Below are 44,261 nucleotides of genomic sequence, written 5' to 3'. Positions count from 1 at the left end.
AACCCACGACCGGGGTTCGACAACGGGCGCAGCCCGTTGGACAGACCGCGAACAACGTGAGCGGGCTGCCCGTCAGGGCGAGCGAAGCGAGTCAATCCCCCCCTCACCGCCATATTTAAAGAAGAGCTCGTACGAAAGTACGGGCTTTTTTTCGCATGTTGCGCAGGTCCAGGGGGGATGAGAACCCACGACCGGGGTTCGACAACGGGCGCAGCCCGTTGGACAGACCGCGAACAACGTGAGCGGGCTGCCCGTCAGGGCGAGCGAAGCGAGTCAATCCCCCCCTCACCGCCATATTTAAAGAAGAGCCCGTACGAAAGTACGGGCTTTTTTTTCGCATGTTGCGCAGATTCAATGCCCCTGGACGCACAGGTCATTCCGTTAATGATACCGGTTCGCCCGTTATCAGCGTGTAACGGCTCAGTAGCGCATTCAGCGCCAGTTCAGCCTGCGTTTTTTGCGCACTGCTCAGCGGCTGACCTTCCGGGCTGGCTGTAAGCTGACGCAGTTGCTCTTCCACCGGCACCGCGCGGTTAAACGACCGGGTAATGGCGAACACGGCGGTTTTCAGCTCGCTGGCAGTGATATAGCTGCCGTGCCGTTCATCCAGTGCGTTCAGGCGGTCGGTCAGTTGTTGTAGCTGCGCCATCCCCTGATACCAGCCGTCCAGATTATCGGCTGACAAGGCCGCGGCATTAAGCTGATTGTGCCATTGTTGTGCGAGTGCTGTTGCCTGCTCCGGCCACAGCGCCTGCGCCTGTTGCACCAGCGCACTGCCGTAGCGCTGCGACCAGTCCGGCGGCAGGCTGCTTAAGCGCGCCAGTTGCTGCTGTGTTCGCCGAATCCCTTCGCCCGCTGAGGGTGATGTGAGCTTTATCGCTTTAATTTGCGTGGCGGAAAGCGGTTCCGGCAGCGTCAGAGATGCCTCCAGCCGCCCTGCCAGCGGGTCGGGGCGGGTGAAATACTGCCAGCCCCACGCGGCTGCACTGCCGACAACCAGCATGGACAACATCCCGGCGGCAAACGGCTTCCAGGGCTTCGCGGGGGGCGGCGGTTCGCTGATAACGGTGACACTGGGCTGCGGCTCCGGCTGTGCCACATACACCCACTGCATATTGCCGGTGGCCGGGCTGGTTGTTGTCCCGGTTTTCTCTGCTGTCAGGGTCTGTGCCGGAAGCGTCACGCCGGTCACCTCCCCCGCCGCGCCGTCACTGTTCTCCAGCCGTACCGCCGCGTTGTGCAGTTGTGCGCGCAGGGCGTCAAGCTGGCTCAGATGCTTAAGCTCCAGACGTTGCAGCACCTCGCCAAGTCGCACGAGATACTGCTCCGCCCGGTAAAGCTGGCTGAGGTCGGCATGGCACAGCGTCAGCGTGCGCATCGCCTGTTGCAGACGCTGGCTCAGGCTGGTGAGAATTTCCATCCGGGCATGAACGGGCTGCGGCCACAGGTTGCCCCACTGGTGGGTAATCAGCGCTTCCAGCACCGCCAGCCCTTCGTTCAGGCCGTACAGCCCGGCCAGCCGGGTGCGGGCCAGGGTGTACCAGGCGGCGGTCTGCAACTCCACGCCGTTTTGCTCAAACAGCGAAAGGCAGCATTTTTCGGCATGTTTCCAGTTCACATCCGGGCGCGCCGGATGGGTGAGCTTCGCCAGTTCATCGCGCAGGCTGGCATAATCGGCAAGCGTTCGCGGGTCGCCGCCGGTTCTGAGGTGATGCGTCACGGTGTCGGTCATCGTTATTTTCCTTAATAAAACTACACGGCAGCCCGCGCATCCAGATACTGTTGTTGTTTCAGGTGCCGGATCAGCACCCGCCCTTCCGGCATAAAATCAGTGCCGTAGCGCACCAGACCGATGCCTTTGAGCTCTGCGTCAATGGCGTAGCGCAGCTCACCGGGCATGGTCTGCTCCAGCATCACCACGTCAATGCGTTTCAGGCGCGGCTCATATTTCAGCAATACTGCCGAGAGCGTGGTCATCAACTGATGCGCGGTGCCGGGCATTCCCTGGAGGATTTTCGTCATGTCCGGCAGTCCGTAATCCGGCAGATGCTTCAGGCTACCGGCGCGGGTATTGAGGATGCGCTGCATGTTATCCAGCACCGAGAGAATAACCTGGTTTTGTTCGCTCACCTGGTGCAGGTCAAGGCCGCCGGCAAAGTTGCCGAACAGGGTTTCGTAGAGGGAGGGGCCGTTTGTCTGCGGCATATCAGTCGTCCTTACGGGGAATCAGCGTCAGGTTGTTGTCGCCCGGCTCAATAATCCGTGCCTCATCCGGGTCGAGGTCATCACGGGTCAGCAGCAGTTTCCAGTGATTTTTGGCCGTATCCGGGTGGCGGAACAGTCCCACCACGGCCACAAACTGTGTCTCTTCGTGCATCGGCATATTAAGGTTTGCATCGCCGCCCGGCTTCACCACCACATCGCGGGAGACCAGCAGGCTGTCGCCCAGCGTCTCTTCATCATCCTTAACCAGTTGTTCATAGACCGCTTTATCAAAGGTTTTAGAATCCTTAAGCTGATACACCCGTACCATCACTGGCTCTGACAGCGAGCCGCTTTCCCGCTCGTCGATGTTCAGCGCCTCGCGGGCGGTAAAATCGAGATGCAGGGTTTTCACCTGTTTGTGAAAAACCGCGTTCATGGCGGACGAAGCGCCGTCGCTGATTTTTTGCGTCAACCCGCAGCCGCTCAGTAATAACGGCAATAGCAGTAATGGCAATCCTTTAATCGAAGTGATACGCAACACGTCGGTTTCCTTTAATGTTCACAGCGGGCGACATTCCACAGTAATGGCCCAGTTCAACGGTAAATTCACAAGGGATGGCGTCCGGCGCAGACACATCGTCCACACCCAGCACCCCGGTCAGCCCCAGCAAAAAGCGCTCATCGCCCAGTACCGGTTCCGGCAGCAGATGTGTGGGCACCGTCAGTTCAATGCGCGCTTTATAGCGCCAGCCGAGATAAACGCGCAGCAGCACCAGAAAATCGCTGTAAATCTGCCCTTCCGGCAGCCAGCCCTGCGCTTCCTTAACATCGGTGGCGTAAAGCGCGATGCGCAACTGGCTGTTGGCTTCGGTAATTTCATCGCCCAGCACGGTATGGCCGTCCAGCAGAAACCCCTCATCACCGTAAAAGCCCATCGGCTGGCTGATGCGCACCGGGCGCAGGCAGTGCGGCGTCACCACCGCGCGGGTCTTCGGCGCCAGTAAACGCACCAGCGCCTGCACCCCTTCGGCGGTACGTCCCGGCTGGCGCATCATCCCCAGCAGCGCCAGAAAGCGCGATACCGGCGTGGCGACATGGTTTTCGGTGCCGGGAATACCCAGCCCGATAAGCCCCAGCAGGCTCTGCGAGGTGTTGTCTCTGCCGCCCGCCTCAAAGGTCGCCGGGTAGGAGTATTTTCGCCAGATACGGTAGAACTGCGTCAGGATGCGGTGGTTGAAGATATCGAGAAACGCTTCCAGCGCTTCATGTCCTTCACGCCGCTGAGTAATATCGTCAAGGTACGTTGTCGGCAACGGCGAATCCACGCCGTACAACCCCATAAAAGTGGTGCGTACCGTGGGCGGCGCATCCGGATTATCCTCATCCGTTTCAACCGCTTTAATTTCACTCGCCGGGAACCCCATTCCCGGCCAGGGACGGAAGCGCACCGGGTCATCCGCAGGATTAATGGTGCTGCCAATCGGCGGACGCGTCGGGTTGCGCTTTTCCAGCAACTGACAGAAGCGGTAAAAGTTAATCCGCGCGATATCTTTATCGAGGCGCGCCGTCAGCCGGGGATGCGTCGGTTGTGGTTCTCTTCCCATTCGAGACGTTCTCCGGTTGGCTGAAGGATTAAAATCAGACGGTTAAACAGGTGAATATCGGTGTACAACGCAAAGAAGCGGCTCAGCATCTCGCCAAACAGGCAGATATCGCCGTGACCGGCAAAGCCGTTAGCGTCCAGCGTCACCTCAATCTGCACGCCACGCAGCAGATGACCCCGCTCAAAGCGTTCGATTTCGCTGTGCCGGACATCCACTATCGCCTCCAGGCGGCGACGGTTCATCTCGTTATCCGTCCAGTCGTAAAGTGAGAGCGTGCCGCGCAGCACCTCGGCGTTGTCCATCATCCACAAAAAGCTGCTGCCCAGATGGCTCAGCACCCGCCAGTGAAAGCGGTCGCGGTTGGGCGGATAGCACGGCATGGTCGGCGCACACAGGTTGCGCACCCGGATACTGGATGCCGTGGTTTTCACCGCCGTATCCAGCACGGTGCTTTGCAGGGTTTTGCGCGGCAACTGGCCGTTGGTGCCGGTCAGGCTCAGTGACAGGCTTTCGTCTTCCGGGACGGTGTGGTTGTCAAACGCCTCACCGCCGAGAATCAGCCAGGTATCATGCAGACCGGACGGGCCGCGCTTAACGCGGGTGTGGTAGTAATACTCCGGCGCATCGTGGCGCAGCATCCCGCCCTTGTGGCGAAAGCTGGAAAACGGTACATACACCTGGTGGCCGGAATGGCGTGACGACATCACCGAATCCACCGAATAAATTTCGGTATGGCCGTCCTGGATGCGCATCGGGCGCAGCAGGTATTCGGTCTGCAACGAATCGAGACGCAGCGGGTCGGACTCCAGCGGAAACAGGTTTATTACCGGCACGCAGTGCAGACGCAGGTGTTTTTCGCTGAAGCTGAAATCATGCTCCCAGCGCGTTTTCAGCACGATATCGACTTCAAACCACGACAGCCCGGCAGAGGCCGCCATATTCTCCAGCCCGCGCAGCGCCACAAACATAAACTTCTCGCGGAAGGTGAAATACTCCAGCAATAGCTGATAGCCGCTGAAGCTGCTCTCGCCCTTCGGCCACAGCCCGTCGTCATCGCCAAAACCCTGCGCGGAGAAATGGCCGCCCAGCGGCTGACGGTCGGTATCGCCCGGCAGGCGCAGCCACATACGGGCGACATTGAGGGTCAGCGCTTCGTGCAGCGCGCAGGCCAGCGGCGCATCCGCGTCGAGATAGAGCGGCAGACGGCTTAAATCAATCCGGCTCCAGTCGGCCAGTTCGCCGCATTCAAAACGCAGGCGGATCACCGAACGTCCGTCCGGCTCAACATCCAGCCGGGCGCGGCTGAGCGACAGCGGCAGCAGGTCGATATCCTGCGTAGTAGTGTAGCGACAGCGGGTACGGCGTTCGCCGAGCGGCCGGGACAGCACCTCGAAGCCGCGCGCCACCGCCATGCGCTCCTTCATCTCGCGCCAGTCGGGAGTGAACTCGACAATGGAGAGCGATGGAATAGTGCGCAAATAGTGCGGCCACAGCATACTGACCAGCCCTTCGGTCAGTTCCGGCAGGTCGTCGTCGAGCTTTTCGCGCAGGCGGCCCATCAGGAAGGCAAAGCCTTCAAACAGCCGCTCCACATACGGGTCGCGGGCGCCGGTCTTGTCAAGATTGAGCCCGGCGGCCTGGTCGGGATGGGCGCGGGCGAATTCCTCGCCCGCTTCGCGCAGATAGCGCATTTCAGCGTCAAAATAACGCAGGGTTAAGTCGTCCATATATTTCTGAAGCTCTGGAGAATGGCTGTAAAAGAAAGGCGTTATGAATTGTGTACCGGACTGCTGTTGTCAGCCCGACCAGAACGTCTGGTAAAAATATAAAATCAGTCAGGCCTCGTAAGTATCCTTCTTCATCGAAGGCACAAACCGCGCCTTGCACGGGCAGGTGCTCTTGCTGTCGAGCGTGCCGGCCATTTTGCGCCCGTGTACCACATCATTCGAAATACCACCTGCGATGTAATACGTTCCCGGATGCTGTCCGCAGGTCACTTTATCCCGCTCGCGTGCTACCGGTTTGCCGGACAGGGTATGGGTGGTATCCCCTTCAATAATCACGCCGCCGCAGGTGGTTTTGTCGCCCTTAACTAAATAATTGCCGATTGCCATTCCGGTTCTCCTTTATATCAACCGCACAACACCGCCGCCCGTGCCGGGTCGAGCGCAATCAGCCCGGCGAGCAGGCCGTCCATTTCGCTCTGGATGCGCGGTTTATCCGCATCCGCCCGGCTGGCTTTCATGCGCAGCAGCTTCAGCCGGCGGGCTTTCACCTCAAACAGTAAATCCGGCTCCCATTGTGTGAGCGTCAGTTGCGCGCCGCTGCCGTCCAGTTCACTCAGCAGATGCAGCGCCATCTCGTTTTTACCGTACTGCTCGGCGACCCGCGCCATCAGCAGGCGCAGCAGCCAGCGACTGCGCGGGGCGGTGGCGCCCGGCCGGTTTTGCAGCCAGCCCAGCGCCGCGTCAATGCCCTCACTGTCGGCCAGGGTCAGCGCTTCCGGCTCCAGTTGCAGGATGTCGTCATCGCCTGCGGTGCTGGCTGGTGCGGTGTTGCTGTCGCCCCAGCCGCCGGGCGCGTCCATCACCTGCTGGGTTATCCAGTTGAGTGTGACTTCATCAGCAAACGGCGTGCCGTCGCTGTAGCTGAGGCTTTCCAGTCCCGGCAGACGGGTCAGCAGGCCGCGTAAATCCTGCTTAATGATGTCCGCCCAGCCGTCATACGGCGCGCCCGCCCGGCTTAACGCCTGGTGGATATACCACTGCAAATCCAGCCAGACGTGACAGACGCCCTGGCCGAACAGGTCGTCAGCCTGCTCCAGCAGCTCCAGCCAGCTCTGTTGCAGGTACAGGCGTTTAAGCAGCGCGCGGTATTCCGGTTTGGGCGGCGCGAGCCGGGTACGCCCGTCAGCCGCCAGCGGCGGCAGTTCATGCAGGGTATCCTGGCGCACGCTTTTCATCAGGTGATGCCCGGAAAGCCAGCCGTTCGGCTGGTCGCGCAGAAAACCCGCCAGCAGTTTCGCCTGGTCGAGTAAATCGCGCCCGGAGGTCACCGGTTTAATAACCGGGGCGTCGGCAGAGCCTGCCGGAGACGCGCTGACCGCCGGGCCGCTGTTTTGCGGGATGACCGCATCCGGGCCGCCGGACTGGGCGAGGCGGTTTTCCAGCGCCGCGTACAGGCCGCTTAACTGCGGACGGGAAGCGTCATCCCATGAATCCAGTTGTTGTTCGATAAGCGTCAGCGCGCCAGTGATGCGTTCTGAGTCCGGCTTCGCCACTTCCGGGTACAGCGAGAGACTGTCCAGCACCCGGCTGCCCGCAAGCCATTCCAGCGCTGCCTTACGGCTGTTAGGCCGCTGCGGGTGCAGCGTTTCACCAAAGCGCTGCAGCAACCCGGCCAGCAGCTCCAGTCCGTCAGCAAGACCCGTCTCGCCGTCGCGGTGCAACCGCGCCCACAGGTAATAAGTGGCGATGCGGATGTCTTTCGAGGTGGTGGTCAGTAGCTTCTGCGCCAGCTCGCAGACCAGCGCCGTATCGGCCCCGGAGAGCTTATTGACCTCTTCGCGTATCTGCTGGAAATCGTCGTCATAGCCGGGGTCGCTGCCGGTCGGCGCATCGGCACTGACGGGCATAAGCCAGTTATCCCAGAGCGCGGTGCGGCTCATCGCCTGCGGCAGCAGGGTGTCTTTAGTTTGCCGGCAGGCCGCCAGCAGGGTATCAAGGGTCGCCATGGGTTATTCTCCGTTACTGTCGCTGTTATCGTCCATGGCAGTATCGCCGGACAGCGCCTGCTCTGTGGCGCTGGCATCAACATCAAATATCTGCGCCGGCAGGGTAAAGCCCTTAAGTTTCAGCAACGCCAGCGGCCCGTCGCCAAGCTGGGTGCGTAATATCCACTGCAACACCCTGTTGTCCGGCGCGGTGAGGGTGAGCTGATAGACGCCGTCGTCGAGTCTGACCACTTTCGCCTGTTCAAGCAGACGGATAAAGCCCCAGGTGCCGGTATAGTCACCGAACAGACGCGCGCCTGCTGACGTGGAGGTCCAGGTCAGCATCGCGCCGGGCTTATACGTCTCCCCCGGCCAGCGGAAGCTCTGCCAGTCAGCCATCTGGTTAAAATAATGCAGCTTCTGCCCGTCAACGGAGAGCTGGGTTTCCACCACTTCCGGCACCGGTCGCGCCTGCAGTTCGAAACTGATGCCCTGGCTGCCGTCGGTAAACAGGATATCGGACAACTGGCTTAACTGATTGATGGCCCTGAGAAACGCCGGGTTAAACGCCAGCCCCTGGCTGTTGGTTTTATCCGCCACCCAGCGCGAGCCTTCCTTGTGCAGTACGCCATTGAGTTCGGTACTGAGGAAGCGGTCAATGCGCCCGCTGTCTTTACGGATAAATTCGGCCAGCATCGGCAGCGAGATGTCACTTTTACTGGCGGCCACCGGGTAGCGCCCGTCAAAGGCCGAATGCCAGTTAGCCACCACTGCGTTTTTCCACTGGTCGTTGAGGCTGGCGGCCGATGGCTGGAGCACCATCTCCCAGGCGCGGGTCAGCGGCTGGACGAACATCGCCTGGCCGAAGCCGCTCCACTCCTCACCGAGGCTTGCCGCCACCAGGCTGCCGTACTCCTGGGTATCGGTCAGGTCGACGCTCTTGCCCTGGAACACGGTCTGGGCCAGTTGCTGCATCATCGCCTGCGGGTCGGAAGCGGTCGCCACCTGCTGGAGCTTGAGGCGCACGCGGGTGACGCGGGTCAGGTAGGTTTGCAGGCTCAGGGTGCTGTCCGCCGACATCACGTTCTGCGCCCGGTTTTTGCCCATCAGGCTCAGCAGCGGCCCGAAAGCACCGTCGAGCGGCCCCATCGGTCCGGCGGCCTGCTGGTCGATGGCCGGTTTGTCATCCTTGCCAAGCAAATCTCTGGCCGATTTGACCAGAGAATCAGACAGGGCTTCGTCCTGCTGGCCCGCCTGGCCCTGAAACGCCAGGGTGTTCATCAGGGCTATCAGCGGTGACTGGCGTACATCGCTCATCAGGGTTAACTGGTCGGTGACGTCCGACAGGTTCTGCGCTTCGTTCCAGTTGATGCTGTTGAGGAAATTCAGCCACGCCCCGGCGAAATCGGTGAAGTAGCGTTCGGTGAGGCGTTTTTTCAGCGCCTCCGGGGCGATGTCCGCCGCGACGGTTTTACGGTTGTCGCTCAGCACCCAGTCGATTTCATCGCGCCGCGAGGTCACGGCTTTATCAATCGCCTCCTGGATGCCGCCGTCCCACGCCTGACGGGTAAACATGCCGGGTACCACTTCACGGGTGGAGAACAGACGGCTGGCGTCGGTGTCGCCGGTCATATCCTCCAGACGCAGGTCGGCATAGTTACGCCGTACCGACGTGAGCATATTCTCATACAGGGTGCTTTCCGCATTGCGCTGACCAATCTGCTCCAGCAGCACCTGACGCGTCTGGCTTATCAGCGCGTTGTCCGGGGTGATTTTCCAGTCAGGATGCGCGGCCAGGTTCGCGGCGTAAAAGCCCCATAAATCCGGGGCGATGCTCTGCCACAGCGACGCCGAAATACCGGGGCGCGCCGGCTCCACGGCTTTCATCGCCTGCGCGTAAAACGCGGCATCGGCCTTTTCCGGGCGCACCATCATCAGGTACGCCTTAAGCTGGTCGTAACCCGGTTTCGCCATCTGCGCGCGCAGCGGGCTGGCGGGCGGCAGGTTCGCCAGTTTCGAGAGACGCTCCAGCAGGCTCTGCGCCGCCGCATCACGTATCAGGCGGTTATTGGCCTGCGCGTACCACGGCATCAGAGCGGCCAGCAGTGGCGAATGATGGCTCAGGCCGAAGCGCTGATACCAGGGCGCGCCCTCCTGCTCGCGTACCTGCAACAGGCCGATATCGGTACGCAACGACTGCAATGCGATAAGCTGCGCGTCCGTCACCGCCGGATGGCGCACCAGTTGCTGCGCCTGCTCTGCCGCCGAAACAATCTGGTGGCGGTTGACAGCAAAGGAAACCAGACTGCCCACGCCCCAGAGGGCGATGCATGCCAGCACAACATGGCACAGCGTGCGCTCCCACGCCATCCCGACGCGTCTGCCGCGCGCCGTGGCGCAGTCGCCGGTCACGCCCTGCCAGACGGCGGGCGAATCCCAGCGGTGCTCGTGAATACCGGAAGCGGCATCTTTTACCGCCAGCGCCTGGCTGAACATCAGACCGCGCAGCGGAATGCGGGAATAGTCAGCCAGCCACGGCGCAAGGCGCTGTTGCCAGCCGGCGATGCCGTCCTTTTCAAGCTGTTGCCCGAATCGCAGCAAAAAGTCATGCGCCCGGCTGTGCTCCACCTGCGCCAGCCCCTGCTCGCGAAGCTTCGGCAACAGCGAGCGTAGCTGACGCCCGATATCTTCCGCTGTCGCCTGGCCCGGCAGCACCACGCCGAGCGGCTGTGTTACCCGCCCGTCCTGCGACCACTTGCTGTCGCACACCTGCCACAGATACACCGGCGGCTGGTAACGTAGCGCTTCGCCGATATGTTCCAGAGTGCGCAGCCCGTTATCCATTACGCGGGGCGCGCCGCTCTGCTCATCGCTGAGCGCCCAGACAACGCCGTCCAGCGGGCGGCTGCGCCGCAGCTTGCGCCATTCGGCCAGCCGCTCTTTATTGACCTCGTCGCTTAAACTGCCGCCGTGCAGCAGCACCGTGCGGCTGCCTTCCAGCCACTGCCTGTCTGCCAGACCCGGCGCCAGGGCGGCGATTTGCGCCGCCTCCCCCACCACCATTAAAAGGCGGACTTTGTAGCGCCAGAAGAAACCGTAGCGGGCGCGGAGATGGGATTTGAGGCGGTGAAACTCAGTTTGCCGGATTTCGGTTTTTTTACTTTTTTCAACCTGTGCGGGATTACCATTTGCCGCCGCGAGGGCTTTCACTTTCAGGTACTCCCGTCCACCCGATACCCGACTGGCAAATAAAACGATAATGATCCCCGTCAGAATACCTGCCGTAGCTAAAATATCGATAGTCAGATAAACAGCCTGACTGACTGAGCCCGAAAGCAACCCCAGCCATTCAGGCCGAAATTTCAGAATAAAATAAACAGCGGCTCCCAGGATAAGAACCACCAGGCAGATTACCCACAGTTGAAATTTGGTGTTTTTAAACAATGAAATAATACGCTTCACTGCGATTCACTCCTGAGGAAGCTAACGAACGATATATATGAAATGGCGACTCTGGTTTAAATTCTGCGTTATCAGGCCGACGGATTTATGAAGTAAGAGGACGAACAACAGCAAACCAGGGCGCGACATTTTCACCAGAAGAACTCATCAATAACTGTGAGTGTCTGGTATCACGGGCATTTTCTGCCGCGACGGCAATCGCAAGCCAGGGGGAAGCGTCTGCTGTCTGACCGAGATGAATATCAATGTCACAGGGCTGACCAGCCGAAGGGAAACGTACTCCAGTCTGAGAAAAAACACCTTCAGCCTGATTACTGGTTCCCATACCTGAAAGCCAGATTTGGCTTATTTCTTCAGGTGTAGATTTCCCCCACAGCAACGCCTGCTGCAACGCGTAATTCATGCCCTTCTCTTTGGTTTGTTCTGGCCGGTGCAGCCATGCAATGCCCTCACTGCCCTGCTGCGCTTCGTCATGCAGCAATAACGCCACCGCTGCATCTCCCGAACCATCCGCTTCTTTCTCTGACATATTCAACGCTATCACCAGTAATGTCCGCTCTCTCTCCCGCAAATCAAGCCAGGTATCAACCATTTCCATCCCACCGCTTTCCAGGAAGGTCAGACGCAAAGAACAACCGATTTCCTGTTCGGTCAGTTCCTGCAACAGGTTGACCCACTCAGGAAAAGCAGCGCCTGCTCCGGTTTGTAGCAACACTGACAATGCACTTCCCGAAGGCATTTGGTGAAACGCAGCCTGTAGCTGACCATCCTGTAACAATGCCTGCAACTGCATGGTCAGTCGTTGCTCTAATGGAAGATATGCATTATTGAAACGAGCCTGATGGATAATCTTGTTCGTCGCTGTATCTACCTGCAACGGCAAAGAAATTCCGTCGGTCATTAACAATTGGCCTGGTAATGATGCTGATGCGATAGCGTGGGGCAAATGAACAATCTGAGTTTGAATCAGCAGACTGCGTTGACCACGCCAGATATCCATTTCGATATCCTGACGGCGAGCATCATCCCAGCCATCTGCACTGAATGCCGGAGCAAGAAAAATCAACCAGCGAACAATAAAAAGTATCGTCCAGAACAGGCAGGGGATAGCAACCGAACATATCCAGAACGTGGGGGTATGGCTGGATATATTCGCAGGCCACAGCCAGGCGGTCAGCAATCCACCAACGGATATAAGCACAAGCAAAAAAATCAGCCAGCGTTTTACAGAGGGCGTTGTCTGACGATTTGCTTTGGCAGGGGTACGAACGAGATCAACCGGCATTATTTACTCGTTGTCGCATTACCAAGAGAAGTAATTAACGTGCATCCGCAGGTACATTTATACCCATGAAACGCAACCGCTACGCCATTATCTTTCATCGTCGGATGCCCTTCTGAGATGTAAGACGGGCTGTGTCCATCTATTGGGCAACTGACAGGATCGCCTTTGCGTGCAACACCAATGCCTGCGAATTTCATAGTTTCCGAGCATCCTGTAACATAACCGCCACTAGATAGTTTATCGTTTTTACGAATAATTCCTTTCATTTCTGCACCTCGATGCTGTTGATTATTTTATTCGCAAAAAATTCGTGCTCTTTATTATCTCCTTCTGGAGAAATAATCTGAACCCACATTACTCCAGTAGGAACTAATGAAACAACACCGGTGAGCCTGGCATTTTTCCCTTTCATGTTCATATTGCCGTTAAACATAATCATATCTTTGCTGTTAACTTTAATATTCTGCTTGCTACTTATATTAATCTCTCCTATTTTCTTTTGCATAGCAGATAACATCATATCTGTTTGAATATCCAGATCAAGCAATTCATAAGATGGGAGGAAACCAACATTGATCTCATGATTACGAAAAATTGCGTCTTTGCTTGTATATACCCTGAAAACATTCCCAGACTGAAGCTCATAAGCCAGGTCTTTCTTCCAGCTATCTGTTTTATAGTTAAACGGTATCTCTACCGAAAATCCGCTGTTGGGAAAATTCGTTTTTATTACTCGCCATGATATTTCAGATAAATTGACCACTGGTTGCAGGCTCATATGATTCAAAAGAAACTTAAAACCAAAAAAACCTAAAACCGCGAGAACAACAAGGCCAATCAAAAACCATTTTTTGGATATGTCGCCAGTAGCAGGTTTATCAGAAGAGTTTTGATCACCGGTTACCGCAACATAAAGTCCATTTATAATATCCTTTCCAAGGATAACATTTTCTTTTTCTGATATAATAATTGTTAAAGCACAACCTATGCCATTTGAAACCCCAAGCAGTGTTGCACCATCTAACTGATGAAATTTTCTCTTTTGTTCATTAATTGCATTAGATAATATTTCAGAGGTTTCCTCTGCATTAAAAATTACACATGCGAATAATATGGGTTCAACATTCCCATCATCAGGTTTAGTTACAACTAAACCCATTTTCCCATCACACTCTTCACACTCCACCAAAAATTGGGAACGCAAAAATTCAGACAGAAACTCTGAAAGCAACTCTTTTTTACTTTCCCCTGAAGAAATTTCTATTTCCTGCCATAATTCAATTATAGTTTTATTCATTTTCCCCTCATATAGCAATAATGCTTTTATTACTAAACATATAGCAGCCATGCTTCTGATTAATAAAGTACTTATGCTTTCTTCTGGGATTAATGCAATATACAGCATTGGCGATATTATCGTGTACTGTAATGCCCTATTCAAATTCACAATACTGTATCCGAATCGCCAATATCCTGTATATCTTCGCGACCTTCCCCACCAGAAATAACCGCCTTTTTGACAATCAAAGGAAGATGCTATTGTTACTTTTCCGGCACTCTTGCTGACTTACGCGCCACTCTTCTCATACCGTGCCGCCAGCTTTTCCTTTATCCGGGCATACGCCGCCGCCTGGCGGGTATAGCGCGCTTCGTACTCTTCCCGTTTCTCATTGGCTAACACATAGCGCCACAGATGCGCGGGATTACTGGCGGCGCTGATATTGATCGGGTCATGGTGGTCTGGCTGACAGGCATCCAGCACTTCCTGCGGCCACTGCGGAATTTTACTGGTCTGCATGGCGATGTAGCGGGAAAGACTGGCAAGAAAATCGAGCGGCAGCATCAGCGGCAGGAAAATCCACTCCAGCCGCGAGTCCATTTTCAGCAGATACTGCAGGCCGAAAATATAGCCTTCTTTGCGGTTCTCCACCGGCGGGCACAATGTCACCAAATCGGCAAGGTCTTCCACACACGCTTCTTCCATATAGCAGCGGATAAATTCCCAGTATTCACTGAGCAGTTTTTTACTGCCCATCACTGAAACCGCCAGACTGAACGTATTCACCACGGTTTCACCATCATCGGCCAGAATATGCCCGTCTATTCCCCATTCCGGCATGGCCCCCTTTGAACTGGCGGTGGTGAAAAATATCTTGTTCCACGGAACAGAAAGCACCTCGCCGTTGACCTGGTAAACGTACACCATCTGATTTTTGCGGTTAAATCTGATCGGGTAGTGGGTTTTTCTGAACCATTCCTTAAAAAGGAACCGACTAAAAAAACACCCTATAACAAAAAGCACTACAATAAAAAAAGATCTCACTGCCATACCTGAACTATCGCCATTATATAAATCATACCCACTTTCAAAAAGAGCTAATACAACAAGTGAGAATATGAAAATACATACTACTCCAAGAAGTGAGCCTGATATCCCTAAGCCAGAATAATATTTACATACAGTCTCCAGACAGGTTGAATTCATTCTGATAACAGAGGATTCATCCATGATAGCATTTACCCGGCGGCGTTTTCCCTGGCAGAACTGACCATTTCTTTCATTCTCTGTTAAAGGGCGGTTCAGCTTATAGGGGGTATATAATCCGGTATAATTCATCATGCTGCGGCTCCCTCCGGTTGCATCAGTTTATTAAAACCGTCCATTTCCATTTTCTCGGTTAGCACGACTTCAGGTTCACGCGCCACTTTTCTCATACCGTGCCGCCAGCTTCGCCTTTATCCGGGCATACGCCGCCGACTGGCGGGCGTAGCGCGCTTCGTACTCTTCCCGTTTCTCATTAGCTAACACATAGCGCCACAGATGTGCGGGATTACTGGCGGCGCTGATATTGATCGGGTCATCGGGGGCTGGCTGACAGGCATCCAGCACCTCCTGCGGCCACTGCGGGATTGTGCTGGTCTGCATGGCGATATAGCGGGCAATACTGGCAAGAAAATCGAGCGGCAGCATCAAAGGCAGGAATATCCACTCCAGCCGCGAGTCCATTTTCAGCAGATACTGCAGGCCGAAAATATAGCCTTCTTTCCGGTTCTCTACCGGTGGGCACAATGTCACCAAATCAGCCAGGTCTTCCACACACGCTTCTTCCATATAGCAGCGGATAAATTCCCAGTATTCGCTGAGCAGTTTTTTACTGCCCATCACTGAAACCGCCAGACTGAACGTATTCACCACGGTTTCACCATCATCGGCCAGAAGATGTCCGTCGATTCCCCATTCCGGCATGGCCCCCTTTGAACTGGCGGAGGTGAAAAATATCTTGTTCCACGGAACAGAAAGTGCCTCTCCGTTAACCTGGTAAACATAAACCATCTTATTTTTGCGGTTAAATCTGATCGGGTAGTGGGTTTTCCTGAACCATTCTTTACGTAATAACTTACTTAGTAAAAATATTGCCGCAATAGTAATTAAAATAGATATAAAACATCCTAACCAATAAAATTCAACCCCATGCACAATAGAATTAAATATAGATTCGATCAACACAGCCATAGAAATAAAAAGAATTCCAAAGGCCAGGACAGCAATCATTGAGCTGGAAATCCCTGTACCGGAATAATATTTACATACAGTTTCCAGACAGGTTGAATTCATTCTGATAACAGAGGATTCATCCATAATGGCATTTACCCTGCGGCGTTTTCCCTGGCAGAACTGGCCATTTCTTTCATTTTCTGTTAAAGGGCGGTTCAGATTATAGGGGGTATATAATCCGGTATAGTTCATCATGCTGCGTCTCCCTCCTGTTGCATCAGTTTATTAAAACCGTCCATTTCCATTTTCCCGGTGAGCACGACTTCAGGTTCACGCGCCACTTTTCTCATAACGCGCCGCCAGCTTTGCCTTTATCCGGGCATACGCCGCCGCCTGGCGGGCGTAGCGCGCTTCATACTCTTCCCGTTTCTCATTGGCTAACACATAGCGCCACAGATGCGCGGGATTACTGGCAGCGCTGACGTTGATTGGGTCATGAGGGTCTGGCTGACAGGCATCCAGCACCTCCTGCGGCCACTGCGGAATTTTACTGGTCTGCATGGCGATGTAGCGGGAAACGCTGGCAAGAAAATCGAGCGGCAGCATCAAAGGCAGGAATATCCACTCCAGCCGCGAGTCCATTTTCAGCAGGTACTGCAGGCCGAAAATATAGCCTTCTTTGCGGTTCTCCACCGGCGGGCACAATGTCACCAACTCGGCCAGGTCTTCCACACACGCTTCTTCCATATAGCAACGGATAAATTCCCAGTATTCACTGAGCAGTTTTTTACTGCCCATCACTGAAACCGCCAGACTGAACGTATTCACCACGGTTTCACCATCATCGGCCAGAAGATGCCCGTCTATTCCCCATTCCGACACTGCCCCCTTTGAACTGGCGGAGGTGAAAAATATCTTGTTCCACGGAGCAGAAAGCACCTCGCCGTTGACCTGGTAAACATACACCATCTGATTTTTGCGGTTAAATCTGATCGGGTAGTGGGTTTTTCGGAACCATTCTTTACGAAGTAGCCGCACCAAAAAATATTCAGAAACCACAATAAAAATAAAAACAATACTTCCCCCAACCAGCGGAAAAGATCTGCCCCTTGATATATTCTCAAAGATTGCATAGCCAAAACCGTATATTGTCATGGTCAACAATCCAAGAGATAAAACAGATAGCATTGAGCCTGCGACCCCAAGCCCCTGGTAATATTTACACACAGTCTCCATACAGGTTGAATTCATTCTGATAACAGAGGATTCATCCATAATGGCATTTACCCTGCGGCGTTTTCCCTGGCAGAACTGGCCATTTCTTTCATTCTCTGTTAAAGGGCGATTCAGCTTATAGGGGGTATATAATCCGGTGTAATTCATCATGCTGCGGCGCCCTCCGGCTGCATCAGTTTATTAAACCCGTCCATTTCCATTTTTTCGGTTAGCACTACTTCAGGGGTATCCTTATCATCCGATGGGATTTGTCGCCACCACATGGCTGCCAGCCATTTTTGGATCTTATCTTTTTCTTTAGACGCCAGAAATATCGCTGAACCAAACACCAGTATCAGGCAGATAACAATACCAAACGGCCCCAGAGCCAGCCAGGTCATAGCCGATGCCCAAAGGAGTCCACCACCGACCAGAGAGGCTAAATATGCAATTCCCAAACTCGTACTACCATTATCTTTTATCAATAATTCATCAATAGCATGCCATGCATCCCACAATACAGCCACAACCCCGGCCCATGCCCCAGCCCGCACAACCCTGCGTAATACACCAGAAATAAACCGCTCCATACCGGCGCCGTATTTTATGCGTACAAGCCCTCGCAAACGAATTGACCGGAAATCCCGCCACAGACTATCCAGCATCTCCGCCGACGCGCCGACAGCCGAAACAATATTGGCAATGAATTTACTGCCTTTCTCAAACCCGTCAGGTAATCCCGCCCCGATTACCGCATTCCACTGTAATGCCATCGACAGGAAGCCCCCGGCAAACGGCACCGCCGTGGTGGCATCGTCTGCTAATGTGTTGGTTGATATCCCTTTCGCCAGGGACAGCTTATCCCGCCAGAATTTGGGAAAAACAGACTCATTGATTTCCTCTGCCGAACGAATGGCTTTGGCTGTCGCCTGCGCGCGTGCCTCCGACGGTACCGAGGCCGCCTTTTTCGCTTCATCTATGTCTATCATGACGATAAACTCGCTCTCTTGCCGACCGTCCAGTACCGCCCCGGAGATTTTCATGCGCCGCATTTCAATGTCGATGTAATGGCGCAGCCTGTCTTTGGCTACCCGGCTTTCCTGGTCTGTCATCTCAGCCAGTTGCTCCAGCACCGCGCTGACAAAATATTTCCTTTCTCCGGTCAGTTTGACCGTTTTCAGCGCATGACCAGTACAGGATGACAGCGCGACCAGTGCGGGCATCAGTACGCCATCAACTGATTTTCGGGCAACCGCCAGCAGGATGCTACTGATGGCGCTGAGGTAACTCTCCATCACCAGATGGATGCTATTTTTTAGTTCCTTTGTAATATCTTTAAAACCATCCGCCAGTTTCTCCCAGGGCAATTCATCGTAACGCCCCCCGGAAATCGCACTGTTAACCTGCTGCGTCCAGGTCAGATTGTTTATCACCGTCGCACGCAGCAGGATATTCATTGCTGTTATCGACGGTTGCGTCAGTTGCTCACAAAAATAATCCGACGCCCCCTTTTTATCCTGCATTCCGCTAACACAGTCGCGTATCGCCTGGACAAACAGACTGCCGCTTGCCACATTCTCCGGGTCAAAGTTGTGATCAAAATAATCCAGCAGATCATGGCTTTTCAGCCATGCCAGATACATCGCCACCATCGGGGAAATGATCCGCTGATCATAGGCGGTCAGCGCCTTCTCATATTTCTGTAGAAACGCTTTCTCTTTGCTGCGATCGATGTATTTTTCATACGGCGCCCAGTGTTCAGCGACACTGGCGCTCAACACCTGATTATTCAGCTCGTGCAGACTGGCCGCACGCGATGGCTGTGCAGGGATCGGAATACCACCGGTTGTCTCCCAACCATAGCGCACCTGGTTTTCCATCCGTTCATCCTGTTCCAGCAAATCACGCTCAAACTGGGTACACATCGCATCCTGAAGCCCGGCCAGCGCCGAGGAGAGCGCCAGACCGCGCGTATAATCAGGGTTGCTGCTGAAGTTCTTATCCAGCCGCCAGTTGCACAACGCCGATATTTCCTGCGTCACCGCTACCGGGTCATCCAGGACGATGATCCCACCTTTGCCAGGCGATAATGACTCTGCGGCCATGACCAGATTGATGCTTTCCATCGCATGCGTTTCCTTCCAGAACACAGGAGACCATTGCCGAATTTCACTGCCTGCCGCCCCACTGCTGTATTCCGCTACGCTATCCGTCAATCCTGAAATGGAAGTGACATTTTCCGCACTGCCGCTGTTTATCCAGCTATCCATGTCGAAACGTTGCATATATTGCGCACGATACCCGGCATCTTCATGTTTCTTACGTACCGCATCCGTCCATTCAGCCTCGCTCCATGCAAACCAGAACACGCCATTTTTAAAAGGGGGCAGCAGTACCGGCAGCGTTATCAGCGACGCGCTTGCCAGTTCAGACGGTTCAGAAATACAGGGGCGAGTCTTTCCACTGACGACATCAGGCGGTATATCGCCACTTTCCGGTAGTGGATAAAAATAGCCTTCTTCAGTTGAAAAATAATTAATCCAGCTCCCTGTCATCTCGTTCCAGATATAAAGGAACCCTTCGCGCAGAAGCCGGGCCGTATAGGCGGTTTCTCCTTGCGCCGCCACTGCCGGTGCCGTGAAGGTTGAGGGAAAATCCGGCGCGCTGTCATCCTGAGCCTTTACGCCCGGACGCACAGGCAATAATGCCAGCCCACTACGCCGACAGAAATTACATCCTTTGCTCTCGCTCATTATAAAAATCCTTTCGGCTCATTGCGAGTTGTGTCATTCATAACAGCACTCCATTTTTCCCGGCTCCAGCTACGAGTAATCTGGCAATATGTGCCGGGATGTTTTTCACTTTCTTTGAGTAATGACTGAACAGGTTCTGATAAATAAAAATTCATTCCATATTTAACGCCGTTGAATGCAAACTCGCGCAAGTCATCGGAATTATTTAGCCAATTTTCACCTGTTTCGAGTAACTGAAAAATTATTTTGCTCTGCTGTTCTCGTTGAGTTAAATCATCTAATTGAGGCAAACGAGTAAGCACACCATTGATTAACCCAATTCGCTGTAGATCGTTAAATAGTTGAGTTTGGTTCGCTCTCACGGATTCCGGACGTTGATCAGCATTAAATGAAAGTGTATGCCACTGCCCATCCAGCCAGAATGTCCAGTCAGGAATATCCCGGACGGCCAGCAGATTTGCCAGACTCCATGTGTCCATCATCCAGATGAGATGAAAAAGCACTCGTGGATCGTAATAACGAAGAACATGCTTGCTTTGCTGTTGGTCGTTGATGAATAACGCATTCGTCAGATGATGGCGGACAATCTCTGATGGCTGCCCCGCCGTCAACAACAAGCAACCGGGAGGTTGCGCTTTTGTTATCCTGGATTGGCGATACTGACTTTCCAGCCAATTCCAGTCAGATATTGATAAATCATTCAGGGCAAGCAGCCAGGGATAAAGATGAGCCTGACCAGCGGTTAACGGTGTAACCAGTTCAATTACGGGAAAGGTATCCGGAATGTTTCCGGTATTCATCCGGTCGATCACCAGATATTGATGTTCGCTCAGAGTTAAATAATTTTCCCGATAATATTTCGTTATCATTAATGAATTCTCAACTCATAAGAACCGTTGCGCCACCCTGACCCGCTGCGTCCGTTGCCACATTCTCACAGACAGTGAATCCGGGAAAGGTCATCTCCAGGCGTGTAGGCTCTGCGTAATAATAAATGGGGTCTCTTACTTTTAAAATATTTGAAATCTCGCCTTTCATTTTTCCGGCATTAATCGGAATGTTAAACCTCCGTTTGAAGGCATAATTTCGCAGATGAAAATATTCAATTATTAAGACTGACACCAGAAATAGTCTTTTCGCCCGCTCTCACCAGCATTTATTCTTTCACGCCATATTTTGCTTTCAGCCGGGCAGTGATCCTGTGCATAGCCGCATTTTCTTTTTCAAAGTAGTGCGTGTAGCGCGCTTTCCCTTCCACTGCCATCAGACGCCGCCACAGCTGAGGGCGATTATTTTCCGCTCCGATATTCACCGGATCGTCCGGCTCAACCAGGCAGGCTGCGGCAACCTCTTCCGGCCAGACCGGGATTTTACTGGTCTGCATTACTATCCAGCGGGGAATACTGATCGCCAGGAGAATGGGGTAGGCAGGGATATTCACCACCAGGCTCAGTTTGCCGACCGAGGTTCTGGCCATATACAGCAGACCAAACAGCCAGCCCTCTTTCTGTTTTTCCACCGGGATGCAATAGGCAACGGCCTCCGCCAAATCCGCCAGACACTCTTCTTCTTCCATATAACAGCGAATAAACTCCCAGAAAACACCCAGCAGTCTTGTATCCCATTCACGGGCCGGTAACGGAAAAATATGGGAGATTTTTTCGCCGTCATCTGCGACCACACCGCAAAAAATTGACCAGGTTCCCCGGTTGTTAGAATTATTCCCTGCCACAAAGATAAGATTTTTCCATGGCACGGCCAGCACCTGGTCCCGATCCTGAAAGAAGTAGACCATCTGATTTTTGCGGTTAAAACGGATGGGATAGTGGGTCCATGAAAAAACTTCTGAAATTAAAAACTTATAAGAAATCCAGGATATGGGAAGGAAAATAAGTACCCATGCTGTAATCAGTACCCCCCATGCTGCATGTTTTCCGCCACCTAAGAATAAAAACTGAAACAAGGGCCAAAGAATACCGATAACAAACATCATACTGAATACAATTCCAGCAAACAGTGTTCCTCCACCACGCAAATAATAGCCCTTATCCACCAGCTCCAGATAGGTGGAATTCAGCCGTATCACGTTATCCAGATCGGAAACCACAGGAACGTCGGAACAGTATTTCCCCTGAACATAACGGCGAAGGATTTTTTTATCGTTAACGGTTGAAAACCGCCACTTGCAACTACGGGAAGGTTCAAGCTTCAGGCGTTTAAAGATATTACGCATCCTCCCCTCCTGCCACACAGAGTTTGTGCAATATTCTCATTTGTGCTCTCCATGCGTCCCATATTTTGCTTTCAGCCGCGCAGTGATCCTGTGCATGGCCGCATTTTCTTTTTCAAAGTAGTGCGTGTAGCGCGCTTTCCCTTCCACTGCCATCAGACGCCGCCACAGCTGAGGGCGATTATTTTCCGCTCCGATATTCACCGGATCATCCGGGTCAACCTGGCAGGCTACGGCAACTTCTTCCGGCCAGACCGGGATTTTGCTGGTCTGCATTACTATCCAGCGGGTAATGCTGATCGCCAGAAGAATGGGGTAGGCAGGGATATTCACCACCAGGCTCAGTTTACCGGCCGTGGTTCTGGCCATATACAGCAGACCAAACAGCCAGCCCTCTTTCTGTTTTTCCACCGGGATGCAATAGGCAACGGCCTCCGCCAAATCCGCCAGACACTCTTCTTCTTCCATATAACAGCGAATAAATTCCCAGAAAACACCCAGCAGTCTTGTATCCCATTCACGGGCCGGTAATGGAATAATGTGGGAAATGGTTATACCATCATCCCCGACCACACAGCCAAAAAGCGATCGAGTCCCCCGAGCGTTGGTGTTATTCCCCTCTACAAAGACAAGATTTTTCCATGGCACGGCCAGCACCTGATCCCGATCCTGAAAGGAATAGACCATCTGATTTTTGCGGTTAAAACGGATGGGATAGTAGGTCCATGAAAAAAATTCTGAAATTAAAAACTTATAAGAAAACCAGGACAAAGGCAGGAGAATAAGTATCCATACTGTAATCATCCCTCCCCAGTTCCACTCTCTTCCTTGATCAAAAAACAAAAACTGAAGTAGTGACCAGAGAATACTGGCGACGAAGGTAATGCCGAACATGATTCCAGCAAACAGTGTCCCTCCCCCGCGCAAAAAATAGCCCTTATCCACCAGCTCCAGATAGGTGGAATTCAGCCGTACCACGTTGTCGAGATCGGAAACCACTGGAACGTCGGAACAGTATTTCCCCGGAACATAACGACGAAGGACTTTTTTATCGTTAAGGGTTGAAAAGCGCCCTCGCCAGCTTTTTGAGGGTTCAAGCTTCAGGCGTTTAAAGATATTACGCATCCTCCCCTCCAGCCGCACACAGTTTGTTAAACGCTTCCAGTTCCTGCTTTTCCGGGTAAATTTCCGGAATATCACTTTCCCCTTTAGGGATGCGTCGCCACTGAGTCCTGGCCAGCCATGCCTGAAAATCGTCCCGGGTATGGAGCAGCAAATAGACCCCGGCCGCCAGTATCAGGGCGACACCAAACAGAATCCCTGCCGGACCCAGCATCATGGCCAGCACTGTGCCTTCTGCCATACTGGCCTCCGCCACCCCTACAGCAGTAAGAATACCTATTGTAATCTCGCTGCCGCTGGCCACCGTTACCAGTCCCACACCCACACCGTTGACAAGATGGGCTATACCTATATCGGTTTTATGAACTTTTATATCGGCATAACCATCACCAACCTCTAACGCGGCATACACCATCCCCCCCGCATAGCCCAGCGCTTCCCACCTCTTCAGACTGACAAATTTCAGTACACGGCTCACAATATTCGAGGGCACCGGAGGCAACTCCAGCAGGGTTAACGGGGTTAGCGCCCGTTTCAGGGTATCCATTACTGCGGCCACCGCCATCGCGGCGCTGGAGCCGAAGCGTCCCCAGTCTTCCCATCCTTTTGGCCGCTCGCTGTGCAGTAACACCCAGCCCTGGAATAACGCCGAAATAAAACTGCCGGCAAACGGCAATTTCCCCCCTTCCAGGACTTCTGCCAGGCTGCCTGCCGACATCCCCTCAGCCTGCGCCACCGCACTCCGCTGCGAGGCAGGAAACGCCATCCGGAACACATCCTCTTCTGTCAGCGCCGCGTTTGAGAGCTGTTTTAGCTTTTCAGCTTCCGGCAGCAAGCTAATCCTGTTAAGTTCCTCAACGTCAATCGCAACAGGCAGACGGACGTTTGCCCGCGCACTTTCCGGGATGCCCTTTAATTGCTTTTCCATTTGCTTTCGAAGCGTGTTGTACAACGTTCCCCCGCTTTTGGCGCTCATCTCCAGCATACCGGCCATCCCCTGCGTCAGACCGCGAATATACGCTTTCAGCGATGTATCCGTGGTAATGATTCGCAGCGCCTTGCCCTGTGATACCAGTAATGCCACCGTCAGACGCACCGGCATTCCCTTCACCATATGGCCTGTAGACTTAATCAGTGAGTACTGAAACAGAAAACTCAGTTGCTCGAGTTGCTGCTGAATATAAACAGAATATTTACCACTGAAATCCTTCATCATATCCGCCAGACGGTCCCAGCTTATTCCCATAAACCAGTCAGGCCCACTCACCGCTTTTATTTGTGCATCAACCAGGCTCGCCCATTCGTCATTATTAAAAAAGACAGCCCGCAGCAGGTAGTTTTCCTTCCTTAATGCCACCTGACTTAACTGGCTGTCGATATAGTTAATCACTCCACCTTTATCTGTCATTCCAGCCAGGCAGTTAAACACTGTCGTCATATAGCGGGCGCCGCTGTGTGCGGATGTTGTGTCGAAGTGATGGACAAAATAGGAGGTCATCGTCTGGCTCTGTAACCAGTTCAGATACATCTGTGTCACTGGCACGATGCTGTTCTGGTTATAGAGTGTCATATCCTTTTTCAGTTTTTCGTTAAAGACCTGCATCTTCTCGCGGTCGATATACTTCTCATAGTCAGCCCAACTGTTATCAACCCTTTTCTGGAGGTGTTTCTCTGCCTGCGCTTTCAGCTCATCCGCCCGCTCAGGCTGGGGAAACATCGGCATATCCCCGGCAGCCATGCTCCATCCGTAACGTGTCTGGCTGTCCAGTATCTCGTCATAGCTTTCAATCGATGACTGGAATTGCTTTCGCAGCCCCAGTTCGAGGCTGTTGATCATCATTGTCAACGCCATACCACGGCGATATTCCGGATTCGAAGTAAATGCTTCTCCAAGTCGATAGCGGGTCAACGCTGAAATTTCCATGACGACGCCCACCGGATCGTCCAGCACCAGAATTGCCGCATGTTGCGCATTCAGTTCCTGCGCAGCCTGTTGTAAATCTGCTGCCCCCTGTCGGGTAATCTCTTTCGGAGGAAAGGGGGACCAGGCTTTTAGCTGACTGTTGTCAAGCGTCGGGCTGTATTCCGCTACGGTGCTGGTCAACCTGTCGAAGGGCAATATCTGTTGCCCCTGATGAGCGATAATCCATGCATCCATATCGAATTTTTGCATGTATTTCGCCTGCCATTCCGCCTGCTCATGCTGTTTCCGTACCGAATCCGTCCATTGTTCTTCAGACCAGCTAAACCAGTACACGCCATTGATCAGACCGGCCGGCTTCACGGGAAGAGTGATAAGTGACGCTGTCGCCAGCTCTTCCGGACTGGAGATACAGGGCTTAATCTCTCCAGAAGCCACCATGGGTGGAACACTGCCATCCTCGGGTAAAGGATAGAAATAGCCCTCAGTGGTGACGTAATAATTGATCCAGCGTTGACCACGTTCAGCCCAGATATACAAAAACCCCTGTCGTAGCACGCGACTCGTATAATCAGTTTCGCCTTCGGCTTTTACCGGTACAATGATACTGGCGGGAAGCGACGGCAAAGGCGTCTCTTTTGCCATGACTGATGGACGCACGGGCAAAATGGGCAGTCCATGACGAATACAAAATTTACAGCCTTTTCCTGTTCTCATTTTAATTCTTCCATGCCGTGTTACTGGATTGTATTTCCGTCATGTCCTGCCAACGGCTTTCACTCCAGTTGCTTGTTTCATCACGATAGCAATCTGGCTGCTGTCGAACCTGAGCCAAAAACGCCGCCATCCGGGGGGCGGTCCAAAAGCCTTCCCGCTGTTTCAATCCGTGTAATGCAAAGGCAATACAATCTTCAGGGGTAGGGAGTTGACACGTTGTTGCCTGTTCCAGCAGCGCATCAATTTTGCGACTCATTTCCTGACGCCGCGCCATATCAGGGCTGCACGGCAGTTTTTTCAGCGTCTGATTTATCTGCCCAATACGCTGAAGTTGCGCCAGCGGGAACCCTGACGTTTCATCGGACTGAAAAACAACACTCTTTGGGAACGCCAGCGTATGCCAACGTCCATCAAGCCAGAATGTCCAGCGCGATATTTCCTGAGCGTGAAGTTGGTTGAACAACTGCCATGGACTCAGCATCCAGTGCAAATGAAACATTACGCGCGGATCGTAATAACGCAGAATATGTCTCTTATGATGTTCATCCTTAATATGCATGGCGCTGACAAGCGCGTTTTTTACCGCCTGAGGTGTCTGGAGGCTCGACAACAGAAGAGAACACACTGGCGGTAAATTCGGCTCTGAATGCTGCGATAATTCGACCATTAACGAATACCATTCACCGGACGACAACTCATGCAGCGGCACCAGCCATGGATAAAGCCTTGCTTGTGGCTCCAGCATCGGGGAAACCAGTTCGATAAGCGGCCAGCTCTTCGGCAATTTGGGTACCCGCACACGATCAATGACCGCATACTGATGGTCTGCCAGTGGTTGAGGATGCGCTAAATAGTCGATCGTCATGACTGTTCCTTAACCCAGTGGTATTGTGGCATCGCCCTGGCTACTGGCTTCAGATGCAGTAGATTCGCAAGCAGTGAACCCCGGATAAGTAACGTCTAAGGAGGCCGGCCCCGCGTAATCAAAATTGGCGCTTTTCACTTTAAAATCACCGTTCGTTCCGCATTCTATTTTCCCGGCATCGATCGTGATGTAAGAACCACCGCACTGCAGGGTGATTTTCTTTTTCGCGGTGATCAAAATTTCATCATCAATACTGGTGACAGAAATGGCCTTTTTCGCAGTAACGTCGATAGCATCTGTCTGCGCCTGTATTTCGATTTTTCCTGCTGCCGTAACCAGCTTCATCCCCAGCTCATGTACAAAGGCGACCATGCCGCGTTTTGCCACCATCGCCATACGCTTCAGGGCTGAAATTTCCGTATTGCCCCCTGCGGTTAATATCTGGTTCTGATTGGCGCTCAGTTGAATATGTTGTGGTGTGGATAGCGCAATCCCGCCTGGCGCACCAGCGACAATAACGGGTTGCTGGAGAGTATCGACACTTCCCTGTAAGAAACTTTGCTGAGTGCTGTTATCAAGCGGATCGAGTTGTGCGGCCTGCATGACGCTGGAAAGAGATTGAGCAAGAGACAGCGCATCAGAAAGCTGCTGCTTAATCTCATCCATACTCAGTTGCAACGACATCGCTTTGGGTTGTGCCTGCGATGTCAGCAACAGCCCCTTCCCACCGCGAACGGCTATCCAGTCATCGGTACGTAATTCCGCCCCTTCCCCGCGCTGCTGCTTCTGGTTGTCCACCAGGTGGCCGAGATTAAGCTGGCTCTTGCCGCCGTATTCGGTGCTGACCTTGATGTGCTCCTTGCCGCGTTCATCGTCGAGGCGAATTTTGTTGTTCGACGGCGTGCGCAGCACATTGCGCCTGTAGTTGCGGATGGTGACGTGGTCGCCGTGCGCCGAGTCGTGCAGCACCCCGGCGATATACGGCCGGTCCGGGTTGCCGTCCTCAAAGCCTATCGCCACTTCAGTCCCCGTCAGCAGCGGCAGGTGCAGGCCGTACGTGTCGCCCGCGTAAGGACGCGACTGGCGCACCCACAGGCTCTCCTCACCATTCGGCCATTGTGCCCGGTCAAAAAGCATATTGACCTTATAGCGCCCGTCCTTGTCGATATGGCCGTAGAGGTCATTCGTCTGGGTGCTGGTGACTCTTGCCGGTAAGGTGCCGGCCATTTTCGGTTTACTGATAAGCGCCGGGCGGAAGCAGTAGTCCTCGCTGTACGGGATGGCCTGCACCTCCACGGTAAAGTTTTTATCGCGCCGGGCGGTGGTGGTCATGGCGGTAATGACCACGCCCTTGCGAAAGATATCGGTGGCATAGCTGCCGGTGACTTTCAGCTCCATCCCCGGCGCGATGGTCGCGCAGTTGGTGGCGGCGGTCAGCCGGGTCTGGTCGTTCAGGTAACGTTCATGGCGGATACGGGCGTAAAACGCGCCGCTTTCCGGCGCAGGGTCACGTCCGGCGGCTCCTGGCGTCAGGTAATTATCGGCGTAGTGGTAGGCTTCGCCGTAGGTGGTGGCGTCGCCGCGCGTCGCATCGACATTCGCGTTCATGTCCTCGGTGGCGGTGCGGTAGTTGTAGTCGCGGGTGCTGACCGATTTCTCCACCACCTGATGGTGGTTCTCCATCGCCCATACCGATTCGACGCCCTCATCATGCATCCCGGACGGCGGCACGGCGGAAAGCGTCAGCCCCTGCTGGTAGTAACGCTGGTCGTCGTAAAATTCCACCACGTCGATGTTAAGCCGCGTGTCGGCAGTAAAGCGAAACCAGATACCCACCTCGGCCAGCAGGCGGGAAATAAAGGTTAAATCATCCTCGCCGTACTGCATTACCTGCTCGCGACGCGGGTATTCGCAGGCCAGGGTAAAGACAAAATCCTGGCCGCGCATGTCGTGGCGCTCGCGCAGGATTTTCTCGACAATCTGCGGCACCGACATGTCCTGGTAAATGCAGTTCTGGTGACTGCGCGACAGCAGTGCCAGCCGGGGCTGCAGGGTCAGTTCGTAGCGGCTTTCATCCCTGGAGCCGGAGAGCCGCTTAAAGCCGGTCACCACGCCCTGGAGGGTGCGTACCGGCTTTTGTATTTTAATGCCGTAACCCTGGTCCACTGGTGCCTGAAGCGTCAGTGAGGCGTCCTGCATCAGCATGGTTGCCGGGTCGATGGCCTGGTCGGCGCTGGTAAATTCGATGGCGTAGCGGAACGGCCTGCTCAGTTCCTCTTCGCCCTTAAAGCCCAGCACGTCAACCGTAGCCTTATTGCCGCGCACGCTCAGCAGGTGGTGGCGGTGGTCGAAACGGATTACCGGTGTGTCGCTCATTGAGTGTCTCCCTGAGCTTTCGCGTCAAATTCCAGCACAATCCCCTCTTCCTCATCCCAGCCGAGGGTCAGGTGTTGTGGCTTCTGGCCGGCGGCCATATGGCTCAGCAGTTGCTGGCTCAGCACCGGCAGGATTTGCTGATTTAAAAGGCTGTCGATGTTGCGCGCCCCGGTATCCGGCAACAGGCAGGCGGCGACCAGCGTGTCGTACAGGCTTTCATCGATGGTGGTGGTGAGGCCGTAGTGGCGGGTAAGGCGCTTCGCTACCTGAGCCAGTTTCATTTCAACAATGGTTCTGAGCGCGGTCGCATCCAGCGGACGGTAAATCAGGGTCTGGAAGCGGGCCAGCAGCGCCGGCTGGAAGTGGTCGCGCAGCACCGGGCGGATGAGCTCCTGCAAATCGCCGTCGCTGGTGTCGGGCTGCTCGTCGAGCAACTGCATAATGTGGTCGCTGCCAAGGTTGGCGGTCATCAGGATAACCGTGTTACGAAAATCGATTTCGCGCCCTTCGCCGTCACGCATAAAGCCCCGGTCGAACACCTGGTAGAACAGGTTAATGACATCTTTGTGCGCCTTTTCGACTTCATCAAGCAGCACCACGCTGTACGGGCGTTTGCGCACCGCTTCAGTGAGAATGCCGCCCTGACCGTAACCGACATACCCCGGAGGCGAGCCCTTAAGCTGGGAAACGGTGTGCGCCTCCTGGTATTCGGAGAGATTGATGGTAATGAGCGATTTTTCGCCGCCGAACAGGTTATCCGCCAGCGCCAGGGCGGTTTCGGTTTTACCCACCCCGCTCGGTCCGACCAGCAGGAACACGCCCGTCGGGCCGTTCTCCGGCGTCAGGCCGGTTTTTGAGGCTCGCAGGCGCTGCGCCATCGCGACCAGCGCCGCATCCTGACCGACCACCCGTCTGCTGAGATGATGCTCCAGCGCCAGCAGATCGGTCTGTTCGTCTTTCAAAAGCGAAGAGAGCGGCACGCCCGTCCAGTCGGCAATCACAGTGGCGACGGTGCGTACGTCCACGTCCAGCGATATCAGCGGATTGCCGTTCTGCAATACCTCCAGTTGCTGTTTCAGGTCGTGGGTTTCACTCTGGCGCGAGATGTCCTGGCGGGTCGCCAGCAGTTGTTCCGTCAGTCTGAGTTCCTCGCCGTACTGCGCTTCCCGTTCGTCGAGTTCGACAATCAGGCGGTTTTCTTCCTGCTCAATGGCGGCCAGTCGTTCACCTGCCGTACCGCCGAGCGCGATATCTTCCAGCAGCGCCTGCTTCTCCATTTCCAGGGCGGTGATATGCGCGCGGATGCGGGTTAAGGGTTCCGGAATGGTGTCGAGGCTCATGCGGACTCTTGCTGAGGCGGTATCCAACAGGTCAACCGCCTTGTCGGGCAACTGACGGCCAGTGATATAACGGCGCGACAGGGTGACGGCGGCTTTCACCGCCTCATCGGTGATATGCACGCCGTGGTGCTGCGCGTAGCGTGATTTCAGTCCGCGCAACATCAGACAGGCGGCGTCATCGTCCGGCTCATCCACTTTGACCATCTGGAAGCGGCGCTCAAGGGCCGCGTCGCGCTCAAAATACTGTTTGTACTCGCTCCAGGTGGTGGCAGCGATGGTGCGCAGTTCGCCCCTTGCTAATGCCGGTTTGAGCAGGTTGGCGGCGTCCGCCCCGCCCGCCTGGTTGCCCGCGCCGATAATGGTGTGGGCTTCGTCGATAAACAACAGCACCGGGGTCGGCGACTGCTGCACCGCGTCAATCACGTTTTTCAGGCGCTGCTCAAATTCCCCCTTCACACCCGCGCCCGCCTGCAACAGGCCGAGGTCGAGAGTACGCAGGCTGACCGGTTTAAGGGATTCAGGCACGTTGCCTTCGGCTATTCTGAGTGCCAGGCCTTCAACCAGCGCGGTTTTACCGACGCCCGGCTCGCCGACCAGAATCGGGTTGTTCTTTCTTCTGCGTGAGAGAATATCCACCATCTGGCGGATTTCATTGTCGCGACCGAATACCGGGTCGATGCTGCCGGCTTTCGCTTTTGCCGTGACGTCCTGAGTGAATTTATCCAGCGCGTTCTGTAATGCCGGGTTGAGTTCGCCCTCTTTCACTCCGGCACTGACCGGGCGGCCGACAAATTCCACTGCGCCGCCCTGATTTTGCGTGAGTTCCGCCTCCTGCTGCGCGTCCGGGCGTTCATCCGACTGGGCGTCCAGCAGCGGGCGCAGGCGTTCAAGCTGTGAGCGCGACAGGCTCTGCAGCGGCCACATGCCGTCGCATTTTATCAGCGACGGTTTGTCGGTTATCGCCATCAGCAGATGCACGCCGCGTATCTGGCTGTTCTCTTCCAGCGAGGCATACAGCCACGCCTGTTGCAGCAGGCTTTGCAGATTATCGGCCAGCTCCGGGCGACTGCGCACCGAACGCGGCAGCGTCTCCAGGTGGGTCAGCAAATCCTGCCACAGCCCGTCCATATCCCACTCGTAACGCCGGGCGATAACCGTGATATCCCCCTCGCCCAGCTCCATCAGCTTGAGCAGCCAGTGCTCCGGTGCGATATGGGAGTGGGCGCGGGTCTGGCACAGCGTGGCCGCCGCCTCCAGCGCGCGGGCGCAGTAGGGGTTAAGACGGCGGAGGAGTACTGCTGACTGATGTTCCATACTCATTATTCTCTTTTAACGCCCGTCATACTTCGCGCCGCAGATGCGTTGGCTGCATGTACTCACCCCGGTCACATAGTTCACAATGCTCCCGGGGACTCACACATTTGCCGCCTTTCTGCGCCCCGAATTATTTAGAGCACTCGCTGTAATTGTTTCAGGCACGCTACCGCCCCTCGCTGTTTACCAAAGCGCATCAGGTCGGTAGCAGATTGTGAATTTTGCAAAACGTCCGCTATACAGACGCTTTGCAAAAACTCTGTAAGCGGGTACGGAGAGCAGCGCTCCGTACCCGGTCAGGTTAAAACAGATGGTTCAGGCTCTGCCGTTTACAGATTTCCACCGGTCTCATCACGCAATTATCCAGAATGAGGTGCCAGCAAGAGCCGCCAGCAGGCAATTCCAGCGTGATATGCCACCGGGCGTCTCCGCCACCACCTGGTCCGGCCTTGCGGTGCGGTCCGGCAATCACTTTCAGGGTTCCACTGCAATAAGCGTTGTTAAGCTGTGTATCAAGGGCACAGGCCTTTTCAATCAAACGCTCCGTGTAGTTTTTGCTGAAACGCGGATCTTTTTGCCAGTTGGTCGCCCAGTTCGCGAAATGTGCCATGGGTATGTCTCCGGTCACGGCATAACGTGATATGCCGTGACATAGGGGTTACATTAAGCGGTAGTACGTTCGTTCCAGGAATCGGAATGAATGATGTTGCCGTCCTTGTAAGTCCAGGTGATTTTTTCGTAGCGCAGCTCAATCTGCTCCAGATGGTTGTGCTTCTCCTTGGACGGGTCCTTGATGTCGTACATCAGCGGGGCCACCTTCACCAGCTTGACGTTCTCAAGCTTTGTGTTGAAGTACTCCACTTCCTGACCCGCGTCATTGATGCGATACCATTTGAACTCAGCAGACTTCAGGGTCTGGCCGGTGGTTACGGCCTTGTACAGGTACGGGCTGGAGGAATCGATTTCCTTGGTGAACAGGAACGGCGTGTGGATACGCGTGCCGGTCAGCTTGCCGGTGTTGTTGTCGGTCGGGATGTACAGGGTGTGCTCCTGCGCCACCACTTCGATGCTGCCTTCACGGTCTTTCACGTCGACGGAACCTTTGATGTCCGCGCCGCCGTCGTCCTTCAGCCACAGGTAGACTGGAATTGCCATTTTACTTCTCCATTTTTTGAGGGTGTACGCCATCCGTTGCCGGTGACGCAGTTGCGCCTTTTGCCTGGCAGGCATCCGCCTGAGGCACAAGACTGATTTCGACACGGCGGTTGGCCGCGCGGCCCGCTTCCGTATCGTTGGTTTTTAACGGTTTTGACTCGCCGAAGCCCTGCACCGCGAAGCAGCTTTCCGCCACATCACCGGTATCGCGCATCCAGTCACGCACCGCTTCGGCGCGTTTCAGCGAGAGTATCTGGTTGGAACGGTCGTTCCCGGTGTTATCGGTGTGCCCTGTCACTACAATCAGCCAGCCCGGTTTAGCCTTAATGCCAACCAGCGAGTTGACCAGCAGCTTCGTGGAGCCGGGTTTGAGCGCCCATTTACCGACGTCGAACAGCGACATGCTGTCGAGGCGGATGATTTTTGGCGACTGCGGCGGCGGTGGAGGCGGCGGTGGCGGAACGTAGGTGCGGATAGCCTCCAGCAGCGGCAGGCGCAGACGCTCGCCCTGATACAGCCCGAGCCCGAGACGCAGCGGTTCACCGTTGCGCGACCAGTCGTTCAGCAGCACTGCGTCCTGACGCAGCACGGCGACCGCCTTTGCCTTCGGCGCGTAGTCCTTCATGGCGATGGTGTAGTAATGACGGATATCAAACGCCACCCGATGGGCAAGCTGGCGGTTATTCCAGCCGCTGGAACACAGGGCGATAACCGCCGCCAGGGTAAACAGCGACAGGGCATGATGCGTCGCCCGCTGACGCGGCGTCATCCCCGCGCCTTTCGGCAACTGCGGTAGCAGAAAATCCGGCAGCGCCGGGATGCCGTTATCGCCGTCTGCCGGTAACCAGCCGGCCACCTGCTGTAAGGCAGTATGCCGGGTCAGCCAGTGCTGCCATAACGACGCAGGCTCAACGCCGGAGAGACGCGCCCCCTGATGAAACAGCACCGCACAGGGAACCACCGGCGCAACATCCGGGTTCTCGCCGGTGAACGCCGTCGTGACATGCTGTGTAAACCAGTCCGCGAAGGTATTGAGCATTGCCTGCTGTTGCAGGCGGGCACCGCTCTCATCCTGCGCCGTCCAGGAGGCCACCGCACAGGGCGCCAGACCATCCTGCCAGACGCTGACCGGCTCGCCTGCAAGCTGACTTTGCCACAGCGGTTCGCGGATCACTGAACCCGCCATCCGGCCTGTCAGCACCAGCGGCACCATACGTCGCACGGCGCGACGCAGACGGGTCATCTGCCAGCGCAGTTCATGCAGTTCTGCCGCCAGCACTGATTCATCATGATGCTGCACGGGACTGACGCAGACCATCACTGCCAGTTGTCCGGCCCAGCCCGGGCGCTGCCACAGCAGTTCGCGGGCGATATTGCGCAGCTCACGGTTGTCTTCCACTTTCAGCCAGCAGCCCTGCGCGGTCTGGTATACCGTAGTTTCCTGCGGCCAGTTCGTCGTATCGCCGCACACCAGCACCACCGGCAGGCGATAAGGCTCTTCCGGCAGTCCGGCAAACTGCTGCGCAGAAAGGGGTTGCCGCTGACGACCGGCGCGCATCAGGCCTGCGATGACAATCACCATCACCAGCAGGACGCCAAATCCGCGCGCCCACGGCGGAAGCGGTAAAAACAGCAGACACAGCAGCGCGGCAAGCAGGCCCACCCACAGCCACAGTATCCGTTGCAGGAAGGGTTTCATCGCACCACTCCCGGCAGTAACGAGGTCACCAGGTTATCCAGCCAGCCGTCAAGCCCCCACCAGAGAATGACCAGCAGCAGCGCCGCCAGACCGAGACGCACCGGCGTGTGGCGCAGCCATTCGCTGACGCCCCGTCGTCCCGATACGCTCGCCAGCAGCGGACGTTCCTGGGGGACATCAAACGCCGGGACTCTGGCCGCCAGTTCGCGCACCAGGCGCTGGCGTTCCGGGTCGTCCAGCGACGCAAAACCGCCGGTGAAGCCCAGCATCAGCACCCGGTGGAAACAGGTCAGCACCGCCATATCCGGCGCGGCTTCGCGCAGCACCTGGCGCATCCGTTCGTACAGTGCGTCACCGGCATTGATGGTGCCGAAAAACTGCCCCTGAAGCGGGCGATCGTACCACTGCACGCAGGCATCATCCTGGACGCCGCGGCTTTTGGCCGCTTCATCAAGCAGCGCGCACTGAGCATAAAGAATATGCTGACAGCTCTGCTCGCTGTAATCCGCGGCTTTCAGGGTTTTCTGCACCCGCTCCAGATTGTCCACGCACTGCTGCCAGAGGGCGCGCCCTTCTCCTCCGCCCTCCTGAAACACCGGGCCGTGACGCAGACTGATGACGGTAAGCCAGGTGTCCTGAAGCAATGCGTCGATATCGATGGGTTTCTCTCTCATGTTCTCAGCACCGCATACAGTTCAAGCTCAGGCTCCCCGAGCGTTCCCGGGACATAAAACACGCAGCTTCCCGCCGCCAGCATGGAATGCGCCGCCGGGTGGGTCATATCCAGCGCGAAATACTGGTTTTCCAGACGCAGCGGAATAGCCGCCGGAACGTGGCTTAACGAACGCAACGGGATACCCTGCCGGGAGGCGTTGATAACCTCGCCCACCTCGTCCGGGCTGCCCGATTTGCACTGCTGCGGGAACTGCTCCAGCAGTTGCGCCACCGGCAGCGTTGAGCGCACCGAAAGATAGAAATCCACCTCTTCGCGCAGACGCGGGTCATGCAGGCGGGCCGTCCACTGACGCAGACGCTTATCGTGGGACAGGTCAATCGCCACCACCCTCGACGGCAGGCTCGCTTCCAGCAGGTCGCCCAGCAGGTCGAACAGCGGCGGGAAAACAGCGGTCAGGTTGTCATGCCGGTAAACCGGAATATTGCTGACAGTATGTTCCAGAGAAAAGGTCAGCAGGCTGCCCGCAAGACGCGCCAGCTCCTGATACAACCGCTCCGGGTGTACCTGCAGATGGCGCTGAAAATTGCCCAGCACCGGCTCGGCGCTGTTGAGTGCGTTAAGCAGCCAGAACAACGACACATCGGCGACGGCGAAGTCCGCCATCCGCTCGTTGCTTTCCCGGCGCATCGCCATCAGACGGGCCAGACGGGTACGCAACTGCATCAGCAACTGTTCAAGCTGGCCGGACAGCCACGAACTGGCGTTAAGGTTCATCAGCGGCGGGATAAAGGCGCTGTCCTGCGTCCATGCGCCCTGCATATCGCGGTGCAGACGCGCCACCGGGCAGACCAGGTAATCGCTGTTGTCCTGCGAGTCGAGGCGTAGCGTCAGCTCATACTGCATCACGGCAATTTCACGCGAGTCGTCGCCGTAACAGTTGCGCACCTGATGCCAGCGCTGGCGGTAACGCACCGGACGCTCCGCCACTTCATCCGGCAGCAGGCAGTTGCCGCCGTTGTCGTAAAGCTGCGGCAACGCCAGCATCACGGTGATGTCATCACGCTGTGCGTCAGAGAGCGTGAGGGTCGGCGGCAGCGCGTCGGCGCTGTCGGAGTCGGTCAGGGTGCCGTCGGGGAAACGCACCGCCAGATGGCTCGCCTTGACGCGCCCCTGCTTCAGGGCGTCGGCATCCAGTTCCGCCTTCAGCACACCCCACGGGTTCATCACGCCGGTCTGCGCGATGCACTCGGCGTGCCAGGCCGCAAAAGCGGCCTGGTGCTGAAAGTGTTGCGGCGAAACCATCACGCCCCGCGTCCATAACGGTCGTTCTATCTTCATTTCGCCTCCGGGCCTTACGCTTTCGCCTTCGGCATCTGGCTGACCAGCGACAGGTTGACGTCCATTCCTTCCACCTGGAAGTGCGGCACGGCAAAGAGCTGTACCCGGAAGAAGCCCGGATTGTCTTCGATATCCTGCACGATGACTTTCGCGTCACGCAGCGGGTGAGACGCCTGCAGCTCGTCGCCCGGATCGGTCATTTCAGTGACCAGGCTGCGTACCCAGGTGTTGAGCTCCAGCTCCAGCAGACGGCGGTCTTTGGTGGTGCCGATGTTCTCGCGCTGAATCAGCTTCAGATAATGCGCGATGCGCGACAGCAGGAAGATGTACGGCAGTCTGGCGTTGATACGCGAGTTGGCCGTGGCGTCCGCCGTGTCGTACAGCGCCGGTTTCTGCGCCGAGTTGGCGGAGAAGAAGCAGGAATAATCGCGGTTTTTGTAGTACGACAGCGGGATAAAGCCGAGGTTGGCGAACTCGAACTCGCGGGTTTCCGGAATCAGCACTTCCGACGGGATTTTCACCTGGTTGCCGGTGCCGAGGTCGTACAGGTGGATAGGCAGGTCCTGCACCGCGCCGCCCGCCTGCGGGCCGCGAATTTGTACGCACCAGCCGTTGTTGATAAAGCTGCGCACCATGTTGGCGGCAAAGGCGAAAGAGGCGTTGGTCCACAGGTATTTCTCGTGATCCGGGCCTTTCACTTCTTCCATGTAGTTGAAGCTGCGCACCGGCACGGTGTCCGGGCCGTACGGCAGACGCCCCAGCACGCGCGGCATGGTCAGGCCGATATAGCGCGAGTCGTCGGTGTCGCGGAACGACTTCCATTTGATGTATTCGGCGCGGTCGAAGTAGTTGCCGATATCCTTGATGGCCGCCACCTCTTCCATGGACTCCTTGAGGAAGAATTTCGGGCCGACCGAACCGATAAACGGCATGTGGGCAGCGGCGGAGACTTTGGAAATGTTGCGCATCAGCGCCACATCCTGCGGGCTGGCGTCGAATTCATAAGACGAAATGATGGCGCCAATCGGCTCACCGCCGGGCTGATCGTACTCACTGACATAGGTGTGCCAGTACAGGCCGGTCTGGATGATTTCCGGCGAATCTTCGAAATCCTGACGCAGGGCGTCTTTAGACACGTCGAGGATTTCGGTTCGCACGTTCTGGCGATAGTCAGTGCGATCCACCAGATGTTTCAGACCGCGCCACAGCGATTCCACTTTCTGGAACGCTTCGTGATGCATTACTGCGTCAAGCTGGCGGCTGATCTGGAAATCCAGTTCGGCGATATGGTGATCAAGCAGGGTTTTATCGAGCTTTTCCACCTGCTGGCCGGAATTTTTCAGGCGCTGCAACAGCACCTGCACAGCGGCAGTGACGCGCTCATCGGCGCTGGCGTCCGCCATGGCGGTATCATCCTGCCAGATATTGATGTCGGACAGGCCGGACACCGGGTTCAGGTTGATTTTTTCAAACAGGGAGGCATAGACGCCGCCGGTATTCTGGTGCTCCAGCACCGTGGCCTGACCCGTTGCTGACGGGGTCGTTTCATTATTGGCTGACATAAGCATATTCCTTTCGTTTTTCCGTCAGGCTTTCGGGGCAAGGGCATTCAGTTCGCTGCGCAGTTCATTACTCAGCGACGGATCTTTGAGGATATTTTCCAGTTCTTTGCGGAAGGTCACGTTATCGAGCAGGTTCGATTTAAGGTCGCGCAGTAAATTACGCATGGCGAGCATTGCTTTTAGCTGGGGGATCTGACGGGCAACCTGCTCCGGCTCGAAATCTTTCATTTCACTGAAGGTGAGTTTAACGTTTTCCTCTGAACCATCGCCGGCAAGGGTATTTTCAACGGCCAGATTGACGGACGGAGAAAATTCAGACAGCACACTGTTAAAGTTATTTTTATTAATATTCACTTTTTCGCGTTCCGATAACGGACGCGTTTCCTTTCCGTTACTGAAATCACCGGTGACTAACAGTTTAAGCGGGAGTTCAACTTTCTTTTGGGCTCCCCCTGTATGCAGACTCAGTTTTAGATTTATACGTGCTTTGGGAATTTCATCCTGGAATGAACCGGACATAGACATGTTCCTTCAATAATAGCGATTTGACGATGGCGGAAAGAACAGGGAACGCCAGCGACAATCCCTGCCACACTCTCTGCCGAATCCTTTAAGGCAGTGAAAACAATCTATTACTCTGCATATATTACGCGCATTCGCAACGGGAGCATACTGGTAACATATTACAAAACTTATTCTGGATAAACATGCTTACTGATATAAACAGATTCTCAAAAATTGCTGAGCCCCGTTACAAGCCCCATGAATACTGAATCTCTCCACGAATGCTTTATGACGCAGGTATTTTTTTGGCTAAAAAATATCTTTTCACGGTTACAATTTAAGTAAAAACCCAAAAAAAATGTCTCTTTTCGGTCAGTTTGAAGTCAGTTAAAACATTTGACATAAAGATAATTAGACAAATACAAATTCACATAAAGGAATATTTCACCCCTCCTTAATAAAATTTCAATCTGGCTAACCAAAAACAGGTGTTCCAGATTGATATCTGTTTAATATAGCAACAACACAAAGTATAAAATATATTTTTAAAAATAATACTCTTTATCGTAAAATTAACCTCTACTAAAATACTGGCAAGAAAATTAAGCACCAGTAACATTTAATAGTAAAAATACCTGGAGTAAGGTCTGCGCTTTTTGTCCAGATTACACATGTTAACACCAGGATATCGTGAACAACTGACTGAATGGGCTAACAATGCAATTATGTGTTGAAAAAACAAAGCCCGGTTTCCCCGGGCTCTGAACGCAATTAGTGTTTAACCGTAGGCATTCAACGTGCGTTGGCAGAGTGCCGAACGAACACAATCGTCTTTGCCGAAGCGGACGATTCCTATCATCTCATCTTCTTCAAAGCGAGCCAGCGCGTCACTTAGCCCCGACTGAACGTGAGCGGGTAAATCGCATTGGGTAATGTCCCCATTCACAATAACCGTTACGTTCTCCCCGAGGCGCGTTAAAAACATTTTCATTTGCGCGGCAGTGACGTTCTGAGCCTCGTCGAGAATCACCACTGCATTTTCAAATGTACGTCCGCGCATGTAGGCGAACGGCGCGATTTCCACCTTACCGATTTCAGGTCGCAGGCAATATTGCATAAAAGATGCCCCCAGTCGTTTAACCAGTACGTCGTAAACTGGCCGGAAATATGGGGCAAATTTTTCCGAGATATCACCAGGTAAGAAGCCAAGATCCTCATCGGCTTGCAGAACTGGACGGGTGACAATGATCCTGTCTACCTCTTTATGTATCAGGGCCTCTGCTGCTTTTGCCGCACTGATCCAGGTTTTTCCACACCCGGCTTCGCCCGTGGCGAAAATCAGTTGTTTACTCTCGATAGCATTCAGGTAGTGCGATTGAGCGTCATTACGGGCCATGATTGGCGTGGTGTCGCGGCTGTCGCGCGCCATGCCAATCGCTTCTACCCCACTCATCTGCACAAGCGAGGTGACCGATTCTTCTTCACGCTGTTTATGGCTGCGTGAGTCCCGTCTCAGCACACGTTTTGCTTCGCGACGAGCTTTGATCACTGCTTTTTGTCTTCCCATGGATAGCACCTTGAGTTGTTGGTATTCATCACACGCGCCGTTGGCAGCGCGATTATGCGCACAAACATCTGAGGGTTGGCTTCCTTGTAAGCCATTGCTTGCCTTTTGATAAGACGCCACACACGGCTACGCGCACCGAAGATGGCGTCAGTAACAGGGATAAGGAAGGAAAGTGAGAGAAATTTAGCGGTGACGAAGTGGCTACCGGAGGAGAAACTTCCGCGTACGGAACTGCAATAACTGTCAGAAACATGTCCACGAGAGGACTTTACCATTCGCGATCTCCATAGTGAACGAGCATCACCGCCGGGAACTACCGCTATTACATATTAAGTACAACAGAACTTAGCAATAATGCAACAATATTTTCACTTGTTATTAACCAAATTACACTCTTCTGCTGGCAACAGTCTCTTACAGGGATATTACAAAATTATTTCAAGAAACCGATCATATAAAACGCTTTTTATGTGCGTGAAGACACAAAGATGCCCTGACTGTCGACAGGGCAGCACCATTAAGCTTCAAGCAATGACTGGGCGAGATACTGCTCAGGGTGGAGTACGCCGGGCAGAGCAAAGAAATAGCCGCCGCCAATCGGTTTAACGTACTCCTCCAGCGCCTCACCATTCAGACGTTTCTGTACGGTAAGAAACCCTTTTTGCAGGTCGTGTTGATAGCAAACAAACAGCAATCCCATATCGAGTTGCCCTGAATTCGTTACACCCAGCGAATAGCTGTAGCCCCGGCGCATCATCAGGCTTGACTGCGTCTCAGGCGTGCGTGGATTGGCTAAGCGAATATGGCTATCGAGCGCGATAACATTGCCCTCAGGGTCGGCACGGTAATCCGGGACGTCATGCTCGTGCTGCATACCCAACGGCGCACCTGTCTGTTTATCTCGCCCAAAAATGGTTTGCTGTTCTTTGAGCGGCGTTCGGTCCCAGAATTCAACACGGAACTGGATCAGCCGCACGGCCTGATAAGACCCGCCGATGGCCCAGGCTGGTTCGTCTTGATCCGCAGTCACCCACACCACATTCTGCATCAGTTTTGCATCACTGCTGTCCGGGTTCGCGGTGCCGTCTTTGAAGCCGAGTAAGTTGACTGGCGTCTCTTTACCTTTGCTGCGCGCCGCATGGTCGGAAATAAACCCTTCCCGCTTCCAGCGAACGCTCAACAAATCCGGTGTGTGCTTAATGATATCGCGCAGGGCATGAATCACCGTGTCTTGCGTATTGGCACAAATCTGCAGCAACAAATCACCGTGACACAACGCCGCGTCCAGCGAATCATTGGGAAAACGCGTCATTTTCTGCAACGTTTTCGGCATCTGCGCCTTTAAGCCAAAACGCTCATCGAACAGAGAATGCCCCACTGACACGGTTATAGTCAGATTATCCGGTGCAATAAGGGCGCCTAAAATGCCCGAATCGAGAGGAGGTAAACGCGGATTCGGCGTGTGTGGCGCAGGTCCACCGACAGTCAGAAATGCGATGCGTTTTGTCAGCAGGCGAAACAACCGTTCAAGATCGGCTTTATCGCTGGCCAGTACGTCAAAAGCGACCAGCATCATTGCGGCCTGTTGTGGTGTCAGTATTCCGGCCTGATGAGGGCCATAGAAAGGCTGCGTTTCGCTACGCGCATCGGGTGACAATGTCCCGGGCGCACTTTGCGTTTTTGTCGCATGTGCTACCGGGCAACCACCTGCCAGGGCCAGCACCCCGCCGAAAGCCCCCATTCCCTTCAACAAACGTCGGCGTGACGGTTCACTCACGCCGTTATGATTATCGTGCTCCATAGCGCTTAATCCAGACCCAGTACGCCGCGTAATTGCGCAAGATCTTCTGCCAGCGTCGTAACAGGCCCTTTCAGCGCATTGCGATCGGCATCCGTCAGTTTGTCGTAGGTTTCAAAACTGTCTTTCGTACGATACTTCGCAAGAATGGTGTCCACTTTTTTGAAGTTCGCATCCACTTTAGCCAACAGTTCGGCGTTGGATTTTTGCAACTGTGGGCGCAGCAGATTGACTATTTTCTGTGCTCCGTCAACGTTAGCCTGGAAATCCCACAGGTCAGTATGGCTGTAACGATCTTCTTCGCCGCTAATTTTACTGGCCGCAACTTCTTCAATCAGCCCCGCCGCTCCGCCGACCACTTTTGATGGCGGGAATGCCAGTTCACTGATGCGTTTTTGCAGCTCCTGAACGTCGGTGTTCAACTGATCGGCATACGTGTCCATTCCTTTGGTGGTGTTATCGCCAAACAGCGCTTTTTCCAGTCGGTGGAAGCCCGTAAATTTCGGATCCGCCGCTTTCTGTTCATAATCATCTTCCCGGGCGTCAATGCTGCCATCAAGGTCGGAGAACAGTTCCGCAATCGGTTCAATACGTTCGTAATGCTGGCGAGTCGGCGCATACAGGGCTTTCGCTTTTTCCAGATCGCCTGCTTTGACCGCATCGGTGAAGGCTTTCGTCTTTGCTACCAGTTGCGCGGTTTCCTCAGTGACATAGGCTTTATAATCAGTGATTGCGCCTCCCAGACTCAGCAAGGCATCACCCTGCACGTCATCCCCCGTCGCGCTGCCCTTAACAATAAGCTTCCCTTTCGGGTTGGTCAGCAGGCCGCAGGTCATCTCGTATTCACCGGGCTGCAGGTTCGCGGTCATCTTCTGGCTGAACCCTGGCGCGATGTTTTCACGCTCTTCCACGACCATCACACCTTTCAGAATTTCCCATTCCAGCGCTTTTTGACTGTGGTTCTGAATAATAAATTGGGTTTTCCCGGCATTGACCGTGAGGGTCATTGGCTCACATTGTTTATCGGTTACGGAGACTTTAACCTGCGGAACCTCCGCGGCATGAACCGCAAACGCGGAAGCAAACAGCGCAGCGATGCTGAGCTGCAGCGCACTACGGCGAAAATAATTCGTCATGACCATCCCTTTAAATAAGTATGTTGTAACTAAATAAGAGTCTACGTCGTAGAGCATCAAGGCGCTGTACGCGACGCTGTTGTACCTGTACGTGGCGGTAAGGCAAATATTGCCAGCGCGGGTATCAGGTAGATAAACCAGATCGCGACTTCACTGATGCTCGGCGCTTCCTGATAGCCAAAGATACCTTCCATCAGCGTACCGAAGAGTGAGTGCGTCGTAAGGATTGCGCTCATATCAAACGCCACGTCCTGGAAGTGATTCCATAATCCGGCCTCGTGGAAAGCACGTACAGCACCGGCTGCCAGTCCGGCGGCAACGAATAAGATGAACAGGCTCGTCCACGTAAAGAACGCGCCAAGATTCAAACGGATCCCTCCCCAGTAAAGTAAGACCCCAAGGACAACAGCCGTCGCCAACCCCAGCATGGCCCCCACCGGTGGCCAGATACCGACATCTTGTTGAAAAGCCGCCAGCAGGAAAAACACCGATTCCAGCCCTTCGCGTGCCACGGCGAAAAAGACCATCATGATCAGCGCCCAGCCATGATGATTCCCGCGCTGCAAGGCGCTATCTACCGCTTGCTCAAGTTGCACTTTGACGTTGCGCGACACTTTACGCATCCAGAACACCATCCAGGTGAGGATCACGACGGCAATCACCGCGACAATACCTTCGAACAGTTCCTGCTCTTTCTGCGGGAACTCGCCGGTCGTTTCATTAATGAAAACGCCCAATGCAAGGCAGAGCGCCGCCGCGAGGAACACACCAATCCACATCACACGAATCCAGCGCCCCCGCTGAGTTCGCTTGAGATAACTGGCAATCAGGCTGACAATCAGCGCGGCTTCCAGGCCTTCACGCAACATAATGAGAAAAGGAACAAACATACCGACACCCTTAAACGTGATTCTTGGTCAACTGATGCAAAGAAAGGTAAATTTCAGTGATAGTGATTATCATTACGCAAAGAAAAAACTCAAGCAGAATGTAATGATAATGATGTCAGAATGTAAACACTTAGCGGGTTAATGGTTGTTATAGGAAGCGATTTTTGCGTGATACAAAAAAGCCCGCATAGCGCGCTGAGGAATCCCCAGTAATGGGCGGGTGAAAAAAGACAGGCATAGAGTTTTGTGATCTACTGATTGTGCTATCAATTCAATGAGATCACCTCTATGCCTGCCTGCCGAGTATGTCAGAATTTCT

The 44,261-nt window shown here is 54.6% G+C and carries 34 protein-coding genes and 1 pseudogene; all 35 read right to left on the bottom strand.

From position 1 onward, the window contains the following. Positions 1–373: 373 nt before the first annotated feature. A complete protein-coding gene (locus WB371_RS22080) occupies positions 374–1,732 on the bottom strand; it encodes a VasL domain-containing protein (RefSeq protein ID WP_336222131.1) in 1,359 nt (452 codons plus the stop codon). A 20-nt stretch (positions 1,733–1,752) separates the two neighbouring features. Continuing rightward, a complete protein-coding gene (gene tssE / locus WB371_RS22075; protein ID WP_336222130.1) occupies positions 1,753–2,205 on the bottom strand; it encodes a type VI secretion system baseplate subunit TssE in 453 nt (150 codons plus the stop codon). Between the two features lies 1 nt (position 2,206). Next, positions 2,207–2,746 carry a type VI secretion system lipoprotein TssJ gene (tssJ, locus tag WB371_RS22070; protein WP_336222129.1) on the bottom strand — a complete coding sequence of 180 codons (540 nt, stop codon included), beginning with the start codon at positions 2,744–2,746 and terminating at the stop codon, positions 2,207–2,209. Continuing rightward, positions 2,724–3,809 (bottom strand): type VI secretion system baseplate subunit TssG, encoded by a 1,086-nt coding sequence (tssG, locus tag WB371_RS22065; protein ID WP_336222128.1) that lies wholly within the window; start codon positions 3,807–3,809, stop codon positions 2,724–2,726. The genes tssJ and tssG overlap by 23 nt, the downstream gene beginning before the upstream one ends. Next, positions 3,773–5,536, bottom strand: coding sequence for a type VI secretion system baseplate subunit TssF (gene tssF, locus WB371_RS22060; RefSeq protein WP_336222127.1), 1,764 nt, complete (start codon positions 5,534–5,536; stop codon positions 3,773–3,775). The genes tssG and tssF overlap by 37 nt, the downstream gene beginning before the upstream one ends. Positions 5,537–5,650: 114 nt before the next feature. Next, positions 5,651–5,923, bottom strand: a pseudogene (locus WB371_RS22055) (PAAR domain-containing protein); the annotation flags it as partial. A 17-nt stretch (positions 5,924–5,940) separates the two neighbouring features. Next, the gene (gene tssA / locus WB371_RS22050) at positions 5,941–7,542 is read right to left on the bottom strand and encodes a type VI secretion system protein TssA (RefSeq protein WP_336222126.1); all 1,602 of its coding nucleotides are present in this window, start codon (positions 7,540–7,542) and stop codon (positions 5,941–5,943) included. A 3-nt stretch (positions 7,543–7,545) separates the two neighbouring features. Next, positions 7,546–10,983: an ImcF-related family protein gene (locus WB371_RS22045; RefSeq protein ID WP_336222125.1), complete on the bottom strand. Its 3,438-nt coding sequence runs from the start codon at positions 10,981–10,983 to the stop codon at positions 7,546–7,548. 85 nt (positions 10,984–11,068) lie between these two features. Beyond that, complete coding sequence (locus tag WB371_RS22040) at positions 11,069–12,268, bottom strand: hypothetical protein (RefSeq protein ID WP_336222124.1); 1,200 nt, start codon at positions 12,266–12,268, stop codon at positions 11,069–11,071. Beyond that, complete coding sequence (locus WB371_RS22035; RefSeq protein ID WP_336222123.1) at positions 12,268–12,534, bottom strand: PAAR domain-containing protein; 267 nt, start codon at positions 12,532–12,534, stop codon at positions 12,268–12,270. Before WB371_RS22035 ends, WB371_RS22040 begins: the two co-directional genes overlap by 1 nt. Beyond that, complete coding sequence (locus WB371_RS22030; RefSeq protein ID WP_336222122.1) at positions 12,531–13,673, bottom strand: hypothetical protein; 1,143 nt, start codon at positions 13,671–13,673, stop codon at positions 12,531–12,533. Before WB371_RS22030 ends, WB371_RS22035 begins: the two co-directional genes overlap by 4 nt. A 162-nt stretch (positions 13,674–13,835) precedes the next feature. After that, complete coding sequence (locus WB371_RS22025; RefSeq protein WP_336222121.1) at positions 13,836–14,597, bottom strand: DUF6708 domain-containing protein; 762 nt, start codon at positions 14,595–14,597, stop codon at positions 13,836–13,838. Between the two features lie 366 nt (positions 14,598–14,963). After that, positions 14,964–15,782, bottom strand: a complete 819-nt coding sequence (locus WB371_RS22020; protein WP_336222133.1) for a DUF6708 domain-containing protein — start codon at positions 15,780–15,782, stop codon at positions 14,964–14,966. A gap of 312 nt (positions 15,783–16,094) precedes the next feature. Continuing rightward, on the bottom strand, positions 16,095–16,919 hold the full coding sequence (locus tag WB371_RS22015) for a DUF6708 domain-containing protein (RefSeq protein ID WP_336222120.1): 825 nt from the start codon (positions 16,917–16,919) through the stop codon (positions 16,095–16,097). A gap of 227 nt (positions 16,920–17,146) precedes the next feature. Beyond that, entirely contained in the window at positions 17,147–19,732 is a 2,586-nt protein-coding gene (locus WB371_RS22010; RefSeq protein WP_336222119.1) for a T6SS effector BTH_I2691 family protein, read from the bottom strand. After that, complete coding sequence (locus tag WB371_RS22005) at positions 19,732–20,601, bottom strand: DUF4123 domain-containing protein (RefSeq protein WP_336222118.1); 870 nt, start codon at positions 20,599–20,601, stop codon at positions 19,732–19,734. Before WB371_RS22005 ends, WB371_RS22010 begins: the two co-directional genes overlap by 1 nt. Before the next feature lie 287 nt (positions 20,602–20,888). Further along, complete coding sequence (locus WB371_RS22000; RefSeq protein WP_336222117.1) at positions 20,889–21,965, bottom strand: DUF6708 domain-containing protein; 1,077 nt, start codon at positions 21,963–21,965, stop codon at positions 20,889–20,891. A 36-nt stretch (positions 21,966–22,001) separates the two neighbouring features. After that, the gene (locus tag WB371_RS21995) at positions 22,002–23,087 is read right to left on the bottom strand and encodes a DUF6708 domain-containing protein (protein WP_336222116.1); all 1,086 of its coding nucleotides are present in this window, start codon (positions 23,085–23,087) and stop codon (positions 22,002–22,004) included. Then, positions 23,080–25,722: a T6SS effector BTH_I2691 family protein gene (locus WB371_RS21990; protein ID WP_336222115.1), complete on the bottom strand. Its 2,643-nt coding sequence runs from the start codon at positions 25,720–25,722 to the stop codon at positions 23,080–23,082. The genes WB371_RS21995 and WB371_RS21990 overlap by 8 nt, the downstream gene beginning before the upstream one ends. A gap of 1 nt (position 25,723) precedes the next feature. Next, positions 25,724–26,587: a DUF4123 domain-containing protein gene (locus WB371_RS21985; RefSeq protein WP_336222114.1), complete on the bottom strand. Its 864-nt coding sequence runs from the start codon at positions 26,585–26,587 to the stop codon at positions 25,724–25,726. Positions 26,588–26,596: 9 nt separating this feature from the next. After that, entirely contained in the window at positions 26,597–28,963 is a 2,367-nt protein-coding gene (vgrG, locus tag WB371_RS21980) for a type VI secretion system tip protein VgrG (protein ID WP_336222113.1), read from the bottom strand. After that, the gene (gene tssH / locus WB371_RS21975; protein WP_420704074.1) at positions 28,960–31,623 is read right to left on the bottom strand and encodes a type VI secretion system ATPase TssH; all 2,664 of its coding nucleotides are present in this window, start codon (positions 31,621–31,623) and stop codon (positions 28,960–28,962) included. The genes vgrG and tssH overlap by 4 nt, the downstream gene beginning before the upstream one ends. Positions 31,624–31,918: 295 nt before the next feature. Further along, a complete protein-coding gene (locus WB371_RS21970) occupies positions 31,919–32,227 on the bottom strand; it encodes a hypothetical protein (protein ID WP_336222112.1) in 309 nt (102 codons plus the stop codon). Positions 32,228–32,280: 53 nt separating this feature from the next. Next, complete coding sequence (gene hcp, locus WB371_RS21965; RefSeq protein ID WP_336222111.1) at positions 32,281–32,772, bottom strand: type VI secretion system effector Hcp; 492 nt, start codon at positions 32,770–32,772, stop codon at positions 32,281–32,283. Between the two features lies 1 nt (position 32,773). Next, complete coding sequence (locus tag WB371_RS21960; RefSeq protein ID WP_336222110.1) at positions 32,774–34,471, bottom strand: OmpA family protein; 1,698 nt, start codon at positions 34,469–34,471, stop codon at positions 32,774–32,776. Further along, a complete protein-coding gene (gene tssL, locus WB371_RS21955) occupies positions 34,468–35,145 on the bottom strand; it encodes a type VI secretion system protein TssL, short form (RefSeq protein WP_336222109.1) in 678 nt (225 codons plus the stop codon). Before tssL ends, WB371_RS21960 begins: the two co-directional genes overlap by 4 nt. Then, complete coding sequence (gene tssK / locus WB371_RS21950; RefSeq protein ID WP_336222108.1) at positions 35,142–36,485, bottom strand: type VI secretion system baseplate subunit TssK; 1,344 nt, start codon at positions 36,483–36,485, stop codon at positions 35,142–35,144. The genes tssL and tssK overlap by 4 nt, the downstream gene beginning before the upstream one ends. A gap of 14 nt (positions 36,486–36,499) precedes the next feature. Further along, complete coding sequence (gene tssC / locus WB371_RS21945) at positions 36,500–38,053, bottom strand: type VI secretion system contractile sheath large subunit (protein ID WP_336222107.1); 1,554 nt, start codon at positions 38,051–38,053, stop codon at positions 36,500–36,502. Between the two features lie 18 nt (positions 38,054–38,071). Next, on the bottom strand, positions 38,072–38,566 hold the full coding sequence (tssB, locus tag WB371_RS21940; protein WP_336222106.1) for a type VI secretion system contractile sheath small subunit: 495 nt from the start codon (positions 38,564–38,566) through the stop codon (positions 38,072–38,074). Positions 38,567–39,329: 763 nt separating this feature from the next. Then, entirely contained in the window at positions 39,330–40,118 is a 789-nt protein-coding gene (gene phoH / locus WB371_RS21935; RefSeq protein ID WP_336222105.1) for a phosphate starvation-inducible protein PhoH, read from the bottom strand. Next, positions 40,097–40,393: a hypothetical protein gene (locus tag WB371_RS21930; protein ID WP_336222104.1), complete on the bottom strand. Its 297-nt coding sequence runs from the start codon at positions 40,391–40,393 to the stop codon at positions 40,097–40,099. The genes phoH and WB371_RS21930 overlap by 22 nt, the downstream gene beginning before the upstream one ends. Positions 40,394–40,635: 242 nt before the next feature. Beyond that, the gene (efeB, locus tag WB371_RS21925) at positions 40,636–41,919 is read right to left on the bottom strand and encodes an iron uptake transporter deferrochelatase/peroxidase subunit (RefSeq protein ID WP_336222103.1); all 1,284 of its coding nucleotides are present in this window, start codon (positions 41,917–41,919) and stop codon (positions 40,636–40,638) included. Between the two features lie 5 nt (positions 41,920–41,924). Further along, the gene (gene efeO, locus WB371_RS21920) at positions 41,925–43,052 is read right to left on the bottom strand and encodes an iron uptake system protein EfeO (protein ID WP_336222102.1); all 1,128 of its coding nucleotides are present in this window, start codon (positions 43,050–43,052) and stop codon (positions 41,925–41,927) included. Between the two features lie 56 nt (positions 43,053–43,108). Beyond that, positions 43,109–43,942 (bottom strand): iron uptake transporter permease EfeU, encoded by an 834-nt coding sequence (gene efeU, locus WB371_RS21915; protein ID WP_336222101.1) that lies wholly within the window; start codon positions 43,940–43,942, stop codon positions 43,109–43,111. A 138-nt stretch (positions 43,943–44,080) separates the two neighbouring features. Continuing rightward, positions 44,081–44,261 (bottom strand): hypothetical protein (locus tag WB371_RS21910; protein ID WP_336222100.1); only part of this gene is annotated, 181 nt, incomplete at its 5' end.

Origin of the sequence: Citrobacter amalonaticus (assembly GCF_037053465.1) — a bacterium.
GTDB lineage: Bacteria > Pseudomonadota > Gammaproteobacteria > Enterobacterales > Enterobacteriaceae > Citrobacter_A > Citrobacter_A amalonaticus_H.
The sequence above is the reverse complement of the archived record's forward strand: the minus strand, read 5'-3'. Positions and strand labels throughout refer to the sequence as shown.

Coding starts and splice junctions, on each gene's coding strand:
- WB371_RS22080 (WP_336222131.1), bottom strand. CDS start 1,732: ATGACCGACACCGTGACGCATCACCTCAGAACCGGCGGCGACCCGCGA.
- tssE (WP_336222130.1), bottom strand. CDS start 2,205: ATGCCGCAGACAAACGGCCCCTCCCTCTACGAAACCCTGTTCGGCAAC.
- tssG (WP_336222128.1), bottom strand. CDS start 3,809: ATGGGAAGAGAACCACAACCGACGCATCCCCGGCTGACGGCGCGCCTC.
- tssF (WP_336222127.1), bottom strand. CDS start 5,536: ATGGACGACTTAACCCTGCGTTATTTTGACGCTGAAATGCGCTATCTG.
- tssA (WP_336222126.1), bottom strand. CDS start 7,542: ATGGCGACCCTTGATACCCTGCTGGCGGCCTGCCGGCAAACTAAAGAC.
- WB371_RS22040 (WP_336222124.1), bottom strand. CDS start 12,268: ATGCCGGTTGATCTCGTTCGTACCCCTGCCAAAGCAAATCGTCAGACA.
- WB371_RS22035 (WP_336222123.1), bottom strand. CDS start 12,534: ATGAAAGGAATTATTCGTAAAAACGATAAACTATCTAGTGGCGGTTAT.
- WB371_RS22030 (WP_336222122.1), bottom strand. CDS start 13,673: ATGCTGTATATTGCATTAATCCCAGAAGAAAGCATAAGTACTTTATTA.
- WB371_RS22025 (WP_336222121.1), bottom strand. CDS start 14,597: ATGGCAGTGAGATCTTTTTTTATTGTAGTGCTTTTTGTTATAGGGTGT.
- WB371_RS22020 (WP_336222133.1), bottom strand. CDS start 15,782: ATGGCTGTGTTGATCGAATCTATATTTAATTCTATTGTGCATGGGGTT.
- WB371_RS22015 (WP_336222120.1), bottom strand. CDS start 16,919: ATGACAATATACGGTTTTGGCTATGCAATCTTTGAGAATATATCAAGG.
- WB371_RS22010 (WP_336222119.1), bottom strand. CDS start 19,732: ATGAGCGAGAGCAAAGGATGTAATTTCTGTCGGCGTAGTGGGCTGGCA.
- WB371_RS22005 (WP_336222118.1), bottom strand. CDS start 20,601: ATGATAACGAAATATTATCGGGAAAATTATTTAACTCTGAGCGAACAT.
- WB371_RS22000 (WP_336222117.1), bottom strand. CDS start 21,965: ATGCGTAATATCTTTAAACGCCTGAAGCTTGAACCTTCCCGTAGTTGC.
- WB371_RS21995 (WP_336222116.1), bottom strand. CDS start 23,087: ATGCGTAATATCTTTAAACGCCTGAAGCTTGAACCCTCAAAAAGCTGG.
- WB371_RS21990 (WP_336222115.1), bottom strand. CDS start 25,722: ATGAGAACAGGAAAAGGCTGTAAATTTTGTATTCGTCATGGACTGCCC.
- WB371_RS21985 (WP_336222114.1), bottom strand. CDS start 26,587: ATGACGATCGACTATTTAGCGCATCCTCAACCACTGGCAGACCATCAG.
- vgrG (WP_336222113.1), bottom strand. CDS start 28,963: ATGAGCGACACACCGGTAATCCGTTTCGACCACCGCCACCACCTGCTG.
- tssH (WP_420704074.1), bottom strand. CDS start 31,623: ATGAGTATGGAACATCAGTCAGCAGTACTCCTCCGCCGTCTTAACCCC.
- WB371_RS21970 (WP_336222112.1), bottom strand. CDS start 32,227: ATGGCACATTTCGCGAACTGGGCGACCAACTGGCAAAAAGATCCGCGT.
- hcp (WP_336222111.1), bottom strand. CDS start 32,772: ATGGCAATTCCAGTCTACCTGTGGCTGAAGGACGACGGCGGCGCGGAC.
- WB371_RS21960 (WP_336222110.1), bottom strand. CDS start 34,471: ATGAAACCCTTCCTGCAACGGATACTGTGGCTGTGGGTGGGCCTGCTT.
- tssL (WP_336222109.1), bottom strand. CDS start 35,145: ATGAGAGAGAAACCCATCGATATCGACGCATTGCTTCAGGACACCTGG.
- tssK (WP_336222108.1), bottom strand. CDS start 36,485: ATGAAGATAGAACGACCGTTATGGACGCGGGGCGTGATGGTTTCGCCG.
- tssC (WP_336222107.1), bottom strand. CDS start 38,053: ATGCTTATGTCAGCCAATAATGAAACGACCCCGTCAGCAACGGGTCAG.
- tssB (WP_336222106.1), bottom strand. CDS start 38,566: ATGTCCGGTTCATTCCAGGATGAAATTCCCAAAGCACGTATAAATCTA.
- phoH (WP_336222105.1), bottom strand. CDS start 40,118: ATGGGAAGACAAAAAGCAGTGATCAAAGCTCGTCGCGAAGCAAAACGT.
- WB371_RS21930 (WP_336222104.1), bottom strand. CDS start 40,393: ATGGTAAAGTCCTCTCGTGGACATGTTTCTGACAGTTATTGCAGTTCC.
- efeB (WP_336222103.1), bottom strand. CDS start 41,919: ATGGAGCACGATAATCATAACGGCGTGAGTGAACCGTCACGCCGACGT.
- efeO (WP_336222102.1), bottom strand. CDS start 43,052: ATGACGAATTATTTTCGCCGTAGTGCGCTGCAGCTCAGCATCGCTGCG.
- efeU (WP_336222101.1), bottom strand. CDS start 43,942: ATGTTTGTTCCTTTTCTCATTATGTTGCGTGAAGGCCTGGAAGCCGCG.